Origin of the sequence: Dactylosporangium sp. CS-047395, from assembly GCF_050942185.1 — a bacterium.
Lineage (GTDB): Bacteria > Actinomycetota > Actinomycetes > Mycobacteriales > Micromonosporaceae > Dactylosporangium.
In genome coordinates this window covers 7283045-7339357 of the sequence record NZ_CP192015.1, presented here as the reverse complement: position 1 = coordinate 7339357, position 56313 = coordinate 7283045, and the positions used below count along the sequence as shown (strand labels likewise).

Here is a 56313-nt window from a genome sequence, read left to right as displayed (position 1 = left end):
GACGGGTGTGGCGGGGTCCGCCAGTGGCAGTTTGCTGTCTGTTTCACTACCTGACGCCGACCGGAGTCTTGGGGGTCCGCAGGCCCTTGGGCAGGGTCGGCTCGTTCGCGGCCAGCTCGACCTCGATGAAGCTCGTCTCGTGCCGCTCCGCCTCGTGGGCCGCGTGGCCGCCGCGCAGCCCGAAGAGCCGCTTGGACAGCAGGATGTACAGCACGGCGACGATGTTGATGACCAGCGCGCCGATCCGGGTGAACGTGATCTTCTCGGTCAGCTCGTAGATCTCGATCGGCAGGCCGAGGGACGTGGCGACGACGGCGAAGTATTCGCCCCAGCGCTTGAGCATCCACAGCCCGACGCCCTCGACGAGCTGGAGGCTGCCGTAGAGGGCGAGCCCGGCCGCGACCCAGAGCAGGGTCTTGGACTCGGCCTCGATGACGGTCCGGATGGTGTGGATCATCGCGGAGTCCTCGAACTTCCAGCCGACCTTGTCCATGAAGGGGCGCAGCAGCGGCAGGTCCTCGTTGAACGCCTGCTCGACGCCGTCGCGGTGGTTGCGGAAGTGGAACACGCCGTAGGCGGCGGCGAGGCAGAACAGGCCCTTGATGAACCGCTCGAGAGACAGCAGCCGCAGGATGAGCGCGTCGCGCAGGGCCCGCCCGCGCAGCACGATCGGCGCCCGCTCGGCGGGGCCGGTCGAGTGCGGCTCGCCGATGACGAAGTCGCCGCAGCGCAGGCAGCGCCAGGCCGGGCCGACGGGGGTCGGCGTGTGCAGCTTCTCCCGCAGCGCCTCCTCGGTCGGCGCGTAGGTCACGTGCCCGCGGCGCGCGCAGGTGCGCAGATTCCAGTCCACGCGATCTTTGATACCGCATGGACGCACGCTTTTATGTCAGCTTTGTAACTCGGACGGTCTGCGGGCTCTCGCGGCGGAGCTGGATCGGCACCTTCGGCGAGAGGTGCTCGGTGCGGCTGGTGGCGATGAGCAGGATCCCGACGAGGACCGCGGCGACGACGCCGTCGAGCCAGTAGTGGTTGGCGGTGCCGGCGACGACGAGCATGGTCAGGATCGGGTGGGCGAGCCACAGCCAGCGCCATCTGGTGTTCGTGGCGTGGATGAGCCCGGCCGCCACGACGAGGGCCCAGCCGACGTGCAGGGAGGGCATCGCGGCGTACTGGTTGCTCAGCGTGTCGGTCTGCGGCGGCCCGTAGACGGACGGGCCGTAGACGGCGGCGGTGTCGATGAGCCCGATGCCGCCGAGCATGCGCGGCGGGGCGAGCGGGAACGCGAAGTGGATGACGAGCCCGGCCGCGGTGAGCCAGGCGAGGATGCGGCGGAACCGGATGTAGTGTTCGGGCCGGAACCAGTACATGAAGATCAGGAATGCGACCGTGGCGGGGAAGTGCACGACGGCGTAGAACGCGTTGGCCGCCCGGACCAGGGCGTCGGCGCTGAGCAGCAGGTGCTGCAGGTCGGCCTCGTCCGGCAGGCGCAGCGCGCGTTCGAGGCGCCACACGAACGTGGCGTCATCGAAGGCCGCCGAGATGCGTCCGTCGACCGCCATCCGGCCCACCTTGTAGGCCAGGAACAGGCCCAGGACCAGCAACAACTCAGTCCAGGCGCGGGGCCTTAACCGTGTGGTGTGTTGATGTTCACCAACTACGGGCCCCGTGTTCATCAGGCGACGTTACCTGATGTTGCGGCTCGCGCAATATTCCTGCGGGTCTACCCGGCCCGTGTCGTGCGTCACCGGGTTATTTACGCTTCAATCTTTTAGGGGGTTTCATTGAGCACTCGGGCAGATCAGGCGATCGCCGCCCTGCGCAAGGGCCACGACGACCTGTCCGCGCTGGTCGCCGGCCTCACGGCGGAGCAGCTCACCGGCAGGTCGGCGGCCGACGAGTGGGACGTCTCGCAGGTCGTGAGCCACCTGGGCAGCGGCGCCGAGATCAACCTGGAGGCCGTGCAGGCCTCGCTCGAGGGCCGTCCCGCCCCCGAGTTCGAGTTCAACAAGGGCGTGTGGGCCCGCTGGGACGCGATGACCCCGCAGGAGCGCCAGGCGGCGTTCCCGGTCGCCAACCAGCGCCTGGTCGAGGCGTACGAGGCCTTCACACCGGAGCAGCGCGAATCGCACAAGATCGACGTCGGCTGGATGCCGGAGCCGGTCGACGTCGCCACCTCGGCGCTGCTGCGGCTGACCGAGTTCGGCTACCACGACTGGGACGTGCGGGCCGCCCTGGACCCGTCGGCCGAGCTCGCCCCGGAGGCGGCCGCGCAGATCAGCGACCGCGTCGAGGGCCTGTTCGGCTGGATCGCCAAGCCGGCCAACCTCGACGGGCGCACCGCCGACCTGCTCGTGCGCCTCACCGACACCGGCGAGACGCTGGGCCTGCACCTGGCCGACCCGGTGGCCCTGGGCGCGGCCCCGGCCACGCCGGACGGCGAGCTGGCGCTGACCCTGGAGGCGTGGCTGCGGCTGGCGGCGGGGCGGCTCAAGCCGGAGTACACCCCGTCGACCGTGCAGATCTCCGGCCCGATCTCGCTGGACGACCTGCGCGCGGTGTTCCCCGGGTACTGAGGTCTCTTGTGAAGGGCCGGGTTTCAGGCCCGGCCCTTCGCGGTTACTTGGCGACGGCCTTCAGGCAGAGCACGTCGCCCTTCTCGCCCTGCTTGCCCTGCCAGAACGTGTCCGTGGTGTCGGGCCACTGGTCGCACACGGTGGTGAACCCGTTCGTCGACTCGATCTGCGTCTTGCCGGAGGCCTTGCCCAGCACCGAGTACTGCGCGTCGGCGCTGTCGCACTTGACGATTGTGAGCTTGTCGTCGCCCGGGTTGTGCAGGCAGTCACCGACGTTGGCGTTCACGGCCGCGTCCCGGTTGAAGAACCAGGCGGCGCCGAGCAGCACACCGACGAGCACGACCAGGCCGACCAGAATCGTGACCTGACGGCCCTTGCCCTTGGGGGCCGGCGCGGTCCCTGGGACGGCGGGCCCGGTCGCGGGCGCCTGGGGGGACTGCGGGGGCTCGGGCTGTTGGAGCGGCTGGTCGGGCTGCGCGGGAGTGGTCATGGTGGAGCCTTCCAGAGATTCCGGATGGGTACCCGGCTAGGCCTATCGGCTCCGCGGGTCGAACGCCCCTGTCTGTCCGGATTCCGACTTGCCGGCATGCTGTTGTGCGCTTCCCGGCCCCTGCGCTCAGCGCTCGACGACCCGGCGCAGGGAGTACGTGACGGCGTGCAGCCGGTGCGGCTGGCCAATGATCATGGCGGCCCGGTCGTACGCCTGCCAGCCCTCGGCGCCGGCGCGGTTCAAGTGGCGCAGGTCGTTGAAGCGCTCGTCGGTGCCCCACCGCTGCACGCCGCCCGGGTGGTGGAAGACGGCGTCCCAGTCCTCGAACTTGTCCGTGCCGAGCGTGCCCGCGGCCCGGTACTCCAGTCTCGCGTATTCCCATTGCGTCACGCGGTACATCATGCCCGACATCGAGCAAAACCACCGTCGTGGCCACCGGAGCCGGAATGCCGCACCGGACCGGACAGTTGCACGTGACGAACGGTTGATTCCGCAAGTTTCTCTCTGGTGAGCACGGACCTTCGTTCCGTACGGTCGCTCAGCCGCCCGTCAGCGGCAGATCCCGTCACTCATCCCGTCACTCATCCAGGGAGCACAACCCTTCATGCGTACCAAGATCATCGTCGGCGCGCTCGCGGTCACCGCATCCTTCGCGCTCGCTTGCGGCTCCACCGGCACCTCGTCCTCGTCGTCCGGCGCGGGCGGCAATGCCGGCAGCAGCGGCGGTGCGGTGGCGCAGCAGGCCGAGGAGAAGAAGGGCCCGGCCACCGTCAAGGTCGGCGAGCCGCTCACGCTGAAAGAGAGCATCCTCGGTGACACCACCGTCGTGGAGATCACGCTGAGCGAGCTCAAGGCCAACGCCAAGGCGACCGACGGATTCTCCAAGCCCAAGCAGGGACAGTTCGTCACCGTCAAGGTGAGCCTGCAGGTCAAGCAGGGCAAGTACTCCATCAACTCGACGGCCTTCAAGTTCGTCACCGCGGACAACACCGCGATCGACTCGACGCTGTCGCTCGACGGCAAGGACCTCATGGCCAACGACATCACGTCGGGGCAGAAGGCGTCCGGCACCGTCTGGTTCGACGTGCCCAAGGGAGCGGAGAAGGGCGGCAAGATCGCGCTGAAGTCGATCCTCGCCGACGGCGACGCCGGCTACTTCACTCTGTGAAATAGCCTGGGAGCGTGGAACACCAGCGTGACCGCGATGCCGAGGGCCGCGCCCGCAACGCGCGGCCCCGGGATGAGCTCGGACGGCCGCTTCCGCGTGGGGCCGAGGGCGTGCCCACGATGCCCGACGACCTCACCGTCACGCCGGAGGAGGCGCTCGTGCAGGCACAGCGCCTGCTCGACGAGGGGCGGCCGTTTCATGCGCATGAGGTGCTCGAAGCCGCCTGGAAGTCCGCGCCCGAACCGGAGCGGGAACTGTGGCGCGGCCTCGCTCAGCTCGCGGTCGGGCTCACGCACGCCAGGCGGGGCAATGCCGACGGTGCGCGCCGGCTGCTGGAGCGGGCGGCGGTGCGGCTGGCGGAGTATGCGGAGCACCCGCCGTACCGGATAAATGTCCGTGGGCTTGTGGACTTCGTGCAAGCGGGAGCGATCGGCACGCCGCGCCTGCGGTCATGACTCGTCGGGGTAGTGGAAGACCGACTCCAGCGGGACCCCGAAGGCCCGCGCGATCTGGAAGGCCGCCTCGAGGGTGGGGGAGTATTTGCCCTGCTCGATCGCGTTGACGGTCTGCCTGGTGACGCCGATGCGCTCGGCGAGCTCGGCCTGGGTCATCTCGCCGTGGGCGAAGCGCAGGGCGCGGATCGAGTTCGTGACGCGGGTCGGCTTGCCCACGAGCTACATCCCCCGCCGGTACGCGACGATCTTCACGACCGACGACACGACGGCCGCGAGCGCGAACGACAGGTACAGGGCGTTGGCGATCCAGAAGTACGGGGCCTCGCGCATCGCCAGCACCAGCGGGACGAGCGCGGCGATGCTCATGACGTAGAACGCCGCGTGCTCGCCGCGCCGGCCGATGGCCCGGTCCCGCTCGTCGCGCGTCCGGGCCTCGCGGGGCGCCAGGCCGGCCGCGACCGTCTCGGCGGTGACGTTGAGGACGATCGACGCGCCGACGGCGATGAGCAGCGGCACGACGTAGCCGCCGGCGGCGAGCCCGGTCCGCGGGGCCCGCGCCAGCAGCGTCACCGCGTAGGCGAGCGGCACCACGACGGCCACGGCCGCGTAGATCCAGGCGCGCTTCTCTTGGAACGACACGCCTCGAAGGTAAAACTCACGCGACACCATGTCAAGGATGCTTTACACGCCCGTATTTAAAGGTTAAGTCGGATATGTCGAGGTGGCGGAGCGTCCGACATATCCGTCAAAACACCCGCACGGCAACCACATTCGCAGCGCGTTTGGCGTAGCGGGGGCCGGATCACGCCAGGCCCAAGCGCCGTGCGGCACGGGGCTCGCATGGACCGTGCGGCCGTCGACGCCCGCCGCTGCTCATCGCGCCCCTTCCGAAAAAGAGCACGGCAGCGCGGTACCGTCTACCCGTGGCGTTCACGATCGACACGGCGGCGGACGGGTATGCGGTCGTGCACGCCGACGGGGAGCTTGACGTCGGCAACGCGCCCGAGCTGCGGGAGGCGGTCGCCGCCGCCCTGGATGTGCGGGCGGCGCTCGTGGTGGACCTGGCCGCGGTCACGTTCATGGACTCGGTGTCGTTGGGCGTGCTGATCGGGGCGTACAACCGGGCGCGGGAGGCCGGCGGAGCGTTCGCCGTGGTCTGCACCGACGACCGCGTCCGCCGTATTTTCCGGATCACCGGGCTGGATCAGGTGTTCACCATGGTCGACTCGGCCGCGGCCGCCGTCGAGGGGTTCGGCGCCAGACCTTAGGTGTTGCGCAGGATGGCGTCGATCTCGGCGATCTCCTCCTCGGTGTGCCGGCCCAGGATCAGGTCCAGCTCGAGTCGCTCGGCCGGGGTCCGGTACGCCGCGATCTCCCGCCGCAGCCGCCGGCGCGCCCGGCCGGCCTGCATCCGGCCGCTGATGATGTTCCGCATGTTCGTCGCTGTCATCTCCATGGGCTCTACTGTATCGATTCAGAAAGATCATCTCAGCTGAAGAGGGCGTGATCGGGGGCACGCAGACGCTGAGCTGCGGGTGCAGGATGGTCTTGTGCGCGACGTCACCCCCGCCCCGGGCACCCTGGACCCGATCGAGACCGCCTCCCGCGACGAGCTGGCCGCCGTGCAGCTCGATCGGCTGCGGCGGACCCTGCGGCACGCCTACGAGCACGTTCCGCATTATCGGGCGGCGTTCGAGGCTCATGCGGTACACCCGGATGATCTTCGACAGCTCGAAGACCTGGCGCGGTTTCCGATGACCACGAAGGCCGACCTGCGGGCCAACTATCCGTTCGGGATGTTCGCGGTGCCGCGGGAGCGGGTGGCGCGCATCCACGCCTCGTCGGGCACGACCGGCCGGGCCACCGTGGTCGGCTACACCAAGGCCGACGTGGACACCTGGGCCGACCTCATGGCGCGCTCGATCCGGGCGTCCGGCGGGCGGCCCGGGGATCTCGTGCACGTGGCGTACGGCTACGGCCTCTTCACCGGCGGCCTGGGCGCGCACTACGGGGCCGAGCGGCTCGGCTGCACGGTCGTGCCCGTCTCCGGCGGCATGACCGAGCGGCAGGTGACCCTGATCCGCGACTTCCGGCCCGACATCATCATGGTGACCCCGTCCTACCTGCTCGCGATCGTCGACGAGATGGCGCGGCTGGGCCTGGACCCGCGCGAGTCGTCGCTGCAGGTCGGCATCCTCGGCGCGGAGCCGTGGACCGAGGACATGCGCGGCGAGATCGAGCGGCGCCTCGACATGCACGCCGTGGACGTCTACGGGCTGTCCGAGGTGATGGGGCCCGGCGTGGCCAACGAGTGCGCCGAGACCAAGGACGGGCTGACGATCTGGGAGGACCACTTCTACCCGGAGATCGTCGACCCCGAGACCGGCGCCGTGCTCCCGGACGGGTCGAGCGGCGAGCTGGTGCTCACGTCACTCACGAAAGAAGCCATGCCCGTCATCCGGTACCGCACGCGCGACCTCACCCGCCTGCTGCCCGGCACCGCGCGGACCATGCGGCGGATGGAGAAGATCACCGGACGGTCCGACGACATGATGATCGTCCGCGGGGTGAACGTGTTCCCGACCCAGATCGAGGAGCTGCTCCTGCGCGAGCCGGCCCTGGCCCCGCATTTCCAGTGCGTGCTGTCCCGGGTGGACCGCCTCGACGTGCTGACCGTGCGCACGGAACGCCGCCCCGGCACGCCGGAGGGGTCGGCGGCCGAGGCGGCGATCGCGCTGGCGAGCAACGTCAAGGGCTCGATCGGCGTGACGATCCAGGTCGAGGTGATGGCGCCCGGCGAGGTCGAGCGCTCCGCCGGCAAGATGCGCCGGGTGGTCGACGAGCGCTAAGGCCGGCTGCTCTTTTGAGGGGGTGTGGGTGGAGCTTGCTCCCCCACTGTTCTTCAGGACATCGAGGGGTAGACCCCGCTGCCAGGGCGCCCATACAGCGTGAGACCTTTCGGCGCTAGATGGCGTTGCGGGCGATCGCCTCCGCGTACCAGCGGCCGCTGGCCTTGATGGTGCGCTCCAGGGTCGCGTAGTCGACGCGGATCAGGCCGAAGCGGCGGCTGTACCCGAACGCCCACTCGAAGTTGTCCAGCAGCGACCAGGCGAAGTAGCCGCGCAGGTCCACCCCGGCCGCGATCGCCTCGTGCACCGCGGCGAGGTGCCCGCGCAGGTACTCGGTGCGCTCCGGGTCCTCCACCCCGCCGTCCGGCCCCGGCCGGTCGTCGTAGGCGGCGCCGTTCTCGGTCACGTAGATCGGGAAGTCGCCGTAGTCGCGGCGGATCCGCAGCAGCAGGTCGCGCAGCCCGGTCGGGTCCACCGACCAGCCCATGTGGGTCACCGGGCCCGGGGTCGGGTGGAACTGCACCGCCTGCGCGGTCGGGTAGCAGGTGCCGTGGTCCAGCACGCCCTCGGGCGCGGCGCTGACCAGGTCCGGCTGGTAGTAGTTCACGCAGATCGCGTCGACCGGGGCCGAGATGGTGGCCAGGTCGCCCGGCCGCACGAAGTGCCAGTCGGTCAGCTCGCGGGTGTCCTCGAGCATGTCGGCCGGGTACGTGCCGCGCAGGATCGGCTCGAAGAAGATCCGGTTGAGCAGGCCGTCGATGCGCCGGGCGGCGTCGGCGTCGGCCGGGCTCGCGGTGAGCGGGCGGACCGCGCCGGCGTTCAGGGCCACCGAGACCTGGCCCGTGACGCCGGCCGCGCGCAGGGCCTGGACGCCGAGGCCGTGGGCCAGCAGCAGGTGGTGGGTGGCGGTCAGGGCGCCGACGTGGCCGCGCCGGCCGGGGGCGTGGCCGCCGGTGCCGTACCCGAGAAACGCCGAACACCAGGGCTCGTTGAGGGTGTTCCACAGCGCCACCCGGTCCCCGAGCCGCGCCGCGACCACGGCCGCGTAGTCGGCGAAGCGCTGGGCGGTGTCGCGGGCGGTCCAGCCGCCGCGGTCCTCCAGCTCCTGCGGCAGGTCCCAGTGGTAGAGGGTGGCGACCGGGCGGACCCCGGCGGCGAGGAGCTCGTCGACGAGGCGGTCGTAGAAGTCCAGGCCGGCCTCGTTCACGCCGGCGCCGCCGGCCGGGCGGATGCGGGGCCAGGCGACCGAGAACCGGTACGCCGACAGCCCCAGCTCGGCCATCAGCTTCACGTCCTCGCGGTAGCGCAGGTAGTGCCCGGTCGAGGTGGCACCCGTGTCGCCGCCGTCGATCCGGCCCGGCTGGGCGGCGTAGGTGTCCCAGATCGACGGGGTGCGGCCGTCGGCGTCCACGGAGCCCTCGATCTGGTACGCGGCCGTGGCGGCGCCCCACCAGAACGTCGAAGGGAAGGTCAGCGCCCCCTGCGTGGCCTGCACCGCCGTCGTGCTCACACGTATCACCCCGTGCCTCGTCGAAGACTTGGAGAGCGCTCTCCAAGATGTGTGACCAGACTGCGACCCTTTGTGGGTGAGTGTCAAGGTCCGGAGAGTGCCGGGAAACCCGCGAACCCTTGACATGGCGGAAAGCGCGGGACAACACTGCCTCCAATCGGAGAGCGCTCTCCAAACCGCCACGGCGCACTCCTCACACCCCGCAAGGAGCCCCCTCGTGCATCCGGCGCACACTTCCGCCCCCGCTTGGCGGAAACTGCTCACCTCGCGATGGCGCATAGCTCTGGTGCTCGCCGTCGTCGCCGCCGTAGCCGTCGTGGTCGCGCCGTTCGCGCGCGCCGCCGACAGCCTGATCTCGCAAGGCAAGCCCGTCACCGCCTCCTCGGAGCAGGCCGCCGACGTCGCCGCGAGCTACGTCAACGACGGCAACGCGGGCACCCGCTGGAGCAGCCAGTGGAGCGACCCGCAGTGGATCCGCATCGACCTCGGCGGGACCGCCACGATCAGCCAGGTCAAGCTCGTCTGGGAGGGCGCCTACGGCAAGTCCTTCCAGATCCAGACCTCGGCCGACGACCAGAACTGGACGAACGTCTACAGCACCACGACCGGGGCCGGCGGCACGCAGACGCTGAACGTCACCGGCAGCGGCCGCTACATCCGGATGTACGGGACCGTGCGCGGCTCCGGCTACGGCTACTCGCTGTACGAGTTCCAGGTCTACGGCACCATCGGCGGCACCACCAACCCGACCGGCGGCGCCTGCAACACCACGACGAACGTGGCCCAGGGCAGGACCGCGTCGGCCTCGTCCTCGGAGGGCGCGGGCAACGGGCCGCAGTACGCCTTCGACGGCGACGCCGGCACCCGCTGGAGCAGCACGTTCAGCGACCCGCAGTGGATCCAGGTGGACCTCGGCTCGTCGCAGTCGATCTGCCAGGTGGTCCTGCAGTGGGAGGCCGCCTACGGCAAGGCGTTCCAGATCCAGACCTCGGCCAACGGCACGGCCTGGACCGACGTGTACTCCACCAGCACCGGCACCGGCGGCACGCAGACCATCCCGGTGAACGGCACCGGCCGCTACGTGCGGATGTACGGCACCGCCCGCCCCGGCGGCTACGGCTACTCGCTGTGGGAGTTCAACGTCTACGCGGGCGGCGGCAGCACGACGTCCAACCCGCCGAGCTCCCCGCCGCCGACCTCCTCCTCGCCGGACCCGACCAACTGGACCACGGTCTGGCAGGACACCTTCGACGGCGGCGCGAACACGTCCCCGTCGGCCGCCAACTGGCTCATGCGCACCGGCACCCAGTTCCCGGGCGGCGCCGCCAACTGGGGCACCGGTGAGGTCGAAACCGCGAGCAACAGCACGGCCAACGTGTACCTCGACGGCGCCGGCAAGCTCAACATCAAGGCCATCCGCGACGGGGCCGGCAACTGGACCTCCGGTCGCCTGGAGACCCAGCGCACCGACTTCCAGGCCGCCGCGGGCGAGATGGTGAAGTTCACGGCGCTGGTCAAGCAGCCCGACGTGGCCAACGCGGCCGGGTACTGGCCGGGCTTCCGGGCCACCGGCGCGGCGTACCGCGGCAACTTCAACAACTGGCCGGGCGTCGGCGAGACCGACATCATGACCGACGTCAACGGCCGCAGCCAGCTGTCGCAGACCCTGCACTGCGGCACCGCGCCCGACGGCGTGTGCGGCGAGTACAACGGCCGCTCCTCGGGCCTGGCCAGCTGCACCGGCTGCCAGACCGGCTACCACGAGTACACCCAGGTCATCGACCGGACCAAGACCGACGAGGAGATCCGCTTCTACCTCGACGGCAAGCAGTCCTGGGTGGTGCGGGAGAGCCAGGTCGGCGTCACGGCCTGGAACAACGCCGTGCACCACGGCTTCTACCTGCGCTTCGACCTGTCCATCGGCGGCTCGCTGCCCAACGCGATCGCCGGCTTCACCACCCCGACCCCGAACACCACCTCCGGCGGCATCCTGTCCGTGGACTCGGTGACGGTGGCCAAGGCGACCGGCAGCACGCCGGCCGCGATGACCGACCCGGCCACCCCGACCGGGGCCAGCGTGGTCAAGGTGACCGGCAGCCAGGGCAACTGGCAGCTGCAGGTCAACGGGGCCAACTGGGAGGTCAAGGGCCTCACCTACGGGCCGCCGCAGCAGGCCGCCGACGGGTACATGCGCGACCTGAAGAACATGGGCGTCAACACGATCCGCACCTGGGGCGTGGACGACGCGAACACCCCGGAGCTGCTCAACCGGGCCGCCCAGCAGGGCATCAAGGTGGTCGTCGGGCACTGGCTCAACCAGGGCGCCGACTACGTCAACGACACCGCCTACAAGAACGCCACCAAGACCGAGATCGTCAACCGGGTCAACGCCCTGAAGAACTACCCGGGCGTGCTCATGTGGGACGTCGGCAACGAGGTCATCCTCACCATGCAGGACCACGGGCTGTCCGCGGCCGACGTCGAGGCGCGCCGCGTGGCGTACGCCAAGTTCGTCGACGAGCTCGCCGTGGCCATCCACGCCGCCGACCCCAACCACCCGGTCACCTCGACCGACGCGTACACCGGCGCCTGGCCCTACTACAAGGCCAACGCGCCGCACCTGGACCTGCTGGCCGTGAACTCCTACGGGGCGATCGGCAACGTCAAGCAGGACTGGATCAACGGCGGTTACACCAAGCCGTACATCGTCACCGAGGCGGGGCCGTCCGGCGAGTGGGAGGTGCCCAACGACGTCAACGGGGTGCCGAACGAGCCGACCGACCTGCAGAAGCGCGACGGCTACACGGCCAGCTGGAACGCCATCAAGTCGCACCCGGGCGTGGCCCTCGGCGCCACCGAGTTCCACTACGGCCTGGAGAACGACTTCGGCGGGGTGTGGCTCAACACCTACGGCGGCGGCTGGCGCCGGCTGGGCTACGGGGCGCTGAAGCAGGCCTACACGGGTACCCCGCTGGCGAACACCGCACCGCAGATCACCTCGATGACGGTCTCCAACCAGACGGCGGTCCCGGCCGGCGGGCAGTTCACGGTCAACGTGGCCGCGAGCGACCCCAACGGCGACGCCATCCGGTACAACCTGATGGCCAGCGACAAGTACATCACCGGCGGCACCGGCTTCCGCAACGTGAACTTCACCCAGAACGGCTCGTCGTTCACGGTCACCGCGCCGGAGAAGCTCGGCGTGTGGAAGATCTACGTGTACGCGTTCGACGGCTTCGGCAACGTCGGCATCGAGACCCGCTCGTTCAAGGTGGTGGCGCCCTCGATCCCGGGCACCAACCTCGCCCTGAACAAGACGGCGACGGCGTCGAGCTACCAGCCGACCGGCACCAACGGCCCGCAGCTGCCCTCCTACGCGGTGGACAACAACTACGGGACCCGCTGGGCCAGCGAATGGGTCGACACCGCGTCGATCACCGTCGACCTCGGCTCCAAGCAGACCTTCAACAAGGTCTTCCTGGCCTGGGAGGACGCGTACGCGAAGGGCTACCAGATCCAGACGTCCGACGACAACGCCAACTGGACGACGATCTGGTCGACCACGGCCGGCGACGGCGGGTTCGACGACGTCAACGTCAACGGCAACGCGCGGTACGTGCGGATCAACGGACAGGTCCGGGCGACGACCTACGGGTACTCGCTGTGGGAGTTCGGTGTCTACCGCTCGTAACTGATTTGGGCTGAAAGCGCTCTCTGGGCAGATTGCCTGGAGAGCGCTTTCCGTCTGTCGTGCTATAAAACACCGTGACCGAGAAACGGCGACCTACCTTGGAGGATGTGGCGGAAGCGGCGGGCGTCTCCCGCGCGACCGTCTCGCGGGTCATCAACGGCGTGCGCAACGTCGACCCGAAGCTGCACGAGATCGTGTGGCAGGCCGTCGACGCCACCGGGTACGTGCCCAACCGCGCCGCCCGCTCTTTGGTCACCCGCCGCAGCGGCACCGTCGCCCTGGTCGTGTCGGACGCGGTCTCCCACGACGACGACCCGTTCATGCGCCGCTTCTTCGCCGACCCGTTCTTCGGCCGCATCGTCGGCGGCGTCATGAGCGTGCTGCGGCCCAAGGGCATCCAGCTCGCCCTGCAGATCGTCGGCACCCAGGAGGCCCGCACCCGCCTCGTCGGCGACCTCGGCCAGGGCCAGGCCGACGGCGCCGTGGTGCTGTCCCTGCACCCCGACGACACCCTGCCCGAGCAGCTCTACGAGGCCGGCATCGCCGCCGCGCTGGTGGGCCGCCCCGCGCAGCCGGTGCCCATCTCGTACGTCGACCTCGCCAACGACGCCGGCGGCGCCCTCGCCGCCGAGCACCTCCTGGGCCGCGGCTGCACCCGCCTGGGCATGATCACCGGCCCGGCCCACGTGCCCGCCTCGCAGGACCGCCTCACCGGCTTCCGCCAGGCCCTGGCCCGCCACGGCCACGCCTGGTTCCCCACGGCGGAGGGCGGCTTCACCTACGAGTCGGGGGAGACGGCCCTGCTCACGCTCATGAAGGAGCACCCGAGCCTGGACGGCGTCTTCGTCGCCAACGACCTGATGGCCCAGGGCGCCCTGATGGCCCTGCGCTCGCTGGACCGCCGGGTGCCGGAGGACGTCGCGGTGATCGGCTTCGACGACTCCAGCGCGGCCCTGGACGCCCGCCCGCAGCTGACCACGGTCCGCCACCCCCTGGAGGACATGGCGGCCGAGACGACGAGACTGGTGCTGGCCCGCATCGACGACCCCGGCCTGCGCGTCGAGTCGGTCATCTTCGACCCGAAGCTGGTCATCCGCCAGTCCGCGTGAACAGCCAAGCGGCCTGTCGCCGGCTCTTCTCCACGTATTCGCGCACCCCGTACGCCAGGTCCTCGATGAGCCCGCAACGGGCGTAGAAGAGCGCCCGATCCCGCAGCTCCGCCGGGATCGGCGGCGCCGCGGCCCCGAGGTCGCGCAGCAGCAGCCCGTAGTCGTAGGCCGGATCGCAGATGGCGGCGTCGCTCCAGTCGATGATCCCGCTGACGGCGCCGTCGTCGATCAGCACGTGCTCGGCCCCGAGATCGTTGTGCGAGAACACCAGCCGCTCCGCGGGCGCCGGCGGCTCCTGCTCGAGAAACCGCGCCGCCTCGGGCAGCTCGAGCTCGGCCGCCATCGCCCGCGTCTCCTCCAGCCACAGCTGCGGCGGGTCGGCGTCGACCGGCACCAGCCCCGCGAACCGCTCCACCGGCTGCGCGTGCAGGGCCAGCAGGGTCTTCGCGAGCGTGCTCGTGATGCTGGGCGCGGGTTGGCGGAGCATGAGCGGTACACCCGGAAGCAATCGATAGCCGAGCGCACCTTCGGCGGCGAACACCGGCTCCGGCACCGCCACGATCCCGCGCAGGACGTCGGCGACCTCGCGCAGCAACCGGCCCTCCCGCGCCACGTCGAGCGCCTCCGGATCGGCCGGAAACCGCACCACCCAGGCCTTGTCCACCAGGTAGGCGGTGTTGTCCAGCCCCCGCCCGAGCGGCTCGACCACGTCCCCGGCGATCCCCGCCCCGCTGCGCCGGACGACTCCGCGCACATCGTGCTCCACGATCCGGCATGCTACGCGGGTGGAGGCCGACATCGCCGTGGACGCCGCACTGGTCCACACCCTGATCCGCGACCAGCACCCGGACCTCGACGGCCCGTTGACGCCGGTCGCGATGGGCTGGGACAACGCCATCTTCCGCCTGGGCCCCGACCTGGCCGTCCGCGTCCCCCGCCGGCGGGTGGCGGCCGCGTTGATCACGCACGAGCAGCGCTGGCTGCCGACATTTGCTTTGCCGGTACCGATCCCCGCACCGATTCGCGCGGGCGTTGCCACGGACTACTTCCCGTACCCGTGGAGCATCACGCCCTGGCTTTCCGGCGCCGTGGTCGCTTCTCTGCCCGTGCCTGGTCGCCTGTCCTTCGCTGCGCAGCTCGCTTCGTTCTTGACCGCCTTGCACCGGCCCGCACCTGTGGACGCACCCGCGAATCCGGTTCGCGGCGTTCCCTTGTCCACCCGCGCTGCGGCGATGGCGGAGCGGTTCGCCTCGGGGCGGGTGCCATTGGAGCTTCGTCCATTGTGGAAAGAGCTGGCGGCGGTACCGTTCTGGGGTGGGCCGCCGCTCTGGGTCCACGGGGATCTCCACCCGGCGAATCTCCTTGCTGGGGTGGATGGGTCGCTGTCGGCGGTCCTTGACTTCGGCGACCTTACGGCTGGGGACCCCGCCACTGACCTCGCCGCTGCTTGGCTCGTGTTCGATGCTCCCGCTCGGGCTGTCTTCCGGGGTGGGCTCGACGTCGATGAGGACACTTGGCAGCGGGGGCGGGGGTGGGCTCTCAATATCGGGGCGGCTATCGCTGCTGACGTCTCCGGGACTGCTGAGATGCACGCCATCGGTACGCACACTCTCGCTCAGGTCCGTCTGGACGGCTGAGGCTTCTACGGTCTGGACCGCCGAACCTTGACCAGAGTCGGACCGGGACCACGCCAACCCTGTGGGTCGCCGCCAGGCGGGCCGAAACCATCGGCCGAGCGCACTGCTGCGGTGCCCATCGGTCCGGAGGAGAGCAAGAAGCCGTCGGGAGGACCGGGGAGGGGCGCGGGAGAGCGCTCTCCCAAGATTGCTCCCACACCGCGTTCCCCCTGTTGACACCGCCTGAGACAGCCGCGAGACTGGTGGGAACGGAGAGCGCTCTCCAAGGGATCGGGTGCCTGAGGTGGAGCGTTGTCCGGATAAGGCGGCCAGTACAGCGGGTCAGCGGGCCCGACGGGGGCTGAACTGGGTCCGCCGGTGGGTTGTGCGCGAAAGTCGGGCGTTCGGGTCGGTCATCCAGGCGGGGGCTGCCCGAGCGTTCGCGAGTGCCTGGGCGGGCACGCGCGCCGAACCGTGCGCCGGTGGGCGTCGTCCGGTCGAGAGCCGGGCGATCCGTACGTGCCGTTGTGGCGGTGACCGGGTTGGGGTCCCCGCCGCCGGGACCTCGCGGTTGCGGCGTTCCACCGCGGGGCTCTGGGCGCCCCGGAACGCCGCAGCCGCAGGCTCGTACGCCCATCGGCAAGGAGGCCACCACCATGCGACGACCGCCGCCACGGCCGCTCGTGTTGCTCGCCGTCATGATCGCGCTGCTGGCAGGGTGCGGCGAAGCAGCGAAACCCGCCGCCGCGCCGCCACCGGCAACCACCGAGTTCGGGGGGACCGACCTGGCCTGGGTCGAGCTCATGATCCCCATGGACGAGCAGCTCATCCCCGTGCTCGATCTGGTACGTGACAAGGCCCAGGACCAAAACCTGGTCAAGCTCGCGGGGGAGCTGCACGGCGTGTACGACCAGGAGCTCCCGAAGCTCCGCGCGCTCTCCGACCAGGCGGGACTGCCCAAGGACAACCCGCACAAGGGCCACAAGATGCCGGGACTGGTGGACGCCGACCGGCTCGCCGCATTGCGGCAGAACGACGGGGCCGCGTTCGAGCGGCAGGCGGTCGACTGCCTGCGGGAGCATCTCGATCAGCTGGCCAACCTGGCCGGGTCCGAGATTGCCAACGGGACCAGTCCGGCCGTCAAGGCCCTGGCGCGGCAGGTCGCCGACACCCGGGGAGGTGCCAGCGCCCGGCTGCCGAAGGCGTGATCTAGCCGCGCTGGTGCAGGAGTGGGCGGGCCACCACAGCCACCAGCGCGGTGATCGCGGCGGCGAACCCCAGCAGGGCGACGGGCGCGCTGACCAGCTGGGTCAGGATGCCCAGGCCCAGGACGGGTACCGCCAGCCCGAGGTACCCCCCGAGGAAAAGACCGGCCAAAGCCTCACCGCGGATGCCGGCCGGGGCCAGGTCCACCACGGTGGAGATCGCGCCCTTGAGCAGCGCCCCCGCCCCGGCGCCGGCCAGCACGCCGCCGGCCAGGAAGACGGCCAGGGACTCGGCCCACACGGCGGCCGTCACCGTGGCGAGGCCGAGGACGATCAGGGTGAGGCCGGTCGCGAGCTGGCCGCGGATCGAGCGGCGGCGCAGCAGGACCTGGGTGAGCGCGCCGGAGCCGAAGACCAGCGACGCCACGGCGCCGGCCAGGGCGCGGGACGGGTGGTGCAGGGTGCCGGCCACGAACGCGGGGGCGAGGGACGTGAACAGGCCCAGGACCGACAGGGCGGCGAAGGCACCGGTCGCGGCGGCGAAGTAGCGGGGACGGGCGGCGGCGGGGACACCGACGCGCTGCGGGCGGTACCGGCGCGACGACACCGCGACCGTCTCCGGCACCAGGGCGACCGCCAGGGCCGCGAGCAGCAGCAGGACCAGGAAGACCAGGTACGGGGTGCGCAGCGGCGCCGACACGTACTGGGCGAGCAGGCCCGACACGACCGGGCCGAACGCGAAGCCGCCCAGGTTGGCCACGGTGGCGACCAGGTCGCCGCGGGCCCGGCCGGCGTGCGGGCGGGCCTTGGCGTGCAGCTCGGACAGCTGGGCCGTGGCCGTCGCGGTGATCATGCCGAGGCCGAGGCCGGTCACCAGCCGGGCCACGACCACCACGGTGAACGAGGTCGAGGTGAGGAACAGCACCGCGGCGAGCGCCTCGAGGAGCACGGCGGGCAGCAGCACCCGGCGCCGGCCCAGCCAGTCCGAGACGTGGCCGGCCAGGAACAGGCTCACGATCACGCCGAACGCGTAGGCGGCGAAGGCGATGGTGACGCCGATCGTGGAGTACCCGTCGTGCCGCTGGTAGAGCGCCCACAGCGGGGTCGGGACGACGGTGAACGCCAGCGAGACGGCGAAGGCGAGCGCGATCGCCCAGAACCCCTGCTCGTGGCTCATTCGGCGGCTGCGGTTGGTCTCGGGCGCCGCGGGGCGCGACAGGAGCATCGTCACGTTCTGGACTGTGGCTCGCCGGCATCAGCACCGCCAACGAATCTTCGTGCTCGCGTCCATCACGAAATGCGATAATGCTGGCCGTGGAGCTGCGGCATCTCGTGTACTTCGTGACGGTCGCCGAGGAGCGCAACTTCACCCGCGCGGCGCAGCGCCTGCGGGTCGTGCAGTCCGGGGTCTCCGCCGCCGTGCGGGCCCTGGAGCGCGAGCTCGGCGCGAAGCTCTTCGAGCGCAGCTCCCAGCGGGTCGAGCTGACCGACGCCGGGGCCGCGCTGCTGCCCGCCGCCCGCGCCACGATCGACGCCGCCCAGGCCGCGCGGGACGCCGTGGCCGAGGTGCGCGGGGGCCTGCGCGGGACGCTGCGGATCGGGACGCTGATCTCGGTGGGGTTCGTGGACCTGCCGGGGCTGCTGGGGCGCTACCGGGCCGAGCACCCCGGCGTCGACCTGCGCCTGCGGGCCGCCCCGACCGGTTCGGCGGGCCTGGCCGCGAGCCTGCTCGACGGGGAGCTGGATGTCGCGTTCCTGTCGCTGTCGGGCCGCGCGCCGGCCGGGCTGTCCGTGCGCACCCTGGCCGCGGAGCCCATCGTGGCCGTCCTGCCGGTCGCGCACCCCCTCGCGGGGCATGACGCGCTGACCCTGGCCGACCTGGCCGACGAGCCGTTCGTCGATTCTCCGCCGGGGTACGGCAACCGCTCCGAAGTCGACCGCGGGTTCGCCGCCGCCGGGCTGCGCCGCCGGGTCGCCCTGGAGGTGGCGGACATCGCGACGGTCCGGCAGTACGTGCGGGAGGGTCTCGGGGTGGCCCTGATCCCGCGCTTCGCGGCGCCGGACGGACCCGGCCTGCGCGTCCGCCCGATCACCACGGACCTGCGCTGGAGCTTCGCCGTCGCCACCGCCGCGACCCGCCGCCCGACCGCGGCGATCCGGGCCCTGCTGGACCTGGTGGACGCGTACCGCGCGTGATCGCGGCACGGACGGGTACGGGGCACGTGATGTCGCAGAGCAGGTCGGCCGGGGTCGGAAAGGCGACCTCAGTGATCATCGAGTCACGTTGAGTGCTCTACTGGAAGAGGTCCCAGGCGTGCGCGCTCCCCGCCCAGCCGGGATCGATCCGTTCCGCGCGGATCACCGGGGTCGGCTCAGGGCCGGTCCTCGGGGACCGGCCGGGGTGCGCCCCGGATGCGGCTCGGCACGCCGTTTTCCTACGGTGTGAGCAGGGTGAACGTTCCAGGGAGGTGCGAGATGCCCGACGTGTTGGCGATCGCGCGCGCCGAGGCGCTGTTCGTTTCAAGCGTGCAGTCGTCGGAGTTGCCGGCGGCGGTCGAGGTGCGCAAGGCCGTCGCGGAGTCCTTCGCGCGATTCGGCAGCCGCGGCTGCGCGGCGTGTGTGGCAGGGGAGTTCGGCGACCACCCCGAGGTGGCCGTGGCGCGAATGCGCTGGGCGCTCGCGATGGTGAGCGCCGTGTACCAACGGCGTCGCCAGCCGGCGCGCGCCTTCACACTGACGGGCGCCGCCTGCGCTCGTTGAGCACGACCCCTCGCGCGGCTCGCTCCTCGCGGTTCGCTCCTCGCGACTCGCGGTTCGCGGCTCGTGTCGAGGAGGGCCGGCGGGCGCCGCCTGCGCCCGTTGAGCACGACCCCTCGCGCGCGGCTCGCCCCTCGCGACTCGCGGTTCGTGTCGAGGAGGGCCGGGGGGCGCCGCCTGCGCCCGTTGGGCACGACCCCTCGCGCGCGGCTCGCTTCTCGCGGCTCGCGGCGGGGAGCGCCGGCGGGCGCCGCCTGCACCCGCCGGCTGAGGGCCACCGCCTGCTGGAAACGGCATGCGGGGAGGACTACCCGGTCGCCGCGAAATGCCAACAAAAAAGACCGGTGCGATTTGCCGCCCGTCGGGCGATAAATCCGAGCATGTCGTGGCGCGGAGCGCCCGACATGTCGTCAGCACCCCAAGACGCCGGGTTCGAGCAGCAGCGGCAGGATCAGCGCCAGGTAGAGCAGCGCGCCCGCGAGCCGGTCAAGCGCTCGTTGCCCGGGCATGCGCGAATCCGGCCAGAGCCGTCGTGACCGCCGCGCGGGCCGCCGGCAGGTCGGCGCCGTGGGAGCGCAGGGTGCGGCCCGCGAAGCCGTCGGGTTCGGCGAGCAGGCCCAGCAGCAGGTGTTCGCCGCCGACGTAGTTGTGGCCCAGCAGGGTCGCCTCGGCCAGGGTCAGTTCCAGCGCCGCCGCGGCCGGGCCCGACCAGCCGGGAGTGTCGTCCTCCGTGGCCGGGGCTGTGGCCAGGTCGGCCTGCAAGGAGTCCGGGTTGAGGGACAGGGCCGGGAGCAGTCGTACGCCCAGGTTCGCTCCCTCCGTGAGCAGGCCGTGCAGCAGATCCGCCGTGGTCACCGGTGCCTCGGTGCGGGTCGCGGCCAGGCGGACGGCGGTGCGGGCACGGGCGGTCCAGTGGGGCAGGGCGGCGTCGTCCAGGGTGCCGGCGCGCAGGGCGTGCACGCGGCGGACCGCCTGCTCCAGGGCGCGCTCGCACAGCGCCGAGACCGGCACGCCGGAGTGTTCCAGGGCCGCGGCCAACTCGTCGGGAAGCGTCACGTCGACGCGCACGATTGTCATGACCCCTATGTAACCCCATTGGGGTTAGTGACGCAAGGAATAGCGCTGGAGTGCGCGCATGTTTTTAGACTGACTGGTCAGTACAAACCAGGGAGGTTGTCGTGGGGGATGCGGTCCTCGTCGCCGAGGGGCTCGGGGCGCGCACGCGGCGCGGGTGGGTGTTCCGTGGGGTTGATCTGAGCGTGGCGCCCGGCGAGTACGTGGCGCTCGACGGGGCGGCCGGCAGCGGGCGGACCTCGCTGCTCCTCGCGCTCGCCGGGTACTTCAGGACGACCGAGGGCACCGTCACGCGCACCGCTCCGGCCGCGCTCGGGTTCGTGGCCGGGGTCAACGAGCCCGAGCCGGGGCTGAGCGTCGCCGAGCACATGGAGGAGCGGCTGGTGCTGCTCGGGCGGGCCCCGTGGAACCTGCGCAAACGCCGGCGGGAGGCGCTGGAGCACCTGCGGGACGTACCGCTGGATCCGAAGGCGCTCGGGCGGGACCTCGACCGGCTCGGCGCGCATCGGCTGTGCCTGGCCCTGGCCCTGGTGAACGAGCCCGGCGTCATCCTCGTCGACGACGTCGACAATGGACTGTCCGAAGTGGAGCGAACGGTGCTGGAGAAGACCCTGCGCGAGAGCGGCCCGGCGGTCGTGGTGACGGAGCGTGCGGCATGAACCTGTTCGAGCTGCGGCGGTTCCTCCGCGCGCCGATCACCGTCGCGGCGCTGGTCGTGCTGGCGTTGATCCCGCTGCTGTACGGCGCGCTGTACCTGTGGGCGTTCTGGGACCCGTACGGCAACATGCGCCACATCCCGGTCGCCATCGTCAACGCGGACCGGCCGGCGACGGCGCAGGACGGCAGCACCCTCGACGCCGGCAAGGACCTCGCGGCCGAGCTGCAGCACCGCGACGTGTTCGGCTGGCAGCCCGCGACCGCCGAGCAGGCGCGGCGGGGGTTGGAGGACGGCCGGTACCAGATAATCTTCACCATCCCGGCCGACTTCTCCGCCTCGCTGGTCACCCCGCCCGACCCGGCGCGCGATCCGGCCCGCGGGCAGCTGACCGTGGTCAACGACGACGCCACCAACTACCTGTCCGGGCAGCTCTCCCGCAGCGTCTTCACCGAGGTGCGGGCCAGCGCGTCGAGCACCGCCGCGCGCGGCTACTTCGACAAGATGCTCATCGGCTTCACCGACCTCAAGAGCCAGACCCAGCAGGCCGCGACCGGCGCCTCCCAGCTCGCCGGCGGCGCGGCCGACGCCAGGAGCGGGGCCGGCGACCTCAGCGACGGCATCGACCGGGCGCACAGCGGGGCCGGGCAGCTCGACGACGGGCTCGCGCAGGCCACCGCCGGGTCGCAGCAGCTGTACGACGGGCTCGTCGCCCTCGACGCCGGCGCCGCCCAGCTCGCGGACGGCACCGCGCAGGCCGCGGCCGGTGGGCGCCTGCTCGCCGGGAAGGTCGACGCCGCCGCCGACAAGGTCGGGCCCGTCCTGCGGGACAACGCCGAGCTGATCGCGAACGCGGCGACCGCGATCGCCGACGGGGCCGACCTGATCCTGCAGCACCTCGACGCGCTGCCGGGCCTGGCGACGACCGCCGCCCAGCAGACCGCGGCGACCAGGGCCGGCCTGGAGCGGCTGGGGGAGCAGTACCCGCAGCTCAAGGACAGCGCGGAGTACCAGGCCGCGGTGCGGGCGGCCGACGCCGCCGCCAAGGCCGCGCAGCAGCTGCAGACCCGGCTCGACACCGGCGACCTCGACCAGCTGCGCGCCCAGATGCAGGCGGTGGCGCGGACGGCCCGCGAGGTCGCGCAGGCGGCCCCGCACCTGGCCGACGACGTGGCCGCCGCGCGGGCGCAGGTCGACCAGCTCGCGACCGGCCTCGACCAGCTGGCGGGTGGGGCCGACAAGCTGCACACCGGTACTGGAGCGGCCGTGACCGGGGCGAAGGACCTGCAGGGCGGGTTGTATCGGCTGTCGTCCGGGGCCCGCCAGCTCGACAGCGGCCTGGGCACCCTGTCCGACGGCGGTCACCGCCTCGCCGCGGGCCTGACCGACCTCGGCGCCGGGGCCACCCGCCTCGCCGACGGGCTGGCCGACGGGGCCGGGAAGATCCCCGGGTACGACCCGGACACCCGCGCCGAGCGGGCCGGCGTCCTCGGCGATCCGGTGGCGCTGGACCGCGAGACCGAGCATCCGGCGGGCACGTACGGGGCGGGCTTCGCGCCGTACTTCCTCGGCCTGGCCCTGTGGGTCGGCGCGATGATCAGCTACATGGTGCTGCGCCCGCTGACCCGCCGCCACCTGGTCTCCGGCGCGGCCCCGGGGCGGGTCGCGCTCGCGGGCTGGCTGCCGGCGCTGCTGATCGGGGTGGTGCAGGCGACCGCGCTGTTCCTCGTGGTCCGCTTCACGCTCGGCCTGCACCCGGCGCATCCGCTGGCCATGTACGGGTTCCTCTGCCTGACCGCGGTCGCGTTCACGGCGCTGATCCAGTGGTTCGGGGCCCGGCTCGGCCCGGCCGGGCGGCTCGTCGCGCTGGCGGTGCTCATGCTGCAGCTGACGTCGTCGGGCGGCACGTACCCGATCGAGACCACGCCGGGCTTCCTGCAGGCCGTGCACCCGTTCCTGCCGATGACGTACGTGGTGTCGGGGCTGCGGCACCTCGTCAACGGGGGCCCGGGCGGTACGGTGGTCACCGGAGCGCTCGTCCTGGCCGGGTTCGCCGCCGCCGCGTTCGCCCTGACCACCCTCGCGGCGTGGCGCGGGCGCCGGCTCACCCCGGCGAAGCTCCACCCGGACCTGGTCATGTAGGGAGTCCCGAACCGTGCCCGACGGTCGCACCCGCCGCCGCGACGACACCAAGCAGCGCCTGTACGACGCGGCCATGGAGCTGATCGCCGAGCACGGCTTCTCGGCCACCACGGTCGACGACATCGCGGTCGCGGCGGGCGTCGCCAAGGGGACCGTGTACTACAACTTCCCCTCGAAGAACGCGCTGTTCGAGGCGCTGCTGCGGCACGGGGTCGGCCTGCTCACCGCCGACTTCCGGGCCGCCGTGGCGGCCGCGCGGACCCCGCCCGAGCAGGCGGTGGGCCTGATCCGGGCGGAGCTGGCGTACATCCAGCGGCACCGCTCCTTCGCCCAGCTGCTGCTGTCGGAGATGTGGCGCACCAACCGCGAGTGGCACCAGACCCTGCACCTGCTGCGCGACGAGGCGGTGGGCGTCATCGCGGACGTCCTGCGCCGCGGCGTCGACGAGGGCTTTTTCGACACGGACCTCGACGTGCGGATGGCCGCCGCGGCGCTGTTCGGCGTGTGTCTCGTCGTCGCCGTCGACTGGCTGGTCTTCGAGCCCGACCGGACCCTGGAGTCCGTGCAGGACTCCCTGGTCGCGGTCATCCGGGCCCGGGTGGGGATCTAAGCTTCCCGGGCGGCCTGCTCGATCCGGTCGTGGAAGGCCTTGAACTCCTCGGCGCTGCCGAACGCGAGGTTGCTGCTGTCGGCCCGGACGCCGGCCGCGCCGTCGATGAGCTCCCGGATGATGTCGGCGTGCCCGCAGTGCCGCTCGTTCTCGGCGATCATGTGGATCAGCACCCGGTGCAGGGTCACGTCCGCGCTCTCCGGCTTCCACCACGGCACCCGCCCGTGCGCGTCGAGGTCGAGCGCCTCGATGGTGGCGTCGGAGTGCGCCCAGACCCGCCGGTACAGCCCGACGATGTCCTGCCGCGACTCCTGCGGCGTGACCCACATGTCGGCGTTGACCTCGGCGTCGTCGTCATCGAACCACGGCAGCGGCTCGGGGAACGGCCGGCCGAAGGTCTCCCCGAAGTAGCCGGCCTCGACCGACGCGACGTGCTTGACCAGCCCGAGCAGGTTCGTCCCGGTGGGCACGAGCGGCCGGCGGGCGTCGTACTCGCTGAGCCCGTCGAGCTTCCACACCAGCGCGTCGCGGCCCCGCTGCAAGTACTGCCGCAGATCGTCCTTGCTCATACCCGCCAGCCTCGCACGCCCGGACCGTCTCCGCCGCCCGCCCACCGACTGGACGCCGGTTGTTACGTTCGGTACGTGCAGTGGGGCGACCTCGCCACCTGGATCTCCGCGCTCGCGGCGCTGATCGCGCTGGCCTTCGCCGCGATCGCCGCCGTCGCGTCGTACCGGACGTTCCGGATCGAACTCGCCCGCGACGAACGCAACGAGCAACGCCTCGCGGCCGCGCTGGAGGCCGAGCGCCGCGCGCAGGCGGCCAAGGTCTCCGCCTGGTGGGAGACGAACACCGGCGCGTGCGTGCGCAACGCCTCCGACTCGCCGGTGTACCAGGCCCATGTCACCGTGCGCCGGCTGAGCGACCGGTCCGCGTGGGGCAAGCTCGACCTGCCCGTCGTGCCGCCCGGCGACACGGCCCTGTCCCGGCCGATCGACCCGCCGCCCGCGGTCGGCGACTGGCGGACCCGGCTCACCTTCACCGACGCGGGCGGCGTGCGGTGGCTCCGCGACGAGTACGGCCGCCTCGAGGAGCTCAGCCCGCGCCTGGCCATCTGGGGCTTCGCCGAGCTCTCCACGATCCTGGAGCGTTTCGCGGCGGACTTCCGCGCCGCGTACGGGGTGTCGGTCCGGCACACCACCTACAGCTTCGACGACCGCCGCACGCGCTTCCTGGCCGGGGTGGACACCGAGGAGATCGCGGACGCGCTCTACGGCCCGCACGACTGGATCGGCATGCTGGCCGGGAACGGCGTCATCGACCCGCTCGTCGTCTCGACCGCCCAACGGGACGCGCTGCAGGCGTCCGCGCTCGCCGCGATGACCTTCGACGGCCGGTTGTACGGCATCCCGATGACGATCGAGTGCCCGGTGCTGCTGCGCAACACCGACCTCGTCCCGGAGGCCCCGCCGACCTTCGAGGCGATGGTGGCGGCCGGCCAGCGGTTGGTGGCCGACGGCCGGGCGGCCGATGTGCTCGCGGTCTGCGGTACACCGTTCCGGCTCTCGCCGCTCTACACCAGCGCGGGCGGCAAGCTGTTCGGGCGCGACGACGACGGGCGGTGGAGCGTGTCGCGGATCGGGGTCGCGTCGGCCAGGTCGGTTGCGGCCCTCGCGCGCCTCGGTGACCTCGGCGCGGCCGGGGTGCTGCGACCGGACGCCGAGTTCGCCGATGCGCGGGCCCGGTTCAACGACGGGCGTGCGGCGCTGCTGATCGGCGACTCGCGGGATCTGGTGTACGCGCGCCGAGCCGGGGTGGCGTGCCGGGTGTCGCGGGTGCCCGGGTTCGACGGTGGGCACGCGCCACGGCCGTACGTCTCGGTGAGCGGCTTCTTCCTGACCGCGGCCGGCCGGAACCGGGACATCGCGCACGATCTCATCGCCGACTACGCGGCGCGGCCGGACGTGATGCGGGCGGTGAGCCGGGTGCTGCTCTCGCCCACCGCGGGAGCCGTCGCCGAGGCGGGCGAGGCCGACGTCGAGGCGCTGCGGGAGGCGGCCGCGACCGGGGATGTCATCCCGGCGTTCCCCGGGATGGACGAGGTATGGCGGGCGGTCGGGGCGGCGCAGGGCGAGGCGATCGCCGGCGGTGACCCGGCGGCGATCGCGGGGCGGCTGCACGACGCGATCGCCGCGGCCGTCGGGGACCGGTCGTCGGCGCAGGGCGGACGACCTGGTCCTCGGGGCTGATCGGCTCAGGCGACGCGGAAGCGGGCCACGAGGTCGTCCATGACCTTGTCGAGGCGCTCGTCGACGCTCTGGCGGGCCGGGTCCTCGTCGAACCAGGCGGCGATCTCCCGCGCGCCCTGGTGGAACGGGATGGTGGCCACGTAGTCGGGGACGAGCGCGCGGACCTTGCTGTTGTCGAAGACCATCGAGTGGGCCTTGTCGCCCAGCAGGCCGGCGCCCCACTCCGGGTCGGCGGCGGCGATCGCGTCCGACGGGACGTGGACGATCTTCGCGGTGGTGCCCAGCGCGGCGGCGAGCTGCTCGGCGATCTGGTTCCAGGTCAGGTAGTCGTCGCTGGTGATCTGGAAGGTGTCGCCGACCGCGCGGGGGTGGCCCAGCAGCGGCACGAAGGCGCGGGCGAAGTCCTCGTGGTGGGTGAGGGTCCACAGCGAGGTGCCGTCGCCGTGCACGACGATCTCCTTGCCGGCGCGCATGCGGGCCGGGACCGTCCAGCCGCCGTCGAACGGGACGAGGGTGCGGTCGTACGTGTGCGACGGACGGATGATCGTCGCCGGGAAGCCCTTGTCGCGGTACACCTGGACGAGCAGGTCCTCGCAGGCGATCTTGTTGCGGCTGTACTGCCAGAAGGGATTCCGCAGCGGCGAGGACTCCACGACCGGCAGGCGCGCCGGCGGGGTCTGGTAGGCCGAGGCGGAACTGATGAACACGTACTGCCCGGTGCGGCCGCGGAACAGCTCGATGTCCGCGCGCACGTCGTCGGGGGTGAAGGCGACCCAGTCCACGACCGCGTCGAACGACAGGCCGGAGACTGCCTCCCGTACCGCGGCGGGATCGTGAATGTCGGCCCGCAGCAACGTGGCCGATTCGGGCAGGGGCCGCTGCTTCGACTCCCCGCGGTTCAACACATAGAGGTCGATGCCACGCTCGACGGCCAGCCGCGAGCAGGCGGAACTGATGATGCCACTGCCGCCAATGAACAAAACCTTCACGCCGGACAGACTAGCCGCCTGTCGGACCGGCGCCGGTTTTGAGGGGGTGTGGGTGGAGCGAAGCTCCCCCACCGCTTTTCAGGACATCCGACGGTATCCAACGGTGCCCGAAAGACCGTCCGCTGCTAGCTCTCCACCCAGCCGTGGGAGCGGGCGAAGGCGGCCAGGTGCTGGCGGGCCTGGGCGATCTGGGCGCCGGTCAGCGTCGGCACGTGCTGGATCAGCAGCTCGGTGACCTCGGCGGTGAACTCGCGGCTGGACAGCACGTCGCACAGCCCGTCGTCGTCGCCGGCCGGGAGCTGATCGTGGTCGTGGTCGCGGTCGGTGACCGGCGTGAACGGCGCGGTCGCGGCGGCCGTGGTGCGGGCGTGCTCGCGGCGCGGCGGGGCGCTGTCCAGGATTCGCACGGTCGAGACCTTCAGGCCGCGCTCGCCCTCCTCGACCTCGTACTCCACGCGCATCCCGGGGTGCACCAGGTGGCGCTGCTCGCCGAAGTCGTTGGCGTGCACGAAGACGTCCTCGCCGCCCGCGTTCGGTGCGATGAAGCCGTAACCCCGGACCTCGTCGAACCGCAGAATCCTGCCCGTCTCCACCGCGCACCACCACCCACCAGAAACCAGTTCAGGCCTCCAGCATAGGACCCGCCAGCCGCTTCTTCTGCACCTTGCCCATGGCGTTGCGGGGCAGCGCGTCGACGAAGTGCACCGCGCGGGGCCGCTTGTGGGCGTTGAGACGGGCCGCCACGAAGTCGATGAGGTCGCGCTCGGCGACGGGCGCGGCGGTGACCACGAACGCGGTCACGGCCTCGCCGAGGTCCTCGTCGGGCACGCCGATCACGGCCGCCTCGCGGACCGCCGGGTGGGCCAGCAGCGCGTCCTCGACCTCGCCGGCGCCGATGCGGTAGCCGCCGCACTTGATGAGGTCGGTGGAGGCCCGGCCCACGATGCGATGCCAGCCGTCGGGCGCGATCCGGGCGAGGTCGCCGGTGCGGAACCAGCCGTCGGGGGTGCGGGCGGACTCGGCGGACTGCCCGCGGTACCGGCGAAGGAGCATTGGGCCTTTGACGAGGAGCTCTCCGATCGTCTCGCCGTCGCGGGGGGCCTCGGTGCCGTCCTCGGCCAGCAGGCGCGTCCGCACGCCGGTGACCGGAACGCCGACCTGTCCCGGGCGCCGTTCGCCGTCGGCCCGGCTGGAGATCGTGATCAGCGTTTCGGTCATCCCGTAGCGCTCGACGGGCTTGTGGCCGGTGAGCGCGAAGAGCCGCTCGAAGACCGGCGCCGGCAGCGGGGCGCTGCCCGACACGAGCAGCCGGGCCGGGCGCAGGGCCCGTGCGGCGGCGGGCTCCTGGCAGATGCGCGACCACACGGTGGGCACGCCGAAGTAGAGGGTGCCGCGGGCGGCGGCGTACGCGGCCGGGCGGGGGCGGCCGGTGTGCGTGAGCGGCGAGCCGTGCCGCAGCGCGCCGAGCACGCCCAGGATCAGCCCGTGCACGTGGAACAGCGGCAGGCCGTGCACGAGCCGGTCGTCCGCGGTCCAGTCCCACGCCTCGGCGAGCGCGTCCAGGCCGGCCTCGACGGCACCGTGGGTCAGTTCGACGCCCTTGGGATTTCCCGTGGTACCGCTGGTGTACATCACGAGCGCGCACGCGTCCGCCGCCGGTTCCGGGTAGCCGTTGCCCGAAGTGCGCGCCACGTCGACCGGCACCGCGCCCGGGAACAGCTCGGGCCGGTTGCTCAGGGTCACGCCCGCGCCGGAGTCGCGCAGGATGTGCGCGCGCTCGGTGTCCCCGGCGTCGGCGGGCACCGGCACGACCGCGCTGCCGGCCAGCAGCGCCCCGGTCACGGCGACCACGGTCTCCAGCGTCGGGGTGGCGTCGACGGCCACGGTGGCGGACCCGTGCACGTCGGCGGCGACCGCGGCGGCGGCGTTGCGTAACCGATCGGCGGACAGACCGCGACCGTTCACATTGACAGCGGGTCCATGGTCGGTACCGTGTTCGTGCAGTCCCCTCAGCAGGCGCATGGGCACCATCGTCACACGTGCCCAGAGGCTGGAAACGGCCGGATCACGATCCGATCGCTCGTCTTGACACTCCTCTTTGTGAGCGTTAACACTGTGGCGGCAACGCCCCAGCAACAATTTCGTTACCGAGTCGGTGGCAGCGTTCACACCCTGACGCCCCGCCCGCCGACCGATGCACGCTGCCCTGAGGGGGAGAAGTGAAGTTCGCACGTATCGCCGCTTCCGCGATCGGCCTGGCCGTCGCCTTCAGCGTCGCCGCCTGTGGTTCGTCGGAGAAGACCGCCGACAAAGAGGCCAACGCTCCCGCCGGCAACGCCGGTGCCCTGGTCGGCGTCACGATGCCGACCAAGTCCTCGGAGCGCTGGATCGCTGACGGCAACAACGTCAAGGCCGCCCTGGAGAAGCTCGGGTACAAGGTCGACCTGCAGTACGCCGAGAACGACATCCCGACGCAGGTCAACCAGATCGAGAACCAGATCACCAAGGGCGCGAAGCTGCTCATCATCGCGTCGATCGACGGCACCGCCATCACCACGCAGCTGCAGGAGGCGGCCGACAAGAAGATCCCGGTCATCGCCTACGACCGGCTGATCCGCAACTCGCCCAACGTCGACTACTACGCCACCTTCGACAACTTCAAGGTCGGCGTGCAGCAGGCCACCTCGCTGCTGGTCGGCCTGGGCCTGAAGAAGGAGGACGGCTCGGAGGGCACCGCCAAGGGGCCGTTCAACATCGAGCTGTTCGCCGGTTCGCCGGACGACAACAACGCGACCTTCTTCTTCAACGGCGCGATGGAGACCCTCAAGCCGTACATCGACAAGGGCACGCTCGTGGTGAAGAGCGGCCAGACCGACTTCAAGACGGTCGCGATCCTGCGCTGGGACCCGGCGACGGCCCAGAAGCGCATGGAGGACCTGATCACCAAGACGTACAACGGCGGCACCAAGGTGCAGGGCGTGCTCTCGCCGTACGACGGCCTGTCGATCGGCATCCTGTCGGCGCTCAAGAGCGCGGGCTACGGCACCGGCGGCCAGGCGTACCCGATCGTCACCGGTCAGGACGCCGAGGTCGCGTCGGTCAAGTCGATCATCGCCGGTGAGCAGTACGCGACGATCTACAAGGACACCCGCAAGCTGGCCGACGTCACGGTCAAGATGGGCGACGCCGTGCTCAAGGGCGGCAAGCCCGAGGTGAACAACACCAAGGACTACGACAACGGCAAGAAGGTCGTCCCGTCGTACCTGCTCGAGCCGGTCGTGGTGTACAAGTCCAACTACAAGTCCGTGCTCATCGACGGTGGCTACTACACCGAGGACAAGCTCAAGTAACAGCGCTTGGCCGGGGCCCGGGTTTCTGGGAAACTCGGGCCCCCTTGAGGAGAACAAGCATGACCGAGGCGCTCCTGCAGATGCGGGGCATCACCAAGACGTTCCCGGGCGTGAAGGCCCTGGACGACGTCAACCTGACCGTGCGCCGGGGCGAGATCCACGCCATCTGCGGCGAGAACGGCGCCGGCAAGTCGACCCTGATGAAGGTCCTCTCCGGCGTGTACGGGCACGGCTCGTACGAGGGCGAGATCCTCTTCGAGGGCGAGCCCTGCCACTTCAACGGCATCCGCGACTCCGAGCGGCGCGGGATCGTGATCGTGCACCAGGAACTGGCGCTGATTCCGTACCTGTCGATCGCCGAGAACATCTTCCTGGGCAACGAGCGGGTCGGCCGTGGCCTGGTCGACTGGAACCGCACCAACGCCGACGCGGCGAGGCTGCTGGACCGGGTCGGGCTGCGCGAGAACCCGGTCACCCCGGCCATGGACATCGGCGTCGGCAAGCAGCAGCTGGTCGAGATCGCCAAGGCGCTGTCCAAGGAGGTGCGCCTGCTGATCCTCGACGAGCCGACCGCGGCGCTCAACGACGAGGACTCCGCGCACCTGCTCAACCTGCTGCGCGGCCTGCGCGACCAGGGCGTCACCTGCGTGATCATCTCGCACAAGCTCAACGAGATCGAGTCGATCGCCGACTCCACCACGATCCTGCGCGACGGGCGGACCATCGAGACGCTCGACATGCACGCGCCGGGCGGGGTCAGCGAGGACCGGATCATCTCCGGCATGGTCGGCCGCGACCTGGAGCACCGCTTCCCGCCGCACACCGCGCACGTCGGCGAGGAGATGCTGCGGATCGAGCACTGGACCGTGCACTCGCCGACCCAGCACGGCCGCAAGGTCGTCGACGACGCCTCGCTGACCCTGCACGCCGGCGAGATCGTCGGGCTGGCCGGGCTGATGGGGGCCGGGCGCACCGAGCTCGCGATGAGCGTGTTCGGGCACAGCTACGGCGTGGACATCAGCGGCCAGGTGTACAAGCACGGCAAGCCGATCCAGATGCGCTCGGTGCAGGAGGCGATCGGCCACGGCATCGCCTACGCCACCGAGGACCGCAAGCGCTACGGCCTCAACCTCATCGAGGACATCCAGCGCAACGTCTCCGGCGCCGCGCTGGGCAAGCTGTCCCGGGGCGGCTGGGTCGACGACAACCGCGAGTTCGAGGTGGCCGAGCGGTACCGCGGCAGCCTCAACATCAAGGCCAAGAACGTCGGCACCATCGCCGGCACGCTCTCCGGCGGCAACCAGCAGAAGGTCGTGCTGGCCAAGTGGATCTTCACCGACCCCGACGTGCTGATCCTCGACGAGCCGACCCGCGGCATCGACGTCGGCGCCAAGTACGAGATCTACACGATCATCAACCAGCTCGCCGACCAGGGCAAGGCGGTCCTCGTCATCTCCTCCGAGCTGCCCGAGCTGCTCGGCATCTGCGACCGGATCTACGCCCTGTCGGCCGGGCGCATCACGGGCGCGGTCGAGCGCGCCGAGTTCTCCCCGGAGCGGCTGATGCGGCTCATGACCAGGATCAAGGAGTAACCCGTCCATGACCACAGTGGTCGAACCGGCGGTCGAGCCGACCGTCACGCCCCCGACGCGGTTCTCGGTGAACCTGCGCCAGAGCGGCATCTACATCGCGTTCGCCGCGATCGTCGTGTTCTTCACGATCCTGACCGACGGCTCGCTGCTGGAGCCGCAGAACATCTCCAACATGGTGATCCAGAACTCGTACATCCTGATCCTCGCGATCGGGATGATTCTGATCATCATCGCCGGCCACATCGACCTGTCCGCGGGCTCGGTCGTCGCCGTCACCGGCGCGCTCTCCGCGGTACTCATGGTCAAGGCGGACATGCCCTGGCCGCTCGCGATCGTGGTCACGCTGGTGGCCGGCGGGCTGATCGGCGCCTGGCAGGGCTTCTGGATCGCCTACTTCGGCATCCCCGCCTTCATCGTCACCCTCGCCGGCATGCTCATCTTCCGCGCGCTGACCATGACGACGCTGGGCAACCAGGGCATCGGCCCGTTCGCCGACGACGTGCGGACCCTGTCCAACGGCTTCATCCCCGGCTTCCTCAACAACGTCGGCCTCGGCCCGCTGGGCGGCGCGGACCTGTTCACCCTGCTCGTCGGCATCGCCACGGTGGTCGGCATCATCGCCGTGCAGTGGCGCGCCCGCCGCGGCCGGATCGGCTACGGCCAGGCCGTCGACTCGCTGCCGGTGTTCTGGGCCAAGCTCATCGGCGCCTCGCTCGTGCTGATGTTCGTCATCGTGCAGCTGGCCCGGTTCAAGAACCTTCCGTGGGTACTCGTCCTGCTCGCCGTACTCGTGCTGACGTACACCCTCATCTCGCAGCGCACCGTCTTCGGCCGGCACATCTACGCCGTCGGCGGCAACCTGCAGGCCGCGAGCCTCTCCGGGGTCAAGGTCAAGCAGGTCACCTTCTGGATCTTCGTCAACATGGGCATCCTGTCGGCGATCGCCGGCATCATCTTCGCCGGCCGCCTCAACCTGGCCGGCCCGACGGCCGGCAACGCCTTCGAACTCGACGCGATCGCCGCCGCGTTCATCGGCGGCGCCGCGGTCCAGGGCGGCGTCGGCAAGGTCGTCGGCGCCATCACCGGCGGCCTCATCATGGCCGTGATCAGCAACGGCATGTCCCTGAACGGCGAGCCCCCGGAGCGCGTGATGCTCGTCAAGGGCATCGTCCTGCTGGCCGCGGTCGCCTTCGACGTGTGGGCCAAGCGCCGCGCGGGCCGCTCCCGCTGACTTTGTTCGGGTGTCTGGTGAGAAGGACAGGGGGAACCGCCTTCGGGGCGTCGGCGGTTCCCCCTGTCTCACCCGATGAAGCTCCACAATGGACCTAGCAGCGCGTCCGGGCGCTCCAGCTGCGGCAGATGCCCCGTCCGCTCCAGCAGCACGAATGCGGCGCCCGGAATCGCGGCGGCGAACGCCCGCCCATAGCCGGGGTCGGCGATCCGGTCGCTGTCACCCCAAACCACAAGAGCCGGCTTTTGTACCGCCTGCAGCCTGGCCAGCAGCGTCGGGTCCACCATGCCCCCGGCATACAACCTGAGCGTCTCCCGATTCCCCGCCATGTTCCGCCGCGCGGCCTCGGGCATGGTGCTCGGATCGATCACCCGCCCGGTCGGGTCGTAGTAGCTGGCCGCCGCGATCTCGGCGAACGAGAGCCCGAAGAAGTCGGCGACCGGGTGCCCCTCGACCTCGATCCCGACCCCGTCCACGATCACCAGCGTGGAGATCCGGGGCGACCCGAGGATGGCCAGCTCGGCCGCGATCCACCCGCCGATCGAGTTCCCGACCACCGCCACGTCCTCCAGCCCGAGGTCGTCGAGCAGTCCCTTGTAGACGGTGGCCAGGTCCCGGATGCTCTCGACCCCGTCGGGCCGCACGGTCCCGTCGAACCCCGGATGCGTCGGCGTGATGACCCGGACCGGATGCTCGGCGGCGAACCGCTCCGCGAACGCGACGACGGAGGCGGGCCCGGCCCCGCCGTGCAGCAACAACACGGGTCGGCCGGTACCACGCTCGGTAAAGGTGACGGTCATAGTCAGGAACCTTATATCAGCATGTTGATATAAACAACCTGAGGTACGCTGGGCGGCATGACGAGGGCAGTTTCGGAGATCGGGCTGTCGGTCAAGCGGCTGCAGGCGCGCCACCACCGCGAGGCCAACGCCGCCCTGGCCCCGCTGGGCGTGAGCCTGGTCCAATGGGACGCCCTGCGCCACCTGCACCGCAACCCGGACGCCTCCCTGCACGACCTGGCCCAGCTGACCTTCCAGACCGACCAGTCCTTCGGCACCCTCGCCACCCGCATGATCGACCGCGACCTGATCGAACGCGTCCCAGGCCCCGGCCGCGCGGTCAAGCACCGGCTCACCACCAGAGGCGACGAGATCCGCGAGCAGGGCCAGCAGTTGCTGAACGAGGTGCTCGAGCGCTCCTTCGCCCCGTTGGACGCGCAGGAGCTGGCCACCTTCGACCGGCTCCTCCAGCGCCTGCTCGGCTAACCACTGGCGCGCACTTGGCGCCATGGGCGGGTGCGCACCGATTCGCCGGAATCGCTGGATCTCGCCTCACTGTTCCTGGGCGCGGTCCTGGGTCGTGTGGCGCCGCGACGAGAGCCCGTTCCCCGGCCTCGAGGCGTACGCGGCCGACCGCACCACCGTGTACCTCGGCCGCGACGACGACATCGCCGCCTGCCTGGCCCGCCTCGACGGCCCGCCGGGGTCTGCGGCCCGGCGTACCGTGCCGCTCACGGACCCGTCGGGCGTCGGCAAGTCCTCGCTGCTGCAGGCCGGCATGCTGCCGCGGCTCGCCCGCACCGGAACGGTCATCGGCCCGATCCGCCCGGGCGCCGATCCGTTCAACGGCCTGGCGGCGGCCCTCATCGACGCCGCCGGCAGGGAGCGCACCGACCTGGCTGAGCTGGCGGCGGCGCTGCGGCAGGAGGCCGTGGCCGGGCGGCCGGAGCCGGACCGCCTGCTTGCCGCACTCCGCCAGGTCCGCCGCCGGCCAATGCTGGTCCTCGCAATCGACCAGGCCGAGGAGCTGTTCGCCGACGCGGCCGCGGGCGAGGGGCTCCCTGGCCCGGCACGCCGACGAGGTCTACCGGGCCGCCGCGGAGCGCCACGGCGCGGCCGCGGTCGACGCGCTGCTGCTGCGGCTGACCGCCTGGGACGGCCACCGGCTGACCCTGCGCGCGGCGACGGTCCGCGAACTGGGCGACGCCGAACGGGCGGTCGCGGCCGACCTGCGCGACGACCGCCTCGTGATCGACGCCAACGCCGGGCAGTCCCTGGTCCCGGTCCACGAGGTCCTTCTGCGCCGCTGGGACCACCTGGTGGCCCTGGCCGCCGGGCACGCGGAGCTGCTGCGCGCCCGAGCGGACCTGGAGTCGACGGCGGCCCGCTGGTCCGACACCGGCCGCCCGGCCGACCTCCTCCTGCGCGGTGCCGCCCTGCGCGAGGCCACCACGACCGCGGACCGCCTCGGCGCCTCGGCCCACCTGGCGGCCATGATCACCGAGTCGGACGCGTACGAGCGGCGCACCGGTGCGTTCCGCGCCGCCGCGGCGGCCGCCGGGGCCCAGCAGCTGTGCGACGCGGATCGCGACCAGGCCGTCGCGCTCGCCCGCGCGGCCGTGACCGAGCTCGACGCCGACCCGCGGGACCGGCCCTGCTCACCGTGTGGTCGCTGACAACCCAGCCCGAGGTCGACCCGGCCGCGGCACCGTACTTCGACCAGATCCGCAGCGTCGCCTGGGACGGCACCGACCTGGTCGTGGCCAGCAAGTCCGGCACGCTGACCCGTTGGTCCCCACAGGGCCGCCTGCTCCGATGCGATCTCGTCCCGCTTGGCGACGAGGCGTTGCTGAGCCACGACGGGCGGCTGCTGGCGGTGAAGGGGCGGGGTCGCCGGACTCGCAGTCGATCGCCGTCGCGGGCCGGGAGTCCATCGCGATCATCAATGCGGCGGATGGTTCGCTCCGCACGACGATCACCGTCGACCAGGCCCGGTTCTCGGCCTTTGCGTGGTCGCCTGACAGCTCGGCCCTGGCCACGGCCCGCACCTCCGATCCCTATGACCTCCGGGTTTGGGACGCCACGAACGGCGCCTGTCTCCGGCGCATCGAGCTGGCCGGTGTCGACCTCCTGCGGGAGGTGGTCGGCGTGGCCTGGCCGCCGGCGCCGTATACGTTGCTGGTCCACGCCGTCCTCGCCGGCGACCAGGAGGAGCTGCTGTTCTTCGACGCCGGGGGCGATGTGCCCGTCCGCCGTGAAACCGTGCCGTGGCGGTCCTCGTACGACCGATCCATGCGCTGGTACTCGAGATCCCATGCGAAGTCGCCGATCGTCATCGCCGCCGATCAGATTGCCGTCATCGGCCCTGACATGGCCGGCCTGGTGCAGCTGCCGTCGAGCAGTTGGACGGCGCTCCAGCGGCTGGACCTGAGGTCCGCCCTGTGGTCCCCGGACCTCCGCCGCGTCGTCGTCTTCGTCGACGGTGGCATCGCCGCCGTGGACCTCGACACCGGCACTGTGGTCCGGCCGATGCCCGTTTCCGGCCGCTCCTACGCTCAGCCCCACGCAGCCTGGTCGCCCCACGGTGACCGGTTGGTGGTGGCGGACGACCAAGGTCTCGTGGTCGTGGACCCGATCGGCGGCGCGGTGCTCGGCCGGCGTGAAGGTCTCCATCCGGATGTGCAAGGCGTCCTGTGGTCACCGGACGGATCGCTGCTGATGCGCATCAGCCAGGCGACATTGGAGCTGCTCGAGACCGAGAACTGGAATCGCGTGCGCACTGTCGAGATGCGGACCGGCGAGTCGTGGTCGGCGGACTTCGCGCCCGGCGGTGGTCGCCTCGCCATCGCACCGCAGCCGTTCGGGGGCACGCAGATCGTCGACACCGCCGACGGGAGGACGGGCCGGGGCATCGGCCCGTCCGGCGTGTGCAGGCTCGCCTGGTCGAGCGGGGATCTCCTCGCGATCGGCACCAAGTCCGGACGTGTCGAGATCGTGGACGCGCGCAGTGGCACGACGGTCGCCGTATGTGAAGGCGACCCACGCGCGGTCCGCCTGCTCGCGTGGCAGCCCGCCGGTCACCTCGTCGCCGCTGCGTCGAACGGCCGGTTCGTCCGGGTCTGGCGGGCGTCCGACGGAGCGCCGATGGCCGTGTTCGATCTGGCTCATCGGGACAAGGTTCTCTACTCCGCGGCCGCCGACCTGCGGTGGCTCGACGGCGGGCGGCGGCTCGACTGTGCGTTGAGCGACGGCCAGGTGCTGAGCTGGCGGCTCCCGGAGTCGGCCGAGGAGGTGCTGGCGGGCGTCGAGGAGCCCGTCGCGCCGCTGCCGCCCGAGGTTCGGGCGCGTTACGGCCTGCGCCTCTGACGGTCGCTCACCGGACGATGCGGCGGGCCGGGCGTGGGGGCGGTTGGTCGGGCGTGAGGGGGTCGAGCTCGATGGCGATCCGGGCGCCGCGCAAGGCTCGGCTGCGTTCGATGATCAGGTGGCCGCCGGCGGACTCGGCGACGCGGCGGACGATGTCCAGGCCCAGGCCTGTTGAGCCGGCGCCGCTTGTGCCGCGGCGCAGGGCGCCCTGGGGGTCGGCGATGCCGGGGCCCGCGTCGTCGACGAACAGGCCGCGGGCGGAGACGTGGACCTCGAAGGCCGTACCCTCGCCGGTGTGCTGGAAGACGTTGCCCAGCAGGCAGTCTACGGCGGAGATGAGGTCGGCCTCCGAGACCGGGACGTAGACCGGTTCTTGGCCGCCCGTGACGCGCCAGGGGCGGTTCTGGTCCTCGGCCAGGACCGACCAGAAGGCCAGGCGGTCGGCCACGACCTCGACGAGGTCCGTGGTCTCGGGCTGGCGGTCGGCGGCCGAGCGGCGGGCCTGGGTGATGATCTGCTCGATCTCGTCGTCGAGGGCGTCGAAGGCCTGGCGCATGCGCTCGCCGATCGGGCCCGGGGGCATCGCGTCGGCGTCCAGGCGCAGGGCGGTCAGCGGGGTCCGCAGGCGGTGGGAGAGGTCGGCGGCCAGTTCGCGTTCGGCGTCGGCGAAGGCGACCATCTGTACGGCCATCCGGTTGAAACTGCGCGCGGCGTCCTTGAGCTCCGGGGGGCCCTCCGGCTCGACCCGGGCGTGCAGGTCGCCGTCGCCGAACGCGCGGGCGCCCTCGGCGAGCTTGCGGGTCGCGCGCACGATCTGGGCGCCCAGGCGGTCGGCCACCAGCGTCGAACCCGCCACGAGCACGACCGCCAGGCCCGCCAGGGCCAGCCAGGCCGCGCTGACGCCCTCGGTCAGTTCGCCGTCGGAGACGTAGACCTCGACGACCGCGGTCCGGTCGCCGTCGAGGACGACGGTCTGCAGATAGGCGACACCGCCCGGGGCGTTCACGGTCAGTGAGCGGCGCTGGTGCACGGCCCGGTCGACGTCGGCCGGCAGGGCGTGGCTCGTGCCGACCGTGGGTTCGCCCACCAGGTGTACCGCCAGCCGCCCCGACTGCCCCGCCGGCACCGTGGCCACCGCGCGCACCAGGGCGCCGGACTGGTCGCCGGGGGCCGAGGCCAGCGCGGCGACCATCGCGTCGGCCTGGTAGCGGGCCTCGGCCAGGGCGCGGTCGTGGGCGATCTGCTTGGTCACATACGCCAGCGGCACCAGGAACGCCAGCGCGATCATCGTGGTGATCGCGAAGGACAGGCGCATCAACGCCGATCTCATGCCGGCGGCTGCGCCGGGTCGACGAGCATCACCCCGACCCCGCGGAACGTGCGCAGGTACTTCGGCTGCGTCGCGCTCTCCCCGAGCTTGCGGCGCAGCCAGGAGACGTGCACGTCGATGGTCTGGTCCTCGCCGGAGCTGTCCGGGCGCTGCCACACCTCGGTCAGCAGCTCGCGGCGGCTCACCACGCGGCCGGCCCGCTGCGCGAGGTACGCGAGGAGGTCGAACTCCTTCTTCGTCAGCTGCAGCGGCCGCCCGTCCAGCGTCGCCGAGCGCTGCTGCGGGTTGACGTGCAGGCCGCCGACGGTGACGCCGGCCGGGGGCTGGGCCTGGCCCGGGGTGCCCTGCCCGCGGCGCAGGACGGCATTGATCCGGGCCGACATCTGGGCGCTCGAGAACGGCTTGGTCACGTAGTCGTCGGCGCCCGCGTCGAGCAGGCGGATGATGTCGCGCTCGGAGCGGCGGGCGGTGGCCACGATCACCGGCGCGTTGGAGATCCCGCGCAGCATCCGCAGCACGTCGAGGCCGTCCATGTCGGGCAGGCCCAGGTCCAGGATGACCAGGTCCGGCGGGTCGGTGGCGATGACCCGCAGCGCCGAACCGGCGTTGCCGACGGGGCGCACGACGTGGCCGGCGTCGGTCAGGGCCCGGGACAGGGCGCCGGAGACGGCGACGTCGTCCTCGACCAGCAGGATGAGCGGCATGGCGGACACCGTAGCGCCCTTCGGGCCGGGTGGACGAGCGAGGTGGCGTGCAACAATGCGGCGGTGGGAGTTGAGCGGGGCGCGGTACCGGTGCTGCTGTGGTGTCTTGCGACGACGGCGAGCATCGGCGTGGCGTCGCTGGCCCTGCGACCCGTGCTGCGCACCGCCGTGCCGCAGGACTCGATCCCGGTCGCGGCCGACGACGGGCGCGGCGGGCGGCAGGCCGTGACGCAGACCCTCCCGCCCCCGTCCGCCCCGGCGACCACGCCCAGCACCATCGTCATCGAGGACCCCAGCTCGGCGTTCACGCACCCGAGCACCCCGGGCACCACGCGCACCTCGCAGGCCCCGCCGACGCAGCGCACCACCGCCCCGGCCCCGCGGATGGTCGACGGCTGGACGGTGACGACCGGGCCGGACGGCGTCGACGTGTACCTCAAGTCGTTCCGCTCCGACGGCGGCGACGCCGTGATCCGCATCCGGGCCGAGGTGGTCTCGCTCGTCACCGCCACGCCGCGGGACGGCTACTCGGTGTCGCAGGCACAGACCGAACCCAGCCGCCTGGTCGTCCAGTTCGTGTCGGGCAACGGCAGCGCGGCCTTCCTCGTCGACTGCCTGTGGTGGCAGGGCGGCCCGCACGGCGAGGTCACCCGCATTGGTAACTAGCGGACGGTCTGTCTGGCACTGTTGGCTACCGTGCGATGTCCTGAACAGCAGTGGGGGAGCAAGCTCCACCCACACCCCCTCAACACCGCACCGGGTCCCTAGCTCGCCATATGTTGGCGGAAGCGATGTGTGGTGGCGGCGTCGCCGATGGCGCCCAGCACGGCGAGCGCGAGGGTGTAGAGGAGCAGTAGCGGGACCGTGACGCGGGCGGCGAGCAGGACGCCCGACTCGGGCTCGACCATCGCCGTCGGCCACCAGCGGATCTCGTCGGGTGCCGCGGTGCGGTACACCTGGACGGCCTCTCCGGCGGAACGGAAGTCCTCCTGCTGGTCGCGCTCGGCCAGCCGCCACGCCGTCGTCTGGCCCAGCGTGTCGCGGAACGTGTAGGCGCGGTGGTCGCACACCTGGCCGCCGGCGTCGGTGTCGTAGTGCTCGTGGGTGCAGTGCTGCTCCGCGACCACCAGCGTCATCCGGGGCAGCGTGTGCATGTGGTGGATGCCCGCCGCGTACACGGAGGTGGTCAGCGCGACGATGGCCAGCGGCAGGGCGAGCAGGACCGCGCCCGGCCGGCTCGTGAGGCCGCCGAGGGCCGCGGTGAGCACGACCCCGCCGACGAACGCGGCCCCGAGCGCGACCGAGAAATTGTTGGCCAGCAACCGAAATCCGAGCGCGTAGGAGCCGAAGCCCAGCAGCGCGGCGAAGACGAGCACGAACGGGACGTGCAGGAGCCGCTTCACGGGCCCAGTCTCGCGCAGGGCCGCCCGTCGATGCCCTGCGGGGCGATCATTCCTGAAATCCGCTTTAAAAGCGTTATTCGCGCTCGCTGAAAATCATCGGGACAACTTAATGCGCAGCTAATAGAAACGGCCCCGGCCTGGGATTTACCGTCGATCCTGTGACCCTGGATGGCGAGGACCCCATCAACGGTGCGAGCGTGGCCCTGTCGACGGAGCCGGCGCCCGACGAGGTCGTCGCCGAACGTGAGGACGAGGTCGCCAAGCGGGACCTCTGGCGCCGCATCCTGGCTGTGGTCGTGGTGCTCGTCGCCGCCCTCGCGGTCGTGGTGCTGTGGGCGCGCCCCGCGCACGAGCCGAAAGCGCCCGCGGTCCAGGCCCAGCCGTCCAGCTCCCTCAACGGCACCGACCTCGCCTACCTGCAGCTGATGATCTCGCTCGACAACAGTGCGCTGCCGCTGTTCGAGCTGCTCAAGGACGACACCGCGCTCGCCGGGGTGGTCGGCCCGGCCGGGCCCGGGCACCGCGAGGAGCTGGTCGCGCTGCGCAAGGCGCTCACCGACGGCGGCGGCGTCGAGAACCCGGGCGAGCACGCCGGGCACGACCTGCCCGGCATGGTGCTCGAGGACGACCTCGCGGCCATCCGCAACGCGCCCGCCGACAAGCGTCTGGCCGCGGCCGTCGCCGTGCTCCGCGATCATCTGACCGGCACGACCAGGATCGCCACGTCGGAGGGCACCGCCGGCGCCGACCCCGCCACCAAGGCCACCGCCACGCGGATCCTCGACGCGCACAACAAGCTGCTGGCGGCGCTTCCGGCGGTGTAAGTTTCCGCCTCTTGTACCGTGCTGAGCTGCGCAAATGCGTTCGTTCGCGGCGCCCGGCTGTGCGGAATGTGACGTGTCTCAATAGAACTTCGGCATGAGGAGACTCTGGGCCGCCGTCGCGGCCAGCAGCTTGGCCGTCGTCGGCGCAGTCGCCGTGATGAGCCTGAACAGCACGGCGTCGGCGGCCACCGGCGGCACCGGATCGGGGTACCTGAGCACCCAGGGCGCGCAGCTCGTCGACGCCACCGGGGCCAAGGTGCGCCTGACCGGCCTCAACTGGTTCGGCATGGAGACCGACAACAAGACCTTCCACGGCCTGTGGGCGCGGCCCTGGAAGGACCACATCGACCAGATGGCGAGCCTGGGCTACAACACCATCCGGGTGCCGTTCTCCGAGGACGCGCTCAAGCCGGGCGCGCAGGCCAACAGCGTCGACGGGTACAGCAACCCCGACCTCGTCGGCCTGACCCCGCTGCAGATCCTGGACAAGGTCGTCGACTACGCCGGCAGCAAGGGCATGCGCATCCTGCTCGACCGGCACCGCCCGACCTCCGCCGGGCAGAGCGCCCTCTGGTACGTGCCGGCCACCCCCGAGGCGACCTGGATCAGCAACTGGCAGATGCTGGCCCGGCACTACGCCGGCAACACGACGGTCGTCGGGGCGGACCTGCACAACGAGCCGCACGCGGACGGTACGGACCCGAACGGCACCGGCTCCTGCTGGGGCTGCGGCGACGTGAACCGCGACTGGCGCCTGGCCGCCGAGCGGGCCGGCAACGCGATCCTCGAGGCCAACCCCAACTGGCTCATCGTCGTCGAGGGCGTCAGCTGCACCAGCGGCGGCAACGCCAACGCCTGGGACAACATCCCCGACGAGCCGTGCGGCTGGTGGGGCGGCAACCTGTCCAAGGCGGGCGAGTTCCCGGTCCGCCTCAACAAGCCCAACAAGCTCGTGTACTCCGCACACGAGTACGGCAACTCCGTCTACCACCAGACCTGGTTCGACGACCCGAACTTCCCGAACAACCTCCCCGGCATCTGGGACCAGTTCTGGGGTTACCTGCAGAAGCAGAACATCGCTCCGGTACTGGTGGGCGAGTTCGGCAGCACCCTGCAGAACCCGCAGGACGTGGTGTGGCTGCAGAAGCTCATGGCGTACATGGGCACCGGCGTCACGGGCATGAACTTCACCTACTGGTCGTGGAACCCGAACTCGGGCGACACGGGCGGCATCGTCGGCGACGACTGGAAGACGGTCAACCAGCAGAAGCAGTCGATCCTGCAGCCGTACCTCATCCCGCCAGTCGGCGGCGGCACGGGCCCGACCGGCTCGGCGTCGGCGTCGGTCTCGGCCTCCCCGTCCCGCTCGGCGTCGCAGTCGCCGAACCCGACGGGCGGCTGCACCGCCACGGTGAAGATTGACAACGCCTGGCAGGGCGGCTACCAGGCCAGCGTGACGGTGAAGAACACCGGCACCGCGGCCGTCAACCCGTGGACGGCCACGTTCACCGTCGCGTCCGGCGTGACGCTGCAGAGCGGCTGGAACGCCACCGTCACCCAGTCCGGCACCACGTTCACGGCCGCGGCCCCGAGCTGGGCCCCGTCCCTGGCCGCCGGCGCCTCGGTCACCATCGGCTTCACCGCCAACGGCCCGTCCAGCCCGGCCCCGTCCGGGGTCAAGCTCAACGGTGCCACCTGCGCGTAACAGGGGGGAATTCCCGGCCGGTCGTGCGATCCGCGCGACCGGCCGGACCCGTCCTCAGGCCAGGTACAGCTCCAGGCCCGACAGCTGCCCGGCCGCCTGGACCGAGTTGGCGGTGAAGACCACGCGGATGTACCGCCACGACGTCCCCGGCAGCGCGACCGTCACCCGCTGCCCCGAGGCGGGGTCGAAGGTGTACGTCGCCGCGCCCGCGACGGTCGTGAACGTCTTGTCGTCGTTGCTGGCCTGCACCTCGACCCGCTGGGTCCGGGCCGGCCACGCGTCCGACGGGGGCAGCCGCAGCACCGCCCGGCGCGGCGCGGCCGCGGCGCCGAGGTCGACCTGCACCCACGCCGGGAACGCGTTGCCGCGGCCCTCCCAGTAGGTGCCGGGGTCGGCGTCGGCGATGTTGCCGGAGCCGTAGGGGTCGGCGTGGCCGCTGTCGCGGGTGACCCGCCCGGCGGCCAGGTTGAACACGTTGAGGTTGAGCGCCTGCGGGCTCGGGCTGGTGCCGCCGTCGGACGTGGGCGGCGGGGCGGGCGGGCCGGAGGCCGAGCCGCTGGGGCGGACCGACGAGCGGCTGGCCCGGGCCGAGGCCTGGTTGCGCGCGCCCGCCGCCGAGCCGGACGCTTCGGGGGCGAGGCCCGGCCCGGTGTAGCCGTTCGCGGGCGCGCCGGCCGGCCCGTTCCCGCCGGAGTCGTGCGGCCAGGCGGCCGCGACCGCACCGGCCCCGAGGGCGACGACGACCGCCGCCGCGCCGATCAGCAGGCGGCCCGGGCGCCGGCGGCTCGGTTCGCTGAGCGGCGGGTCCGGCTCCTCGCCAGCCGGGCCGAGCCCGGCGCCGGGGTGGCGCTCGGCGAGCTTGGCCGCCGCGGACCGGCCCCACTTCGTCGGCTCGCCGGCCACCTCGAGGGCGACCTCGCCCGGCAGGCCGGTCAGCGCGGCGATGAAGATCCCCGAGAGGGCCGGCCACACCGCGTCGTCGATGGGCCGGCCCGGCGTGCCCACCACGACCCGGTACCGCCCGTCCGGCCCCGGCTCGTACGCCGCCGGTTCGGTGCGGGCCTCGGCCGGCATCGCGTGCAGGCCGTTGCCGGAGACGCGGATCAGCCAGCCGCCCTCGATCGCGTAGGTGACCGGGTCGACCGCCGGCAGCCCGGCCCGCGGCGGGTCGGACGCCACCACCTCTTCGCGGCCGTCCGGCCGGCAGCGCAGCAGCCGGGCCGGCTCGGCCCAGACGGGGCGCAGCTCGGCGTCGAGGGCGTAGACGCCGGTGTCGAAGGGCAGGCCGTTGACGAGCGTGACCGGCTCGCCGAGGTCGGCCGCGGCCTGGGCGGCGACGATCCGGCCGGCGCCGCGGCCGGCCGCGAACGCGGCGACCTGGACCGTGGCCCGGGCCGCCGGCGGCAGCTCGCGCAGGGCGGCGGCGAGAGCGCTGCCGGTGACGGTGGCGTCGAAGAGCAGGCGCGGGTGCTGCGGATCGGGTGTGACGGTGCCGGCCAGGTCGGGCTCGACGGGGTCGGCCGAGAGCAGCCAACCGGCCGGGATATCGATCCTGATCGGGTCCGCGGTCACCGGGGCACCCTACCTTGCGAGCAGGGTGCCCCGGAATGCGGCTATCGGACGTAGATGACCGGTTGCTTGGGCGTGGCCATCCCCGAGCCGATGAAGTAGGACGGGTGCGGCGGCTGGTTGTAGGCGGTGTTCTGCCAGGCGATGGCCTCGCGGTACTGGCAGTCGTGCATCAGGGTGTACAACTTCGTCGTGGTCTGGTTCGTCGTGCTGTAGATGCGCAGCGCCGTGTTGCTCGACGTCGGCCACACGACCTCCTCGCGCCAGTCGCCGAAGAGGTCGGCCGACAGTGACGGGGTGGACTTCGTGCCGTTGTTGGAGTGCACGTCGGCGCCGGTCAGCAGGCGGGTGTCGCCGCCCGTGCCGTACTTGTCGATGTGCGTGCCGTCCAGCAGCTCGCGCGTGGTGTCGGCGTCCCACCAGATGACGAAGTTCGTCGAGCCGGGCTTGCGCGAGGAGACCACCGAGCCCGACGGGGAGCGCACCCCGTCCGCCGCCGCCGACCAGGACTCGGCGCCGGGGCTGCCGGACCAGATGTCGTCGGACACGCCGCGGCCGTTGTCGCCGTTGGCCGGGGTGGTCCACAGCACCTGGCCGGTGCGCGCGTCGGCCATCCAGCTCGACGGCTTCGAGCCGTCCTCGTCGACCTTGAACTCCTCGAGGCCGGGGCGGGACGGGTCCAGGTCGCCCACGTGCATGGCGTCGCCGTGGCCGTTGCCGGTGTTCCACAGGCGGGTGCCGGTGTCGTCGACGGCCATCGCGCCGTACACGATCTCGTCCTTGCCGTCCTGATCGACGTCGGCGACGGCCAGCTGGTGGTTGCCCTGGCCCGCGTAGGAGCTGTTGCCGGAGGCGTTGCTGTCGAACGTCCAGCGCTTGGTCAGGGCACCGTTGCGGAAGTCCCAGGCGGCGATGACCGAGCGCGTGTAGTACCCCCGGGCCATGATCAGTGAAGGGCGCTTGCCGTCGAGGTAGGCGGTGCCGGCCAGGAAGCGGTCGACCCGGTTGCCGTAGGAGTCGCCCCAGCTGGAGACCGTGCCGCGCGGCGGGTCGTAGTTCACCGTGGACATGGCGGCGCCGGTCTGGCCGTTGAACATGGTGAGGTACTCCGGGCCGGACAGCACGTAGCCGGAGGAGTTGCGGTAGTCCGCGCCCGAGTCGCCGATGACCCGGCCGGTGCCGTCGACGGTGGCGTCGGCCGTCTTCATGGCGACCTCGGCCTTGCCGTCACCGTCGTAGTCGTACACCTGGAACTGCGTGTAGTGCGCGCCCGCGCGGATGTTGCGGCCCAGGTTGATCCGCCACAGCCTGGTCCCGTTGAGCTTGTAGGCGTCCACGTACACGTTGCTGGTCACGCCCGACTGGGAGTTGTCCTTGGCGTCGGAGGGGTCCCACTTCAGGACGATCTCGTACTGCCCGTCGCCGTCCAGGTCGCCCACGGACGCGTCGTTGGCCGAGTAGATCGAGCCGGGGCTCTGGATCGGCACGTCGAGGTACGCGCCGCCGGTGAAGCGCAGCGACGCCGGGGAGGCCGCCTGCTCGGTGCCGCCGACGACCGCGCGCACCGTGTACGAGGCGTCGGCGGCCGCCCCGCTGTCGAGGTAGTTCGTCGAGTTGGTGACCGACGCGATCCGGGTCCCGGCGCGGTACACGTTGAAGGACGTGTCGTACGCCTCCGTGCCCAGCAGCCGCCACGACACCAGGTTGCCGCTGCCGGAGCGCACCGAGATCAGGCCGCGGTCGAGCTTCTCCAGCTGCCGGCCGTTCTCTCCGGACGGGGGCGGCGACGTCGTCACCGGCGGCGATGAGGTCGGCGTCGTCGTGCCCCCCGTGCACGCCACGCCGTTGAGGGAGAAGGCCGACGGCACCGGGTTCGACGAGGTGAACGCGCCGTTGAAGCCGAACGACACGGTCGCGTTCGTGCCGATGGCCGCGTTGTACCCCGCGTCGGCCGCCCGCACCGCCGTGCCGCTCTGGGTGACGGTCGCGTTCCAGGCCTGCGTCACCGACTGGCCGCTCGCGAACGTCCACGTGAGGTTCCAGCCGCTGATGGCGTCGCCGAGGTTGGTGATGTCGACGTTCGCGCCGAAGCCACCCTGCCATTGGTTCGTCACGGTGTACTGCACGCGGCACCCGGCCGCCGCCGCGCTGGCGATGTGCATCGCCGCGACGGCTCCGGCACCGGCCGCCAGGATCGCCGCCGAGGCGGCCACTGCTCTTCGCACTTCGCGCTCCTCTTCCGGGACCGTTTCGTCGTCCGCGACGTTTCGGCGGACGGTAGACCCGGAGCGAAGTGTTTCGAAAGTCGTCGATCCCGGGACCGTGCGCGACGGTCCCGGGATCGTGAAACTTACAGCAGGAAAGCGCTTACCCGAGGCGGAAGGACTGCGCGCCGGTACCGTTGCAGGCGTACTGCACCAGCTGCACGCTGTCGGCCGTCGAGGCGCCCGGCGTGTCCAGGCACTTGCCCGTGGCCCGGTTGACGAGGTGGTAGTAGCCGCCGCCCTCGGCGACCGGCTGCCACTGCTGGTTGGTGCCGTTGCTGTACGCCCACAGCTGGATCGGCGCGTTGTCCGCGGTCGACTTGCCGGTGACGTCGAGCGACTGGGCCGGGTTGCCCTGGTTGTCGACCCGGTAGTAGCCGGAGTCGGTGGCCTGGAACCGGTAGTGCTGCGCGTTGGTGCCGTTGCAGGTGTACTGCTGGATCGCCGTGCCGTTCGCCGTGCCCGCCGCCCGCGCGTCGACGCACTTGCCGCTGGTCTTGTTCACCAGCGAGTAGTACGTGCCCGGCTGGAGCGGCCCGCCCGTCGGCGTCGGACTCGGCGAGCCGGTGGTCGGCGGGGTCGAGGTGGGCGGCGTCGACGTCTGCCCGGCGAGCCACTGGATGCCCTGCAGGATCCAGCGGTTCTGGTTCGCGCTCTCGAACGTCGAGGAGGTGCGCGTGTTGGTGTCGTAGTTCATGCCGTTGTGGCCGAAGTTGGCGTAGAGCATCTTGTAGTTCCGGTTGGTCCACAGGATCGGGTAGTACCCGCTGTACCAGGACTGGTTCGGGTCGGTGCCGACCGGGAAGCTGCTCTGATCGACCGAGGCGAGGATGTCGATGTTCGGGTTCTGCCGCAGGTCGTTGCTCCACGAGTACCACTCGGACACCGCGGACGTGAACGTCGCCGGCAGCCCGGCGGTCGAGGGGTGGTTGCGGTCCTCGACCTTGTACGTGATGCGCGTCGGGCCCCACGTGTTCGTCTGGAACGCCCCCGAGCCCAGGAACGTGTTGTAGTACCAGCTCCACGAGCCTGGGTCGGTCGTGAACGCGCTGACGTGGAAGCCCATCCAGGCCCCGCCGTTCTGCATGTACTGCTGGAACGCGGCCCGCTGGGCGGCGGGCGGCGCGTCGTCCAGGAACATGATCACCTTGTACTGCGCGAGGCTGCCGGTGTTGAGCCGGCTCCAGTCGGTGGTGGCCTCCCAGGTGAAGCCGTTGGCGGCACCCTGGGCGGGGAACCACGTCTTCGCCTCTTTGTCGAAGTCGATGTGGGCGGCGTCCCAGGTGCCGTTGTAGAACGCGAGCACCTTGAACGGGGTGGCGGCAAGGGCGGGCCGGATCGCGAGGCCCACCCCCAGCAGCGTCAGGAGGGCAAGCGCGGCCAGCCCCAGCTTTCTGCGCACGGTTGGGGGTTCCTTCGGGTGAGGGTGAGAGGGATGGGCGGATCCGCTCTGTCGCATCATCGTGCATCGATGACGCCCCGCACAAGGTAAAGAACCCTAATAGTTAAAGTAAGTCGCCAATTAAGTGAAACCGCAGTTCCTCCGGGCCGATCCCGACCACCGCCGGGCCGGCGATCTCCACGCCGACCGTCTCCGGCCCGGCCGCGGCGTCGAACACCCGCCCGCCCGGACCCCACACCTGCAGCCGCCCGTCGATGAGCAGCGCCAGCCGCTCCCCGCCGGCGTCGAACGCCGCCCCGGCGACGACCGGCGTCCCCGCGATCTCGCGCACCTGCCGCCCGCTCGCCTCCAGCACGACCGCCCCGACGTCGGTGAGCACCGCGAGCCGCCGCCCGTCCGGGCTCCAGTGCACGCTCATCGCCGCCGCGCCCAGCAGGTCGACGGTGACGGCGTCGCCGATCGAGAGCAACGACCCGTCGACCCGGGCCAGCGTCCGCCCGTCCGGCGCGAACGCCGCCGGCGCGGTCCACGAGGTGGTCGTCAGCTCCTCGGTCTCCATGTCGATGACGTGCACCTCCTGCCCGAACCCCGCGATCCGCCGCAGGTCGGTGCTCCAGTCGAGCTCCTCGAGCGGCACCACCAGGGCCCCCGGACTCCGCGGCCCGAGCGTGCGCACCTTCCCGAACCCGGTGGTGTACACACTCGCCACGAACAGCGGGATCGTCGTGTCGGTGTAGCACGAGACCGCGATCTGGTTCCCGGCGGGACTGAAGCACCAGCCCGGCCCGCGCCCCCACCCGTCGGTCAGATCGAGCGCGCCCAGCGGGTGCGCACTGTGCCCGAACGGATCGAACAGCCCGACCCGGTTCGTGTCGAACACCGCCCCGACCAGCTTCCCGGCGGGATGCCAGCGCAGCCGCCCCGGCATCTCCCGGTCGCTGATGAAACTGATCCCGCCCGGAATCCCGCGCAGCACGTTGATCCGGTGCCCGGTGGCGAGCTCCCACACCTGCAGTTCGCCACCGCCGTAGTAGTCGTCGCCGGGGTCGGTGCCCACCGCGAGATGTCGACCGTCAGGACTGAGCGCCCAAGCCAGGATCTCACCCATGCCCACACCCTAGGCCGCGCACGGTGTCAGCCGGGTGTCAGCGATCCCCGGCGAGAACCCGGTCGGTCGCGGGGACCAACTCCTCGGCCGCGTCGGCGAAGGCGGTGGCCGCGTGCGCCGGGTCCAGGGTGGCGGCGACCGCGCGCGCCCGGCCCCGCAGCGCCATCGCGGCGGTCACGGCGGCGCGCAGCCGGTCGGCGGTAAGCCGTTTGCGCGGCACGATCACACCCGTGCCGGCCTGCTGTACGCGCCGGGCCACCTCCGGCTGGTCCCGCCCGAAGGGCACGGCCACGACGGGTACGCCCGCCGCCACGGCCTTGGTCACGATGCCCATGCCGGACGGGCACACCACGGCGGCCGCGTGGGCGAGGACCGGGCCGTGCGGGACGAAACGCTCGACGCGCACGTTGGCGGCGGGCGGCAGCGCGATTGTGTCGTAGGCGTCGGCGAGCGTGACGAGCACCCGCACCGGCGCGTCGCGGAGGGCCTCGACGGCGTGTACGGCGAGTGCCTCGTCGGCCTGGTAGTGGGTCGAGCACGTGACGAGGACCCACGGGTCGCCGGGGGCGGTCAGCCAGTCCGGCGCCGCGGCGGGCGGGTCCCAGGTGCCGCCGCCGACGAGCCGGACGTGCGGGGGCAGGTCGGTGCGCGGGTACTCCAGCGGTGCGCCGGTCAGGCCGATGACCCGGTCCGGCTGGCCGTGGTAGTCGAGCGGGCTCGCCAGGGCGGGCAGGCCGAGGCCTTCGCGCAGCGGGTTCAGCCCGGGCAGGAGCATGCGGCCGTAGACGCGCTCCACCACCTTCCACAGCACGGCGTCGCGCACCGCGCCGAGGGGGCCGCGGGCGGGGGCGAGGCCCAGGCTGTACGGCGGGATGCCCTTGCCGCGCAGGCCCAGGACCGATGGCAGGGTGATCGCCCAGGGGCGGCCGCTGGTCTGGGCGAGCGTGGCCGCGCCGAAGGTGTTGGTGTCCACGAGCAGCGCGTCGGGCCCGAATGCGGCGATCGCCCGGCGCAGGTCCTCGATCTCCCATTCGCCGCGGGCGAACAGGTCGGCCATGTCGTCGCCGCGGCCGGAGCGCTTGACCGAGGCGTCGATGCGCGGGTCGACCGGAGCGGCGTCGAGGCCGGCCGCGCGCACGTGCTCCACCAGGCCGGAGCCGGTGCGTACGTGCACCTCGTGGCCGCGCTCGCGCAACGCCAGGAGACCGGGGACGAGGGGGAAGACGTGCCCGGCGGCGGGCGGGGTGTACACCAGGAAACGGCTCATGTCGGGTTCTCCAGGATCGATGTGATGAGTAGTGCGACGGTGTGCTCGGCCTGCTCGGCCGAGAGTCCTTCGTGGACGGTGAGGACGATCCACAGCTCGACACCGGTGACGCCGGCCAGCCGGGCGCGCAGGAGCGGCGACGCGTCCGGGAAGGCGGCGGCGAGCCAGGCCCGGTGCGCGATCCGGCCGCCCTCGGCGTTGCGGGCCAGCGCGGGGGAGCTGTCCTCCTGCTGCAGGGTGCGGGCCAGGGCGGGCGCCCAGCGGCTGTAGTGGCGCCGGAAGGCCGCGGCGACGGCCGCCGGGTCGGGCCCGGGCGGCGGGCCGAGGTCCTCGGCGACCTGCGGGCCGACCCACGCGCCGACGGCCGCGATGAGCCCGTCCTTGGTGGCGACCCGGCGGATGACGGTCTGCAGCCCGACGCCCGCCCGCTCGGCCACCGCCGCGAGCGTGACCTGGTCCAGCGGGCGCTCGACGAACAGCTCGAGCGCGGCCGCCAGGACCCGCTCGGTGTTGCTGTCGGCGGCGTCGGCACGGGCGCGCTGCCGGTACGGCCGGGGCGTCGTATTCACGGTAAAGACGTTACCGCGAAAATGGCCGAGTGCGCCGTCGGAAAGGGGACACGCGAACGGGTCGTTAGTGCGGGCCCCGGATCTCGCCCGAGCCGCGCACGATCAGCCGGGTCGCCACCACGTGGGTGGCCGGATCCCAGGTCTCGCCGTCCAGGCGGCGGAACACCAGCTCGGCCGCCAGGCGGCCCATCGCCGCCGGGTCCTGGGCGATCACCGTCACCGCCGGTTGCAGCAGGTCGGCCAGCGGGAAGTCGTCGAAGCCGACCAGGGCCACCGACGTGTGCGACGAGCGCCGGCGCAGGGCCCGGATCGCGCCCAGCGTCACCAGGTTCTGGGCGCTGAAGCAGGCGGTCGGCGGGCGCGGCGCGTCCAGCATCCGCAGGAACGCGGCCTCCGCCTCCTCGGCCGTGTGCAGGTCGTGGGCCACGTGGGCGGTGTTGCGGCGCAGGCCGTGCTCGGCCAGGGCCTCGCGGTAGCCGGTGAAGCGCTGCCGGGCCGTGGCGATCGAGCGCAGGTCGCCCAGGTACGCGATGTCCCGGTGGCCGTGGGCGACCAGGTGGTGCACGGCCGCGGCGGCGCCGGCCTCGTTGTCGGCCAGGACGGCGTCGGCGTGCAGGCCCACCGGCGGGCGGTCGACGAAGACGATGGGGGTGTCGGGGTCGAGCTCGCGGGTGAGGTACGCCTGGTCGTCGCCGGCCGGGACCATGACCAGCCCGTCGGCCTGGCGCCGGGCGAACTCGTGGACCAGGGCGCGCTCGCGGTCCGGGTCCTCCTCGACGCTGCCGGCGAAGATCAGCACGCCCCGGTCGCGGGCCACGTCCTCGAGGGCGCGGTGCAGGGCCGAGGAGAACGGGTTGGCGATGTCCTCCAGGAGGGCGGCGATCGCGGCGGTACGGCCGTCCGCCCGGCGCAGCCGGCTGGCGGTCATGTTCGGCCGGTACCCGAGCTGCTCGATCGCCCGCCGCACCCGCCCCTCCTTGACCGCGCTGACCCCCGGCTCGGCGTTCACCACGCGCGAGACGGTCTTCGGGCTGACCCCGGCCAGCTGGGCCACGTCGCGGAGGGTCGGTCGGGCGTCCACGGTGGCTCAGCGTACCGGGATCGATTGATGACAACGATGTCATTGACCATGTTCTGTGTCTGAATTGTTATCGAAGATCTTGGAGCTGGCTGTATTGACAATCATGATGGTGCCTCGCGACAGTGTTTGACATCGTTGTCAAAGGAGGAACCATGCGCAGAGCCCTCATCGCGCTCGCCGCCGCGACCCTCTCGGTGCTCCCGCTCGCCGCGTGCGGCGACGACTCGGCCGGCGGCGGCAACGGAAGCGTCTCGGTCGCCCTCATCACCAAGAACTCCACGAACCCGTTCTTCGTCACCATGCAGGACGGTGCCAAGCAGGCCGCGGCCGCGGAAGGCATGAAGATCACCATCGCCGCCGGCAAGGCCGACGGCGACGAGGCCGGGCAGGTCCAGGCGATCGAGGACGCGATCGCCCGCGGCGACGCCGGCATCCTCATCACCCCGAACGGTCCCGGCGTCAACCCGGCGATCAAGAAGGCCCGCGACGCCGGGCTCTACGTGATCGCCCTGGACACCCCGCCCGACCCGGCGAACACCGTCGACATCACGTTCGCCACCGACAACTTCAAGGCCGGTGAGCTCATCGGCAAGTGGACCGCCACCACCCTGGCCGGCAAGCCCGCCGTCATCGCGCTGCTCGACCTGTTCAACGACAAGATCGTGTCGGTCGACTACAACCGGGACCAGGGCTTCCTGACCGGCATGGGGATCGACGCCAAGGACAAGAAGCGCAACGGCGACGAAGAGAAGACCGGGAAGTACACCGGCGGGACCTACACGATCGCCTGCAACGAACCGACCAACGGCGCGGAGGACGGCGGGCGCACCGCGATGGAGCGCTGCCTCACCAAGAATCCGGGCATCAACGTGGTCTACACGATCAACGAGCCCGCTGCCGTCGGCGCCCAGAAGGCGCTCAAGGCGGCCAACGTGCAGAACCCGATCGTCGTGTCGATCGACGGCGGGTGCGACGGCGTGCAGCAGGTCAAGGATGGCCTCATCAATGCCACGTCGCAGCAGTACCCGCTGAAAATGGCCGAGCTCGGCGTGAAGGCCATCAAACAGATCGCCGGCGGCGGGCAGAAGCCGCAGGTGACCGCCGGCCTGGACTTCTACGACACCGGGGTCGCCCTGGTCACCGACAAGCCGGCGACCGGCGTCGACTCGATCGACGTGGCCAAGGGTACCGAGCTGTGCTGGGGCAAGAAGTGACCGCGAGCACCGCCGCCGAGCAGTTCGCGCTGCGCCGCCGCTCGCCCCTGCAGCGCGTCCAGCACGTGCTGCACGGGCACCCGGCGATCAGCCCGCTGCTCGTGCTCGTCGCCGCCGCGATCGTGTTCTCGCTGATCAACCCGCGCTTCGCGGCGCCCAACTCGCTGTCGCTGGTGCTGCAGCAGGTCGCCGTCATCGGCGCCCTCGCGGTGGGGCAGACCCTGGTCATCCTCACCGCCGGCATCGACCTGTCGGTCGGGGCGGTCACCATCCTGGCCATGATGCTCGCGGCGAAGCTGGCCGAGGGCGGCGGCCTGCCGGGCGTGCTCGCCGTGCTCGTCGGCGTCGCCGTCGGGGTGGTCGCCGGCCTGATCAACGGCGGACTGGTCACCCGCATCGGGCTGCCGCCGTTCATCGTCACGCTCGGCACGCTGAGCGTGTTCACCGCGATCGGCCTGCTGTACTCCAAAGGCCAGAGCGTCCAGCAGGTCGACCTGCCCGCCTTCGTGAACTGGACCGGTGAGACGTTCGCCGTCGGGCGCTTCCACATCACGGTCGGCGTGGTGCTCGTCGCGATCCTGTACTGCGTCGTCGGCTTCGCCCTGGCCAACACCGCCTGGGGCCGGCACGTCTACGCCGTCGGCGACGACAAGGAGGCGGCCCGCCTGGCCGGCATCCGGGTCGACCGGGTCCTGCTCAGCGTCTACACCCTGGCCGGCGCGATCTACGGGCTGACCGCCTGGATCCTCATCGGCCGGGCCGGCGCGGCGAGCCCCAACGCGATCGCGGACGCCAACCTGGAGAGCATCACCGCCGTCGTGATCGGCGGCACGAGCCTCTTCGGCGGCCGCGGGGCGGTGCTCGGCACGCTGCTCGGCGCGCTCATCGTCGGCGCCTTCCGCAGCGGGCTCTCGCTCGCGGGGGTCGACGACCAGTACCGCGTGCTCGCCGTGGGCCTGCTCGTCCTGGCCGCCGTGGCCGTCGACCAGTGGATCAGGCGGGTGAAGGCATGACTGAACCAACCCCCGTGCTGTCCGCGCGCGGCCTGGTGAAGACGTTCGGCCGCGTGGTCGGGCTCGACGGCGTCGACATCGACCTGTTCCCGGGCGAGGTCCTCGCGGTCATCGGCGACAACGGCGCCGGCAAGTCCACCCTCATCAAGTGCCTGACCGGCGCGCTCGTCCCGGACGCGGGCGAGATCCGCCTCGACGGGGAGCCGGTGCACTTCCGCCGGCCGCAGGACGCGCGGGAGGCCGGGATCGAGACGGTGTACCAGACGCTCGCCGTCGCACCCGCGCTCGACATCGCCGGCAACCTGTACCTGGGCCGGGAGCGCCGCCGCCCCGGACCGCTGGGCTCGGTGCTGCGGATGCTCGACAAGAAGGGCATGCGCGCCGACGCCGCCCAGGCCCTGGCCGACCTCGGCATCGGCACCCTGCAGAACATGGCCCAGCCGGTCGAGACCCTCTCCGGCGGGCAGCGCCAGGCGGTCGCCGTGGCCCGCGCGGCCGCGTTCGGCAGCAAGGTGATCGTGCTCGACGAGCCGACCGCGGCCCTCGGCGTGCGCGAGTCGAACCAGGTGCTGCGCCTCATCGGCGAGGTCCGCGCCCGCGGCCTGCCGGTCATCCTGATCAGCCACAACATGCCGCACGTGTTCGAGGTGGCCGACCGCATCCACATCCAGCGGCTGGGCCGCGGGGCCGGTGTCATCACCCCGGGCACCCACACCATGCCGGAGGCGGTGGCCATCATGACCGGGGCGACCACCCTGGCCGAGACCCCCGGCCGGTGAGGCGGATCCGGGGCGCCGGGCGACCGCTCGGCGCCCCGGATCTCAGGCGTAGGTGTTGACCAGGTCGCCGCTGTTGAGCACCGAGCGGATCTGGTCCAGGTTGCCCGAGCTCTGGAACTTCTTCACCAGCTCGGTCGCGCTGAGCTCGGACAGGTCGGCGGTGTCGGTGTCCAGCAGCGTGCCGAGCTGCTGCAGCTTCGAGGAGTCCTGCAGACCCTGCGGGCCGCCCGGGCCGCCGCCGGGACCACCGGGACCACCGGGCCCGCCCGGGCCGCCGTGCGGGCCGCCCTTGTCCGAGGCGATCTTCTCGGCCATGGCGTCGTCGGAGACGCCCTCCGGGTTCGCCGGCGCGTCGCCGGGCTTGCCGGCCTTGATCGCGGCGATGAGGTCGTCGTGCGAGACGCCCTGCGCGTCCGCGATGTCGCTGAGGCTCTTGCCGTCGCGCAGCTGGCTCTTGAGCTCCTCGGCCGACAGGCCCGTGGCCTTCGCCACCGACTCCAGCGGGTCCTTCTCGCTGTCGGTCCGCTCGCGCCGCGAGGTCGCCGAGAACTGCACGCTGTACGCGCCCGAAATGCCGCTGATCGCGCTGATCGAGGTCACGTTCGCTCCATCCGTGGTGCC

Annotated in this window: 54 protein-coding genes and 1 pseudogene; 28 read left to right on the top strand and 27 right to left on the bottom strand. The window is 71.7% G+C overall.

Annotation, left to right across the window (positions count from 1 at the left end):
- Positions 1-46: 46 nt before the first annotated feature.
- Positions 47-850: a DUF2127 domain-containing protein gene (locus ACQP00_RS34595; protein ID WP_433203688.1), complete on the bottom strand. Its 804-nt coding sequence runs from the start codon at positions 848-850 to the stop codon at positions 47-49.
- Between the two features lie 31 nt (positions 851-881).
- Positions 882-1601, bottom strand: a complete 720-nt coding sequence (locus ACQP00_RS34590) for a phosphatase PAP2 family protein (RefSeq protein WP_433203685.1) — start codon at positions 1599-1601, stop codon at positions 882-884.
- A gap of 180 nt (positions 1602-1781) precedes the next feature.
- On the opposite strand from ACQP00_RS34590, the gene ACQP00_RS34585 reads away from it, so the two are divergent.
- The gene (locus ACQP00_RS34585; RefSeq protein WP_433203682.1) at positions 1782-2573 is read left to right on the top strand and encodes a maleylpyruvate isomerase family mycothiol-dependent enzyme; all 792 of its coding nucleotides are present in this window, start codon (positions 1782-1784) and stop codon (positions 2571-2573) included.
- 43 nt (positions 2574-2616) lie between these two features.
- On the opposite strand, the gene ACQP00_RS34580 is transcribed toward ACQP00_RS34585, so the two are convergent.
- Positions 2617-3063, bottom strand: coding sequence for an LppU/SCO3897 family protein (locus ACQP00_RS34580; protein WP_433203679.1), 447 nt, complete (start codon positions 3061-3063; stop codon positions 2617-2619).
- 126 nt (positions 3064-3189) lie between these two features.
- The gene (locus tag ACQP00_RS34575) at positions 3190-3453 is read right to left on the bottom strand and encodes a hypothetical protein (protein ID WP_395907090.1); all 264 of its coding nucleotides are present in this window, start codon (positions 3451-3453) and stop codon (positions 3190-3192) included.
- A 214-nt stretch (positions 3454-3667) separates the two neighbouring features.
- Here ACQP00_RS34575 and ACQP00_RS34570 point away from each other — a divergent pair, with 214 nt between their 5' ends.
- Positions 3668-4231 carry a DUF4352 domain-containing protein gene (locus ACQP00_RS34570; RefSeq protein WP_433203676.1) on the top strand — a complete coding sequence of 188 codons (564 nt, stop codon included), beginning with the start codon at positions 3668-3670 and terminating at the stop codon, positions 4229-4231.
- A gap of 14 nt (positions 4232-4245) precedes the next feature.
- On the top strand, positions 4246-4686 hold the full coding sequence (locus tag ACQP00_RS34565) for a DUF309 domain-containing protein (RefSeq protein WP_433203673.1): 441 nt from the start codon (positions 4246-4248) through the stop codon (positions 4684-4686).
- On the opposite strand, the gene ACQP00_RS34560 is transcribed toward ACQP00_RS34565, so the two are convergent.
- Together ACQP00_RS34560 and ACQP00_RS34555 are read right to left on the bottom strand one after the other, a co-directional pair.
- Complete coding sequence (locus ACQP00_RS34560) at positions 4681-4902, bottom strand: helix-turn-helix transcriptional regulator (protein WP_433044167.1); 222 nt, start codon at positions 4900-4902, stop codon at positions 4681-4683. The two genes, ACQP00_RS34565 and ACQP00_RS34560, sit on opposite strands and share 6 nt — an antisense overlap.
- 3 nt (positions 4903-4905) lie before the next feature.
- A complete protein-coding gene (locus ACQP00_RS34555; RefSeq protein WP_433203670.1) occupies positions 4906-5325 on the bottom strand; it encodes a hypothetical protein in 420 nt (139 codons plus the stop codon).
- 284 nt (positions 5326-5609) lie between these two features.
- Here ACQP00_RS34555 and ACQP00_RS34550 point away from each other — a divergent pair, with 284 nt between their 5' ends.
- On the top strand, positions 5610-5954 hold the full coding sequence (locus ACQP00_RS34550) for an STAS domain-containing protein (protein WP_433203667.1): 345 nt from the start codon (positions 5610-5612) through the stop codon (positions 5952-5954).
- Here the strand turns inward: ACQP00_RS34550 and ACQP00_RS34545 are convergent.
- Entirely contained in the window at positions 5951-6142 is a 192-nt protein-coding gene (locus tag ACQP00_RS34545; protein ID WP_433203664.1) for a hypothetical protein, read from the bottom strand. The two genes, ACQP00_RS34550 and ACQP00_RS34545, sit on opposite strands and share 4 nt — an antisense overlap.
- Positions 6143-6236: 94 nt before the next feature.
- Between ACQP00_RS34545 and paaK the strand changes: the two genes are divergently transcribed.
- A complete protein-coding gene (paaK, locus tag ACQP00_RS34540; RefSeq protein WP_433203661.1) occupies positions 6237-7535 on the top strand; it encodes a phenylacetate--CoA ligase PaaK in 1299 nt (432 codons plus the stop codon).
- 115 nt (positions 7536-7650) lie between these two features.
- Here paaK and ACQP00_RS34535 read toward each other — a convergent pair whose 3' ends face one another.
- A complete protein-coding gene (locus ACQP00_RS34535) occupies positions 7651-9045 on the bottom strand; it encodes a GH1 family beta-glucosidase (RefSeq protein WP_433203659.1) in 1395 nt (464 codons plus the stop codon).
- A gap of 286 nt (positions 9046-9331) precedes the next feature.
- Here ACQP00_RS34535 and ACQP00_RS34530 point away from each other — a divergent pair, with 286 nt between their 5' ends.
- Together ACQP00_RS34530 and ACQP00_RS34525 are read left to right on the top strand one after the other, a co-directional pair.
- On the top strand, positions 9332-12736 hold the full coding sequence (locus ACQP00_RS34530; protein ID WP_433203656.1) for a galactose-binding domain-containing protein: 3405 nt from the start codon (positions 9332-9334) through the stop codon (positions 12734-12736).
- Between the two features lie 107 nt (positions 12737-12843).
- Positions 12844-13845 (top strand): LacI family DNA-binding transcriptional regulator, encoded by a 1002-nt coding sequence (locus ACQP00_RS34525; RefSeq protein ID WP_433203653.1) that lies wholly within the window; start codon positions 12844-12846, stop codon positions 13843-13845.
- On the opposite strand, the gene ACQP00_RS34520 is transcribed toward ACQP00_RS34525, so the two are convergent.
- Positions 13826-14611 carry a phosphotransferase gene (locus ACQP00_RS34520; protein WP_433203650.1) on the bottom strand — a complete coding sequence of 262 codons (786 nt, stop codon included), beginning with the start codon at positions 14609-14611 and terminating at the stop codon, positions 13826-13828. The two genes, ACQP00_RS34525 and ACQP00_RS34520, sit on opposite strands and share 20 nt — an antisense overlap.
- 19 nt (positions 14612-14630) lie before the next feature.
- Here ACQP00_RS34520 and ACQP00_RS34515 point away from each other — a divergent pair, with 19 nt between their 5' ends.
- On the top strand, positions 14631-15482 hold the full coding sequence (locus tag ACQP00_RS34515; RefSeq protein WP_433203647.1) for an aminoglycoside phosphotransferase family protein: 852 nt from the start codon (positions 14631-14633) through the stop codon (positions 15480-15482).
- 635 nt (positions 15483-16117) lie between these two features.
- Complete coding sequence (locus tag ACQP00_RS34510) at positions 16118-16669, top strand: DUF305 domain-containing protein (RefSeq protein ID WP_433203644.1); 552 nt, start codon at positions 16118-16120, stop codon at positions 16667-16669.
- Position 16670: 1 nt separating this feature from the next.
- On the opposite strand, the gene ACQP00_RS34505 is transcribed toward ACQP00_RS34510, so the two are convergent.
- A complete protein-coding gene (locus tag ACQP00_RS34505) occupies positions 16671-17891 on the bottom strand; it encodes an MFS transporter (protein WP_433224097.1) in 1221 nt (406 codons plus the stop codon).
- A gap of 89 nt (positions 17892-17980) precedes the next feature.
- On the opposite strand from ACQP00_RS34505, the gene ACQP00_RS34500 reads away from it, so the two are divergent.
- Together ACQP00_RS34500 and ACQP00_RS34495 are read left to right on the top strand one after the other, a co-directional pair.
- The gene (locus ACQP00_RS34500; protein ID WP_433203641.1) at positions 17981-18862 is read left to right on the top strand and encodes a LysR family transcriptional regulator; all 882 of its coding nucleotides are present in this window, start codon (positions 17981-17983) and stop codon (positions 18860-18862) included.
- Positions 18863-19141: 279 nt separating this feature from the next.
- Positions 19142-19426: a hypothetical protein gene (locus ACQP00_RS34495; protein WP_433203638.1), complete on the top strand. Its 285-nt coding sequence runs from the start codon at positions 19142-19144 to the stop codon at positions 19424-19426.
- A 483-nt stretch (positions 19427-19909) separates the two neighbouring features.
- Here the strand turns inward: ACQP00_RS34495 and ACQP00_RS34490 are convergent, their stop codons facing one another.
- Positions 19910-20500 carry a Clp protease N-terminal domain-containing protein gene (locus ACQP00_RS34490; protein ID WP_433203635.1) on the bottom strand — a complete coding sequence of 197 codons (591 nt, stop codon included), beginning with the start codon at positions 20498-20500 and terminating at the stop codon, positions 19910-19912.
- A 101-nt stretch (positions 20501-20601) separates the two neighbouring features.
- Between ACQP00_RS34490 and ACQP00_RS34485 the strand changes: the two genes are divergently transcribed.
- Genes ACQP00_RS34485 through ACQP00_RS34475 form a run of 3 tightly spaced genes read left to right on the top strand, consistent with a single transcriptional unit; the run spans position 20602 to position 23904 of the window.
- A complete protein-coding gene (locus tag ACQP00_RS34485) occupies positions 20602-21156 on the top strand; it encodes an ATP-binding cassette domain-containing protein (protein ID WP_433203632.1) in 555 nt (184 codons plus the stop codon).
- The gene (locus ACQP00_RS34480) at positions 21153-23294 is read left to right on the top strand and encodes a YhgE/Pip family protein (protein ID WP_433203629.1); all 2142 of its coding nucleotides are present in this window, start codon (positions 21153-21155) and stop codon (positions 23292-23294) included. The genes ACQP00_RS34485 and ACQP00_RS34480 overlap by 4 nt, the downstream gene beginning before the upstream one ends.
- A 13-nt stretch (positions 23295-23307) precedes the next feature.
- Complete coding sequence (locus ACQP00_RS34475) at positions 23308-23904, top strand: TetR/AcrR family transcriptional regulator (protein WP_433203626.1); 597 nt, start codon at positions 23308-23310, stop codon at positions 23902-23904.
- On the opposite strand, the gene ACQP00_RS34470 is transcribed toward ACQP00_RS34475, so the two are convergent.
- Entirely contained in the window at positions 23901-24473 is a 573-nt protein-coding gene (locus ACQP00_RS34470; protein WP_433203623.1) for a DinB family protein, read from the bottom strand. The genes ACQP00_RS34475 and ACQP00_RS34470 overlap by 4 nt on opposite strands.
- Positions 24474-24548: 75 nt before the next feature.
- Here ACQP00_RS34470 and ACQP00_RS34465 point away from each other — a divergent pair, with 75 nt between their 5' ends.
- A complete protein-coding gene (locus tag ACQP00_RS34465) occupies positions 24549-26153 on the top strand; it encodes a sugar ABC transporter substrate-binding protein (protein ID WP_433203620.1) in 1605 nt (534 codons plus the stop codon).
- 5 nt (positions 26154-26158) lie between these two features.
- Here ACQP00_RS34465 and ACQP00_RS34460 read toward each other — a convergent pair whose 3' ends face one another.
- From ACQP00_RS34460 to ACQP00_RS34450, 3 genes are all read right to left on the bottom strand, one after another.
- On the bottom strand, positions 26159-27142 hold the full coding sequence (locus ACQP00_RS34460; protein ID WP_433203617.1) for an SDR family oxidoreductase: 984 nt from the start codon (positions 27140-27142) through the stop codon (positions 26159-26161).
- A 125-nt stretch (positions 27143-27267) separates the two neighbouring features.
- Positions 27268-27735 (bottom strand): cold-shock protein, encoded by a 468-nt coding sequence (locus ACQP00_RS34455; RefSeq protein WP_433203614.1) that lies wholly within the window; start codon positions 27733-27735, stop codon positions 27268-27270.
- Positions 27736-27763: 28 nt separating this feature from the next.
- On the bottom strand, positions 27764-29164 hold the full coding sequence (locus ACQP00_RS34450) for an AMP-binding protein (RefSeq protein WP_433203611.1): 1401 nt from the start codon (positions 29162-29164) through the stop codon (positions 27764-27766).
- A 197-nt stretch (positions 29165-29361) separates the two neighbouring features.
- Between ACQP00_RS34450 and chvE the strand changes: the two genes are divergently transcribed.
- The 3 genes from chvE to mmsB are packed head-to-tail and all read left to right on the top strand — an operon-like array spanning position 29362 to position 33315.
- Positions 29362-30492: a multiple monosaccharide ABC transporter substrate-binding protein gene (chvE, locus tag ACQP00_RS34445; protein ID WP_433203608.1), complete on the top strand. Its 1131-nt coding sequence runs from the start codon at positions 29362-29364 to the stop codon at positions 30490-30492.
- 59 nt (positions 30493-30551) lie between these two features.
- The gene (gene mmsA, locus ACQP00_RS34440; protein WP_433203605.1) at positions 30552-32084 is read left to right on the top strand and encodes a multiple monosaccharide ABC transporter ATP-binding protein; all 1533 of its coding nucleotides are present in this window, start codon (positions 30552-30554) and stop codon (positions 32082-32084) included.
- A gap of 7 nt (positions 32085-32091) precedes the next feature.
- Positions 32092-33315: a multiple monosaccharide ABC transporter permease gene (gene mmsB / locus ACQP00_RS34435; protein WP_433203602.1), complete on the top strand. Its 1224-nt coding sequence runs from the start codon at positions 32092-32094 to the stop codon at positions 33313-33315.
- A gap of 68 nt (positions 33316-33383) precedes the next feature.
- Here mmsB and ACQP00_RS34430 read toward each other — a convergent pair whose 3' ends face one another.
- The gene (locus ACQP00_RS34430; RefSeq protein WP_433203599.1) at positions 33384-34115 is read right to left on the bottom strand and encodes an alpha/beta fold hydrolase; all 732 of its coding nucleotides are present in this window, start codon (positions 34113-34115) and stop codon (positions 33384-33386) included.
- 57 nt (positions 34116-34172) lie between these two features.
- Between ACQP00_RS34430 and ACQP00_RS34425 the strand changes: the two genes are divergently transcribed.
- From ACQP00_RS34425 to ACQP00_RS34410, 4 genes and pseudogenes are all read left to right on the top strand, one after another.
- Entirely contained in the window at positions 34173-34580 is a 408-nt protein-coding gene (locus ACQP00_RS34425) for a MarR family winged helix-turn-helix transcriptional regulator (protein WP_433203596.1), read from the top strand.
- Positions 34581-34602: 22 nt separating this feature from the next.
- Positions 34603-35076: pseudogene (locus ACQP00_RS34420) on the top strand (hypothetical protein); the annotation flags it as partial.
- Entirely contained in the window at positions 35057-35770 is a 714-nt protein-coding gene (locus ACQP00_RS34415; protein WP_433203594.1) for a hypothetical protein, read from the top strand. The pseudogene ACQP00_RS34420 and the gene ACQP00_RS34415, both read left to right, overlap by 20 nt.
- The gene (locus tag ACQP00_RS34410) at positions 35760-37460 is read left to right on the top strand and encodes a WD40 repeat domain-containing protein (protein WP_433203591.1); all 1701 of its coding nucleotides are present in this window, start codon (positions 35760-35762) and stop codon (positions 37458-37460) included. The genes ACQP00_RS34415 and ACQP00_RS34410 overlap by 11 nt, the downstream gene beginning before the upstream one ends.
- Before the next feature lie 7 nt (positions 37461-37467).
- On the opposite strand, the gene ACQP00_RS34405 is transcribed toward ACQP00_RS34410, so the two are convergent.
- On the bottom strand, positions 37468-38790 hold the full coding sequence (locus ACQP00_RS34405) for a HAMP domain-containing protein (protein ID WP_433203588.1): 1323 nt from the start codon (positions 38788-38790) through the stop codon (positions 37468-37470).
- Complete coding sequence (locus ACQP00_RS34400; RefSeq protein ID WP_433044083.1) at positions 38787-39494, bottom strand: response regulator transcription factor; 708 nt, start codon at positions 39492-39494, stop codon at positions 38787-38789. The genes ACQP00_RS34405 and ACQP00_RS34400 overlap by 4 nt, the downstream gene beginning before the upstream one ends.
- 63 nt (positions 39495-39557) lie before the next feature.
- On the opposite strand from ACQP00_RS34400, the gene ACQP00_RS34395 reads away from it, so the two are divergent.
- Positions 39558-40160 (top strand): DNA mismatch repair protein MutL, encoded by a 603-nt coding sequence (locus ACQP00_RS34395; protein WP_433203586.1) that lies wholly within the window; start codon positions 39558-39560, stop codon positions 40158-40160.
- Positions 40161-40258: 98 nt separating this feature from the next.
- Here the strand turns inward: ACQP00_RS34395 and ACQP00_RS34390 are convergent, their stop codons facing one another.
- A complete protein-coding gene (locus tag ACQP00_RS34390) occupies positions 40259-40897 on the bottom strand; it encodes a hypothetical protein (protein ID WP_433203583.1) in 639 nt (212 codons plus the stop codon).
- Between the two features lie 158 nt (positions 40898-41055).
- On the opposite strand from ACQP00_RS34390, the gene ACQP00_RS34385 reads away from it, so the two are divergent.
- Together ACQP00_RS34385 and ACQP00_RS34380 are read left to right on the top strand one after the other, a co-directional pair.
- Positions 41056-41721 (top strand): hypothetical protein, encoded by a 666-nt coding sequence (locus ACQP00_RS34385; RefSeq protein ID WP_433203580.1) that lies wholly within the window; start codon positions 41056-41058, stop codon positions 41719-41721.
- A gap of 94 nt (positions 41722-41815) precedes the next feature.
- On the top strand, positions 41816-43426 hold the full coding sequence (locus ACQP00_RS34380; RefSeq protein ID WP_433203577.1) for a cellulase family glycosylhydrolase: 1611 nt from the start codon (positions 41816-41818) through the stop codon (positions 43424-43426).
- Between the two features lie 54 nt (positions 43427-43480).
- Here the strand turns inward: ACQP00_RS34380 and ACQP00_RS34375 are convergent, their stop codons facing one another.
- The 7 genes from ACQP00_RS34375 to ACQP00_RS34345 all read right to left on the bottom strand — a co-directional run bounded on the left by ACQP00_RS34375 (position 43481) and on the right by ACQP00_RS34345 (position 52686).
- Positions 43481-44998, bottom strand: coding sequence for a discoidin domain-containing protein (locus ACQP00_RS34375; protein WP_433203574.1), 1518 nt, complete (start codon positions 44996-44998; stop codon positions 43481-43483).
- Between the two features lie 41 nt (positions 44999-45039).
- Positions 45040-47157 carry a cellulose binding domain-containing protein gene (locus ACQP00_RS34370; protein ID WP_433224095.1) on the bottom strand — a complete coding sequence of 706 codons (2118 nt, stop codon included), beginning with the start codon at positions 47155-47157 and terminating at the stop codon, positions 45040-45042.
- A gap of 205 nt (positions 47158-47362) precedes the next feature.
- Positions 47363-48661 carry an RICIN domain-containing protein gene (locus ACQP00_RS34365; protein ID WP_433203571.1) on the bottom strand — a complete coding sequence of 433 codons (1299 nt, stop codon included), beginning with the start codon at positions 48659-48661 and terminating at the stop codon, positions 47363-47365.
- A gap of 103 nt (positions 48662-48764) precedes the next feature.
- The gene (locus ACQP00_RS34360; protein WP_433203568.1) at positions 48765-49769 is read right to left on the bottom strand and encodes a WD40 repeat domain-containing protein; all 1005 of its coding nucleotides are present in this window, start codon (positions 49767-49769) and stop codon (positions 48765-48767) included.
- A 37-nt stretch (positions 49770-49806) separates the two neighbouring features.
- Positions 49807-51036: a glycosyltransferase gene (locus ACQP00_RS34355; RefSeq protein WP_433203565.1), complete on the bottom strand. Its 1230-nt coding sequence runs from the start codon at positions 51034-51036 to the stop codon at positions 49807-49809.
- A complete protein-coding gene (locus ACQP00_RS34350; RefSeq protein ID WP_433203562.1) occupies positions 51033-51605 on the bottom strand; it encodes a helix-turn-helix domain-containing protein in 573 nt (190 codons plus the stop codon). Before ACQP00_RS34350 ends, ACQP00_RS34355 begins: the two co-directional genes overlap by 4 nt.
- A 64-nt stretch (positions 51606-51669) precedes the next feature.
- Complete coding sequence (locus ACQP00_RS34345) at positions 51670-52686, bottom strand: LacI family DNA-binding transcriptional regulator (protein WP_433203559.1); 1017 nt, start codon at positions 52684-52686, stop codon at positions 51670-51672.
- Between the two features lie 152 nt (positions 52687-52838).
- On the opposite strand from ACQP00_RS34345, the gene ACQP00_RS34340 reads away from it, so the two are divergent.
- The 3 genes from ACQP00_RS34340 to ACQP00_RS34330 are packed head-to-tail and all read left to right on the top strand — an operon-like array spanning position 52839 to position 55692.
- On the top strand, positions 52839-53900 hold the full coding sequence (locus ACQP00_RS34340; protein ID WP_433203556.1) for a substrate-binding domain-containing protein: 1062 nt from the start codon (positions 52839-52841) through the stop codon (positions 53898-53900).
- Positions 53882-54913 carry an ABC transporter permease gene (locus ACQP00_RS34335; protein WP_433203553.1) on the top strand — a complete coding sequence of 344 codons (1032 nt, stop codon included), beginning with the start codon at positions 53882-53884 and terminating at the stop codon, positions 54911-54913. The genes ACQP00_RS34340 and ACQP00_RS34335 overlap by 19 nt, the downstream gene beginning before the upstream one ends.
- The gene (locus ACQP00_RS34330) at positions 54910-55692 is read left to right on the top strand and encodes an ATP-binding cassette domain-containing protein (protein WP_433203550.1); all 783 of its coding nucleotides are present in this window, start codon (positions 54910-54912) and stop codon (positions 55690-55692) included. Before ACQP00_RS34335 ends, ACQP00_RS34330 begins: the two co-directional genes overlap by 4 nt.
- 42 nt (positions 55693-55734) lie before the next feature.
- Here the strand turns inward: ACQP00_RS34330 and ACQP00_RS34325 are convergent, their stop codons facing one another.
- Complete coding sequence (locus ACQP00_RS34325; protein ID WP_433203547.1) at positions 55735-56292, bottom strand: hypothetical protein; 558 nt, start codon at positions 56290-56292, stop codon at positions 55735-55737.
- Between the last annotated feature and the right edge of the window lie 21 nt (positions 56293-56313).

Coding starts and splice junctions, on each gene's coding strand:
- ACQP00_RS34580 (WP_433203679.1), bottom strand. CDS start 3,063: ATGACCACTCCCGCGCAGCCCGACCAGCCGCTCCAACAGCCCGAGCCC.
- ACQP00_RS34570 (WP_433203676.1), top strand. CDS start 3,668: ATGCGTACCAAGATCATCGTCGGCGCGCTCGCGGTCACCGCATCCTTC.
- ACQP00_RS34545 (WP_433203664.1), bottom strand. CDS start 6,142: ATGGAGATGACAGCGACGAACATGCGGAACATCATCAGCGGCCGGATG.
- ACQP00_RS34510 (WP_433203644.1), top strand. CDS start 16,118: ATGCGACGACCGCCGCCACGGCCGCTCGTGTTGCTCGCCGTCATGATC.
- ACQP00_RS34505 (WP_433224097.1), bottom strand. CDS start 17,891: ATGCTCCTGTCGCGCCCCGCGGCGCCCGAGACCAACCGCAGCCGCCGA.
- ACQP00_RS34495 (WP_433203638.1), top strand. CDS start 19,142: ATGCCCGACGTGTTGGCGATCGCGCGCGCCGAGGCGCTGTTCGTTTCA.
- ACQP00_RS34490 (WP_433203635.1), bottom strand. CDS start 20,500: ATGACAATCGTGCGCGTCGACGTGACGCTTCCCGACGAGTTGGCCGCG.
- ACQP00_RS34480 (WP_433203629.1), top strand. CDS start 21,153: ATGAACCTGTTCGAGCTGCGGCGGTTCCTCCGCGCGCCGATCACCGTC.
- ACQP00_RS34470 (WP_433203623.1), bottom strand. CDS start 24,473: ATGAGCAAGGACGATCTGCGGCAGTACTTGCAGCGGGGCCGCGACGCG.
- ACQP00_RS34450 (WP_433203611.1), bottom strand. CDS start 29,164: ATGCGCCTGCTGAGGGGACTGCACGAACACGGTACCGACCATGGACCC.
- mmsA (WP_433203605.1), top strand. CDS start 30,552: ATGACCGAGGCGCTCCTGCAGATGCGGGGCATCACCAAGACGTTCCCG.
- mmsB (WP_433203602.1), top strand. CDS start 32,092: ATGACCACAGTGGTCGAACCGGCGGTCGAGCCGACCGTCACGCCCCCG.
- ACQP00_RS34430 (WP_433203599.1), bottom strand. CDS start 34,115: ATGACCGTCACCTTTACCGAGCGTGGTACCGGCCGACCCGTGTTGTTG.
- ACQP00_RS34425 (WP_433203596.1), top strand. CDS start 34,173: ATGACGAGGGCAGTTTCGGAGATCGGGCTGTCGGTCAAGCGGCTGCAG.
- ACQP00_RS34405 (WP_433203588.1), bottom strand. CDS start 38,790: ATGAGATCGGCGTTGATGCGCCTGTCCTTCGCGATCACCACGATGATC.
- ACQP00_RS34400 (WP_433044083.1), bottom strand. CDS start 39,494: ATGCCGCTCATCCTGCTGGTCGAGGACGACGTCGCCGTCTCCGGCGCC.
- ACQP00_RS34380 (WP_433203577.1), top strand. CDS start 41,816: ATGAGGAGACTCTGGGCCGCCGTCGCGGCCAGCAGCTTGGCCGTCGTC.
- ACQP00_RS34370 (WP_433224095.1), bottom strand. CDS start 47,157: ATGCACATCGCCAGCGCGGCGGCGGCCGGGTGCCGCGTGCAGTACACC.
- ACQP00_RS34360 (WP_433203568.1), bottom strand. CDS start 49,769: ATGGGTGAGATCCTGGCTTGGGCGCTCAGTCCTGACGGTCGACATCTC.
- ACQP00_RS34355 (WP_433203565.1), bottom strand. CDS start 51,036: ATGAGCCGTTTCCTGGTGTACACCCCGCCCGCCGCCGGGCACGTCTTC.
- ACQP00_RS34340 (WP_433203556.1), top strand. CDS start 52,839: ATGCGCAGAGCCCTCATCGCGCTCGCCGCCGCGACCCTCTCGGTGCTC.
- ACQP00_RS34330 (WP_433203550.1), top strand. CDS start 54,910: ATGACTGAACCAACCCCCGTGCTGTCCGCGCGCGGCCTGGTGAAGACG.